Genomic DNA, 50,927 nt, shown 5'->3' with positions numbered 1-50,927 from the left:
AGAGGGTGTTCAGATCTTGCGTCACAACATGATCTTGAACACCCTCTGTTCACGCCTGATCGTCAGCCCAGGACATAGGACTTACTCGTCTAGGGCCCTGGACTGGAGTCTTCGCGGAGATCACGTGCCGTCCCGGGGGAGGGAGCGCGCCTTGGCGCAACAGCGGATGGGACGGGGCCACTTGAGATCCGACGGCGCTCCACCCGGCCCGCGCGGGACGAACGGGACCGCGCGATTCGTCGGCTGGCCGGGAAGCCTGGCACGGGGCAGGAACCGTTCCTACTCACTCCGGCGCACCAGGAGCACCCGTTCCCGGTCGTCCATCACGACGGCTGCCGCGAGGCGCCTGTCGCCGGGGATGTCCATGTCCATGTCCATGTCCATGGTTCCTCGGTCCCTCGCCGGTGATGAGTCCCAACGGATGTGATATCCACGAAAGCGTCAGCTCTGCCAATTCTCACCGGGCACGGCGCGGTGAGGCGGGACGCCACGGCGGCAGGCCGGCGCGACGTCGGCGTACGCCGGTGTCCGGCCCCGCGGGGTCCTGCCCGCGCGGATGTCCGCCACCGCCTCCAGGGCGGCGCCCAGCGCCCGCCGGTACAGCAGGGAGCCGAGGCTGACGCGGCGCACGCCGAGATCGGCGAGGTGCGGGAGGGCGGGGCCGTCGGGCGAGTAGAGGACGTTCAGGGGCACGTCCAGGTGACTCACCAGGGCGGCGATCCGCCGGGGGTCGGTCAGTCCGGGCACGAAGACGCCGTCCGCGCCCGCCTCCTGGTAGGCGTCCAGGCGGCGCAGGGTGTCCTCGGCGTCCCCCTCGCCCAGCCAGTGGGTGTCGGTGCGGGCGTTGACGAAGAGGCCCGGCGCGGCGGCCTTCACCGCGGCGATCTTCGCGGCGTGCCGCCGGACGGGCCCGAGACCGTCCTCCAGGTTGACGCCGACGGCGCCGACGACCGCCAGTTGTCGCGCGAACTCCCCCACCTCGTCGGGGTCGTCGCTGAAGCCGCCCTCCGCGTCGACCGACAGCAGGAACGGCTCGCTGCCCAGGACCAGGGCGAGCCGGAGGGTCTCGTCGCCGGTCGCCGACGCGCCGTCGGGCAGCCCGGCGGCCGCGGCGACACCGAGACTGGTCGTCGCGACGGCCGGGAAACCCTGGGCGGCCAGCGCGGTGGCCGAGGCGTGGTCCCAGGCGTTGGGCAGCAGCAGGCGCTCGTCGGCGTGGTGCAGGTCGGCGAACGCGGTCACGACAGGTCTCCGAGCGCGTCGGCGTAGTACGTGGATCCCGCGAGGTGCAGCGCCAGTCGGCGGAAGCTCCAGCCCTGGCCGGGCGAGTGGTCGAGCTGGTCGTCGCTGAGGGCGTCGAGGCGGTTGGCCCAGATGCGGGCGAGCCGGGTGAGCCGGCTGCGTGCCTCGTCGAGGTCCTGCCGGGTGAAGGGGGCGAGGTCCGCCTCGCCGGTCACCGCGGACGCGTGCCAGTGATCCGGCTGCGGCTCCTCGCCCGCCAGGCGGGCCTCCATCTCGGCCAGATGGTCGACGAGGTGATCGGCGACCCGGCGGATCGCCTTGTGCGGGGTGTACACACGGTCGTCGGCCGGTACGGGCCTGCCGTCCCAGTGCGTCCAGGTCGCGGCGAGGGCGAGAACGTGCTCGACCATCCCGACGACGGCCTGCGCGGGCGTTTCCTGCGCGCTGTCACTCATACCGCCACGCTAGGCGCCGGGCACTTCGGCCCCGACCGAAGCGTCGACGTGGCGCAGAGCGCCGGGCAGCGGCCGCGGGAGGGCGCCGGGCACCGGCCGCCGGAAGGGCCGGACACCGGCCTTCGGAGAAAGGCCGGACAATCCCCGCCGGAAGCGGCCGGGCGCCGCCAAGAAGGCCGGACAACACCCGCCGGAGAAGGCCGGCCATCGGCCGCTGGGGAAGGCCAGGCATCGCCCGCCGGAAGGGGCCGGACCTCGACCGCAGAGGAAGGCCGAACATCTCCCGCCCGAAGAGGGCCGGACCTCGACCGCAGAAGAAGGCCGGACAACCCCGCCCGAAGGGACCGGACATCGCACCCGGCGAGGTCCGGGCACCGGCTGCCGGAGGGGCGTCGTGAGGCTCAGGGGTGTGGGAGGACCTGGACCCCGTCGTCGTTCAGCCGGATTCGGATGGCTGCTTCCTCCCCGCTCCACCGCACCGTCAAGTCACCGTCCCCGTCACCCTCCCCGTCGGTCCATACGCTCACCGTCTCCGGCAAGGGCGCCGGATCCGGTTCTCCCGTCAGGCGGGCCAGGGCGACGAACAGGGTGGGGCCGTCGCCGGTGGTGCCGGTGAGGGTGTCGGACAGGCCTGCGGCGGGGGCGAGTTCGGCGCGCACGCCCTCCGGGGGTGCCGTCCAGCCGGTCACCCGGACCGGCGTGCCCGGCCGCGCGCCGGTCACCCGGAAGGCCCGTACCTCCACCGCCCCGCGCGCGAGCACCACGGCGGTCACCTTCGCGCCGCCGCCCGCCGTGTGCCGGGACGCCGCCCAGCCGTCGCCCACGCCCAGCGGCTCGATGCCGGTGCGGGCGGGGTCGTCGCCGACGAGGACGCTGTTGTCGTACGACGCCGAAGGGCGCGTCGCGGTCGAGTAGGCGAGGCGCGTGTAGTACGGGTCGTAGCGGACGTCCTCGCTGCCGTGGTTGTGCAGGCGCACCAGGCCGTCCGAACGGGTCGACTGCAGCAGCCAGTTGGGGGGCGCGACGGGCGTGACCGCGTCGGCGCGTTCGGCCGGGCCGGGTTCCTCGGCGGCCGTCCACACCTCGTGGTCGGGCGGGAGGAGCAGGCCGAGGAAGCCCTTGCTCGCCCAGTACGGTGACGCCGGCCCCGAATAGCCCTGAAGCACCGACGGGTCGGGCCCGTGCCAGCCGAGGGTGAGCAGACCGCGGGAGTCGGCCGCGCCCCGCTCCAGGAAGTACCGCAGCGCCCCGGACGCCAGCCGCCGGGTCTCCCCCGGCGCCAGTGGCGTACGGCCGCACAGCGCGCCCAGCCACAGCGGGGCCGTGGTCGCGAACCGGTAGGTGAGGGAGCGGCCCTGGTGCATCGGGGCGCCGTCAGCGTCGAACAGGCGCGCGTAGTCGGCCAGATGGCGTTCCAGGCGGCCGCCGTACAGCTCCAGCAGCCGGGCGTCGCCGGCCAGCCAGGCGTGCAGCACCGGGTAGAGGTGCATGGCCCAGCCGTTGTAGTAGTCGAACTTGCGGCCGTCACCGTCGGTGTACCAGCCGTCGCCGACGTACCACTTCTCGATGCGTTCCAGGCCGCGGTCGACGGCCTGGCGGGACGCCTGCGGCTCGTGGCCGATCTCCTCGAGGAAGCCGCCCACCGTGACCGGGAACAACTCCCAGTTGCAGGGCCACGGTTCGGCCGTGAGGGCGTCGCCCAGCCAGGCCGCCGCCCGCAGGCGCACGGCGTCGTCCAGCCGGTCCCACAGCAGCGGCCGGGTCAGGCGCAGCGCGAGGGCGATGGAGGCGGCCTCGACGAGCGGCTGCCCGCGGTCCTCGATCCGGGGCCAGACGCCCGCGACGCCGGCCGCGAGTCCGTCGGCGTACCGCTGGAGGACGGTCTCGTCGCGGCGGAAGGCCGCCAGCAGCAGCGTGCGGGCGTAGCCCTCCAGGCCGTCGGAGAGCCGCCCGGACCAGCTCGCGCGGTCGCCGGGCAGGTGGTAGAGCGCGCCGCCCTCGGCCGCGTACGGCTCGATCGCCGCGAGCAGGGCGTCGGCGGCGGCCTCCCAGTGGGCGCGGGTGAAGCCGGTGTGCGGGCTGAGGGCACGGTCGTCGGGCGGCAGTTCCATGGACTCTCTTTCGGCGTCGGCTCTGTTCCGGCGGCTCCCCACCGGCGACTCATCGAGGATCTCTTCCAGCGGCTCACCAGGGGCTCACCAGAGGATCTCTTCCGGCCGATCACGGCCGATCACGGCGGATCACGGCGGATCACGGGGACTCATGGGGGCTCACCAGGGGCTCACCGGAGGCGCTCTCCCGGCGGATCTTCCCGGGGATCTCCTCGGCGGATCTTCCCCGGCGGATCTTCCCCGGGGATCCCGTCCCTCACCGGCCGGTCAGGCCTGGGGCGCCCCGGTTCCGGTCGGGACGCCCCAGGGTCTCAGTCCACCCGCACCAGATGCTCGGGCACCAGGTGCTGGGCGACGAGTTCGTCGCGCACCAGGCCCGCGTACACGGTCGCGCCGTGCACGGAGGTGTGGGTGTTGTCCTTCTTCTCGTTGTAGAGGTAGATCGCCTTGGAGCCTTCGACGCCGAGGGACTCCACCAGCGCCTTGGTCCTGGCCGTGAGGTCGATCAACGGTACGCCCTCCGCGGCCGCGACGGACCGGATGACGGCAGGATGGTCCACGCCGAGCCCGTTGACCAGCAGCGCGGTGTTGTTGTTCAGGGTGCCGTCGGAGTTGAACCAGCGCCGCACGATGGGCGTCACCAGCACCGGTTCACCGCCCTTCTCCCGCACGCCCGCCACCAGCGTCTCCAGGTTGGCGCGGTAGGTCGCCTCGTCGGTCGTCTTGTCGTTGTGGGCGAGCTGGATCAGGACCAGGTCGCCGGGGCGGATCAACGGCTTTACGGTACCCCACAGTTGCGTGTTCCCCAGGTAACTGACGGTACTCTCACCGGAATCCGCGTAGTTGGCGACGGACAGCCCCCTGCGCAGGTACTGCGGAAGCTGCTGGCCCCAGCCGGAGTAGGGGTCGCCCGGCTGGTCGCAGACCGTGGAGTCGCCGCCGAGCAGCACCCGCACGTCGTACGTGCCGGGCGGGACGTCGAAGTGGCAGGCGGTGGCGGTGCAGTTCTCGAGGCCGAGCGGCCGGCCGGCGTCGTGGGCCTGGGCGGCCGGTACGGCCGTCAGCCCGGCGCCCAGGGTGAGCGCGGCCAGCACGGCGAGGTTGAAACGTCTCATTGACGGCTCCTAGGAAGCAGGTCGGCAAGGCCTGGCGGCTGGACGGTACCGCCCGCGAGCAAGCGCTTTCCAGACCTAGGACCGCATTCACATCATCGTCAACTTCCGCTGCGCGAAAGCCCTTTCGCAAAATCGTTTCAACTGTCACCCTCACAGGCACCCGCACTCCCCACCGCTTCCGAAGGAGGCACCCCCATGTCCGACACCGCGAACAGAGCGGTCGGCCGCCGTACCTTCGTGCTCGGCGGCGCCGCCGTCGCCGGTTCGGCCGCCCTCGCCGGCCCGCTCGCGCCGTCGGCGTCCGCCGCGAGCTTCGGCTACACCGACGACGGCTCGAACTACGTCGTCGACACCGGCGCCGGTCTCGTCTTCAAGGTCAGCAAGACCAACGGCGACCTGACCTCGCTCGTCCACAAGGGCACCGAGTACCAGGGCTACGGCGGCAGGAACTCGCACGTCGAGTCCGGCCTAGGCACCTCTACCGTGACGATCAAGCAGTCCGGTTCGACGATCCTGGTCTCCGTCGCGTACGGCACGCTGAAGCACTACTACGCGGCCCGCAGCGGCGAGAACAACGTCTACCTGTGGACGAACAAGGCGGACGACTCGGTCTCCGCCACCCGCTACATCGTGCGCGTCAAGGCCGGCATGTTCCTCAACGACGCGCCCGACTCCTACACCTACGCGCCCACCACCATCGAGGCCTCGGACGTGTTCGCGAAGTCAGACGGCCAGACCCGCTCCAAGCACTACTCGAACCTCAGGGTCATCGACTACGACTACATCGGCTGGAGTTCGGGCGGCGTGGGCCTGTACGTCGTGCGCTCCAACCACGAGAAGGCCTCCGGCGGCCCCTTCTACCGCTCGCTGCTGCGTCACCAGAGCGCGGACGGCGGCGGCCTGTACGAGATCCTGTACTACGGCGAGAACCAGACGGAGGCCCAGCGCTTCGGCCTGCAGGGCCCCTACGTCATCGCCTTCACGGACGGCGGAGCCCCCTCGTCCGCGCTGTACCACGCCAACATGGACACCTCGTGGGCCGACTCGCTCGGCATCTCCGGGTACGTGCCCGCGAGCGGGCGCGGCCGGGTCGCCGGGGTGGGCATCAGCGGCCGGAACACGGCGTACCCGTACACGGTCGGGCTCGCCAACTCGGCCGCCCAGTACTGGGGTTCGGCGCGCTCCTCGGACGGATACTTCTCGATCGCCGGGGTGCTGCCGGGGACGTACACGCTGACCGTCTTCAAGGGCGAACTCGCCGTGTACACCACCTCGGTGACGGTGTCCGCGGGGGCGACGACCACGCTCAACACGATCACGGTCCCGTCCTCCAACGACCCCGGCAACGCGACCGCGATCTGGCGCATCGGCGACTGGAACGGCACGCCCGCCGGTTTCAAGAACGCCGACCTGATGACGTACGCGCATCCGTCCGACGTCCGGGCCGCGTCCTGGACCGGCAACGTGGTGATCGGCAGCGGCACCGAGACCTCCGCCTTCCCCTGCTACCTGTGGAAGGACGTCAACAGCGGCATCGTCGTCTACTTCCGGCTGACGGCCGCGCAGGCCGCCGCCGCACACACCCTGCGCATCGGTGTGACGACGGCCTACGCCAACGGCCGCCCGCAGGTCGTCGTGAACGACGCCTGGAGCTCCGCCGTCCCCTCGCCGCCCGCCCAGCCGAGCACCCGGTCGCTGACCGTCGGCTCCTACCGGGGCAACAACTACACGTTCACCTACAGCGTCCCGGCGTCCGCGTGGCTGACGGACACCAGCGCGTACAACACGCTGAAGATCTACGTGGCGAGCGGCTCGGGTTCGACGTCCTTCCTCAGCGCGGGCACGTCGATCGACGCGATCGACCTGCTGGCCTGATCTCAGGACCCGCGCGTCCACTGCTGGTTGGCGCCTCCGTTGCAGGTGTACGTGATGATCGCGGCGGAGTTGGCGGTGGACGCGCCGGACACGTCCAGGCACTCGCCGCTCGCGCGGGACTTGATGTTCACGTAGGACCCGGACGTGACGACCGACCACTGCTGGGCGGTGGCCGAGGCGTCGCAGTTCTCCTGGGTGACGGTGGCGGCGTTCTCCTGCACGCACAGGGAGCTGTGCCGGGTCACGAGCTGGTAGTAGCCGCCGCCGAGGGACTTGAACCAGTACTTCTGGTTGTTGCCGCCGTTGCAGTCGTGCTGCTTGATCTGGGCGCCCTGCCACTGCGACTGGCTGGTGACGTCGGCACACCTGCCGCTGTGCCGCGCGACCAGCGTCTCGTACGCGGCGCTCGTCCCGCCGACCGTGCCGGCGGCGGTGTCCACGGTGACCTCCGGGTACCAGGACATGGACATCGTGGTGGAGGTCGGGAAGGTCAGCGGCAGCCACACGTAGCGGGAGTCGTCGACGGTGCCGCCGAAGGAGTTGCCCCAGCGGTCGCCCAGGTAGAGGTACGAGGTGCCCGACGTGCCCTGCACGGGCAGGACGTACGCGGTCTGCGAGCCGTAGGCGGTGGAGTCGCCGACGTTCGTCATCGCGGTCCACGGGCCGGACAGGCTGCTCGCGGTGGCGTACTGCTGCTGGTTGGGGCTCCAGCCGGTCGCGCCGGAGGTGAGCATGAAGTACACGCCGTTCCGCTTGAACAGCGCCGGCGCCTCGCGGTGGCCGCCCGCCCACGGGTTGGCGACGAGGCCGGCGATGCCGGTGTAGTCGGCGGTGAGGCGGTAGATGTGCAGGTCGTAGTTCTCGTTGGCGGCCGACACCATGTAGCCGGTGCCGTCGCTGTCGACGAAGGTCGTGAGGTCGCGGGACATGTACTGGCCGAGGGGCCGGAAGCTGCCCTGGTAGGTGTAAGTGCCGTCGACGGTGGCGGAGACGGCGACGGCGGCGCGGGCCTCGCTGTAGTCGGTGCCGTTCTCCTTGTGCATCCACATGACGAACTGGCCGGTGGAGGCGTTGTACATGACCTTGGGCCGCTCGATGTAGGCGGTGGCCAGCTCCGCGGCGCCGGCCTGGGTCAGCACGTGGTTCCTGAACTCCCAGGTCTTCAGGTCGGTGGAGCGGTAGGCGTCCACGGAGCGGAAGGTGTTGTCGGCGTTGCGGTTCTCACCGAACCAGTAGTAGTAGGAGCCGACCTTGATGACGCCGCCGCCGTGGGCGTGCACGGCGTTGCCCGAAGTGTCGGTGAACTGCGTGCCGTTGATGATCGTCTGGGTCGCGGCCCGGGCGGGCCCGGCGGTCACCAGGGTGCCCGCCAGCCCCAGCCAGAGGGCGAGCAGGACCGCGTACGCGCGTCTCATCTCAGGCTCCTTCCGTCGCGAGGCCGGCCGCCGTGTCGGCGACGGGGACGCCGAAGTCGGGGGTGCCGTCGGGTTTCCAGCCGAGCGGCTGGACGCGGGTGTGGCGGTTGGGGTCGTTCAGCGGATCGCCGGTGATCTCCTTGTACTGGCGGGCGTGGTAGACGAGGACGTCGGTGCGGCCGTCCTCGGCGACCGTGAAGCAGTTGTGGCCGGGGCCGTACTGCCGGGTGGTGTCGTTGCTGGTGAAGACCGGCGTCGGCGACTTGGTCCAGTTCGCCGGGTCCATGAGGTCGGCGTCCGCGTCGACGGTGAGCAGGCCCAGGCAGTAGTGCCAGTCGGTGGCGCTGGCCGAGTACGACATGAACAGGCGGCCGTCGTGCTTGATGACCGCGGGCCCCTCGTTGACCTTGTAGCCGACGCACTCCCAGTCGTACTCCGGTGTGGACAGCCGCACTTGGGGTCCCTTGAGGGTCCAGGGGTTCTCCATCTCGGACAGCCACAGGGCGGTGTTGTTGTCCATGCCGGGCTCGTGCTGGGCCCAGGCGAGGTAGCGGGTGCCGCGGTGGGTGAAGGTGGTGGCGTCGAGCGAGAACGTCTCCCAGGCGGTCTTGATCCGGCCCTTCTCCACCCAGGTCCCGCGGAACGGGTCGGGGTCGGCGTTCTCCAGGACCCAGATGCGGATGTCCCACACGCTCTCGGCCGGCGCGGAGGCGAAGTAGACGTACCACTTGCCGCCGATGCGGTGGATCTCCGGCGCCCAGATGTGGGCGCCCATCACGCCGGTGGCGTGCTTGGTCCAGATGACCGACTCGGCCGCGGTGGCGAGGCCGTTCAGCGTCGGCGAGCGGCGCAGCACGATGCGGTCGTACTCGGGGACGGTGGCGGTGAAGTAGTACAGGCCGTCCGCGTGGCGGTGGATGTGCGGGTCGGCGCGCTGCCGGACCAGCGGATTCAGGTAGGGGGCCGCGGCCTCCGGCCCCCGGGCGGGGGCATCGGTGGCGGAAGCGGCGGTGGCGGCGGTGGCGGAGATCGCCGGGGTGACCGCCAGGGCGCCCGCGGCGAGGGCGGCTCCCTTCAGGACCAGTCGGCGGCTGGGGACTTGCGGCAGGTCGTCGTCGCGGCTCATACGGCTGCCTCTCGTGGGGGGAGGTGGGCGGTGGACGTTCCGGCCAGGGGCGTCAGGACACCCGACACTCGGACGTTCGATACTCCGAACGTCATCTGTCATCACGAACGCGGAAAAGGTATGGGTGTGGGAGGAGGAGGTCAACGGGTTGGACGGGATGAACAGAGAGCGCTTTCGCAGCGGTACCCGAGGCGCCCGCTCGGCGCCTCCGGAAACCCGAGCCGGGGCACCGGCGCACGCGCCTCGGCCGCCCAGCCGGCGAGGAAGGCGAGCGCCGCCCCGCGCTCGCGGTAGCGGCGTTCGGCGGAGACCTTCCGGGCGCCGCCGTAGTCCGGCTGCTCCTCCCCCGCGCGGGCAAGCATCAGCGCGGTGAGCCAGTCGTACTTCACGGCGGGGGCGCACACCGCGATCCGGACGAGCCGCTCCTCACCGCGCCAGCGCTCTCGCGCAGCCCGTGCAGGTATGCCGCGTAGGCCGCCGCGGCGTACCCGGGCAGATGGGCGGCCGGGACGAACGGGTCGAAGACCGAGTCCGGGAGGTAGTTGCCGAGGTCCTCGCCGAGCGCGCCGTCGCCGGTGAACGCCCAGTCGCACAGGACGCCGTCCGGGTCGTGCGAGCGGAGGTTCGCGGGCCGCTGGTCGAGGTGGCTCAGGGAGCGGGGCAGCGACTCCATGATCTGCAGGAACCCGTGTTCAGGCGGTCTCCGCGGTCGCCGCCCCCTCCTGGCGTCCCCGCAGCCAGACGTACACCGGAATGCCCGCGAAGAGGAACAGCACGCCCTGGTAGACGGCCGCGTAACCGGCGCCCGCGATCAGCCAGAAGGAGAATCCGAAGGACAGGCCGGCGACGACCAGGTCGCGGGCGAGGCCGGCCGGGCGGACGCGGGCGCGGGAGCCCCGGGCGAGCCAGTACAGCTGCGCTGCGGCCGACAGCAGGTACGGCACGCAGCCGGTGAACGTGGTGATCAGGACGAGGACGCGGAAGGTGGTGTCCGGGCCCGCCGTGTAGTTGAGGCCGATCAGGAGCGTGCCGAGGACGGCCACCGCCCACACCCCGAAGCCGGGCACGCCGCCCTTGCCCACCTTGGCGAAGGGCTTCGGGAACAGCCCGTCGCGGGCGGCCGCGTACGGCATCTGCGCGGCCAGCAGGATCCAGCCGTTGAGGCAGCCGGTGATCGAGGCGACGGCGACGAGCGCGATGGCGGTGCCGCCCCAGGAGCCGCCGGTGATCGCGTTCACCGCGTCGGCGAACGGGGCCCCGGAGCGGGCCAGTTCGTCGTGCGGGACGAGACCGAAGACGGCGACCGCGCCGAGGAGGTAGACGAGGGCGGAGCCGAGGGTGCCGAGGACGCTCGCCCGGCCGACGGTGCGCTCGGCGTCCTCGACCTCGCCCGCGCTCACCGCGGCCGACTCGACGCCGAGGAAGCTGTACAGCAGCAACGCGGCCGAGGCGGCCAGCGCGCCGGAGACGCTCTGGCCGGAGGCGTTGAACGGGCCGAAGTTGTCCGTGTCGACGAAGAACAGGCCGACCGTGGCGACCAGCAGCAGCGGCACGAACTTCAGCACCGTGGAGACGACCTGGACCGCGCCGACCCAGCGGGTCCCGGCGAAGTTCGCGGCCGCCGGCAGCCACAGCGCGGCGAGGGCGACGACGGCCTCCAGGGCGTGGTTGCCGTGCAGGGGTATCAGGACGTCGACGTACCCGACGACCGCGACGGCGAGGGCGGCGATGCTGACCCAGCACATCGTCCAGTACGACCACGCGGACAGGAACCCGGCGAAGGGACCGAAGGCGTCGCGCGGGTAGACGTACAGGCCGCCGGTGACCGGGCTGCGGCGGGCCAGCTTCCCGAAGAGCAGGGCGAGCAGGACGGCCGCGAAGGACAGCACCACGAAGGCGAGCAGGCTGACCGTGCCGTACGGGGCGACGGCGGCGGGCAGCGCGAAGATGCCGCCGCCGATGATGTTGCCCATGACCAGCGCGGTTGCGGCGGCGAGGCCGAAGGTGCGGCGGCGCGGGGCGGCCTGGGCGGCTTCGGGCGCCTCGGGCGCCGCCGGCGCCTCGGGCGCTGAGGTGGGTGGCGTGGCCGAGGTGGCTGAGGTGGCGGACCGCCGGGACGGTTCGTTCGTCTCGGCGGGCTTGGTCGGAGGCATGGCGGTTCCCTGGGGAGGGGGACGGGGAGGGCCTGATCGTAACGCCGCATCCCACATGGTGGGCGATCTGTTCATTTGCTGGACACACTCGGTTGCCGCGCACCTCTTCGACTAGCGTCGGGGCATGACCAGCACCATCCCGTCCTCCCTCGCCGAGGCCGTCTCCGCCGGCCGCGCCGTCGTCCTCGACGGCGGCATGTCCAACCAGCTCGAGTCCGCCGGGCACGACCTGAGCGACGAGCTGTGGTCGGCGCGGCTGCTCGCCGAGCGTCCCGAAGCGGTGACCGAGGCGCACCTCGCCTACTTCCGCGCGGGCGCCGACATCGCGATCACCGCGAGCTACCAGGCCACCTTCGAGGGGTTCGGGAAGCGCGGCATCGGGCGGGACAGGGCGGCCGAACTGCTCGCCCTCAGCGTGGAGTCGGCCCGTGAGGCGGCGCGGCGGGCGGACGCCGGGCGCCGGCTGTGGGTGGCGGCCTCGGTGGGCCCGTACGGCGCGATGCTCGCGGACGGCTCCGAGTACCGCGGCCGGTACGGGCTGAGCGTGGCCGAGCTGGAGGCGTTCCACCGCCCGCGCATCGAGGTGCTGGCCGCGGCCGGTCCCGACGTGCTCGCGCTGGAGACGGTGCCGGACGCCGACGAGGCCGCGGCGCTGCTGCGGGCGGTGCGCGGGCTCGGGGTGCCGGTGTGGCTGTCGTACAGCGTGGACGGCGACCGCACCCGCGCCGGGCAGCCCCTGGAGGAGGCGTTCGCCCTCGCCGCCGACGTGGACGAGGTGATCGCGGTCGGCGTCAACTGCTGTGCCCCGCAGGACGTGGCCGCCGCCGTCGCCACGGCCGTCCGGGTCACCGGCAGGCCCGCCGTCGCCTACCCCAACAGCGGCGAGTCGTGGGACGCCGCGGCCCGCTCCTGGAAGGGCGACTCCACCTTCTCCGCCGATCAGGTGAGGGGCTGGCGGGAGGCCGGGGCACGGCTCATCGGGGGGTGCTGCCGAGTGGGTCCGGAGGCGATCGCGGGCATCGCGGAGACGCTGCGGGCGGCCTGACGGGTCACCGGTCACGGGGTACTGGTCGCGGGTGACTGGTTGCGGGTCACCGGTTGCGGGTCACCGGTCACGGATCATCAGTCACCGGTCGCGGCAGTCACCGGACACAGGTCGCCGACGGCTGGTCGCCAACGGCCACAGTTGGCCGCCAGCGGCTACCGCTCGTCACTGGCGGACACCGCTGATCGTCGGCGGCTACAACTGGCCGCCGGACGCCTGCGGCCGGGGCCGGCCTCCCCGGCGCCCGGCCGTCTCCGTCCCGCTGCGGGCGGCCTGACCAGTCACCGGTCCACCGAGCCCCCGCGGCTGGTCACCGGCCGCCGCAGCGCGTCGCCGGCGTCCGGTCACTGTTCACCGGACGCCGACGGCCGGTCATCGGTCATCGGTCACCGATCACCGGTCACCGGTCACCGGCGGCGTGAGCCACCCCGGCGACCCCAACAGCCGCCCCAACCGTCCTCACGGCCGCCGGACGGTCCCCGGCAGCCGTAGCCGTCGTACGGCCGAGCGCGGCTCCGGGTCCCGGGCGGGTGAGCCGTCGGCGGAGGCTGCCGCCATCGCGGGAGCCCGCGGCAGGGCCCGCGAGGGACCGTCCGCGGGGCCGCTCCACAGTGCCAGCGCCGCGTCCCGCGGGCCGTACGCGGTGTGCGGCTCGCCCGCGCCGAAGACCCGCACCGGGTGCGAGGCGTCCCAGGGCTGCCAGCCGGGGTCGCCGTCGGTCGCGAAGCGTACCCAGGCCCCGTGCATCGCGTCGGCGAGGTCCTGCGGCGCGCCCTCGCCCGCCAGCCTGGCCGACTCGGGCACGTGGCCGGTGTCGAAGACGAAGCCGAGTTCCAGCGCGTGGCAGGCGCCCAGGCCGGGCAGCAGCGAGGGCCAGGCGAACTCGTAGAGGTACGACGTGCCCGTCCGGGCGTCGGCCAGCCGCTGCAGCGGGCCGCGCAGCAGGTGGTCGGTGACCATCTGGCCGACGATCTCGGCGGCGCCGGCGTCCGGGTACAGGGCCCGGTAGCCGCGGGGCACCTCGGCGCCGCAGCGGCAGCGGGCCATCGCGCCGGCCAGGGCGACCGTGCCGAGCCGGTCGACGCGTTCCAGCAGCCCGCCGGGCACCAGCCACAGCCGGTACTCGTCGCTCGTCCAGCCCATCAGGAGTTCGACGCCGGCCGCCGCCTCGCCGGCCGCCAACGCCTGAAGCGGGTCGCGGGGAACGACGTCCCCGTCGGCGACGATGCCGAAGGCGGGACCGCCGAGCACGGGGCTGCTGAGCCGGCCGACCTCGGCCTGGGTGCGCAGCAGCAGGTCGCGGTCGACCTCGGCGAAGGCGGCCGCGGTGGCCGGGACCTTCAGCCGGGTCGCCATGCGGCGCACCATCCGCCGTACCTTGTCCCGGTCGGAGGTCTCCGGCGGGCCGCTCTGCAGCACGGCGCGCCGCACGAGCCCCTGCGCCTGCGGGGCGGCGAGCAGGGCGCCGGCACTGATCGCGCCGGCCGACTGTCCGGCCAGGGTGATACGGCCGGGGTCGCCGCCGAAGGCCTCGACCGACTCGTGCACCCACTTCAGCGCGGCGAGCTGGTCGCGCAGGCCGGGGTTGGCGGGGGCGTCCGGGAAGAGGCCGTAACCCTCGACGCCCAGCCGGTAGTTGACCGAGACACAGACCACACCGTCACGCGCGAAGGTGCGGCCGTCGTAGACCGGCACGGCGGAGGATCCCCTGGTCAGGGCGCCCCCGTGCAGCCACACCAGCACCGGAAGCCGCGCGCCGGGGCCCGGCTCGGGGGTCCAGACGTTGAGGTTCAGGCAGTCGTCGCCGGGCACGACCGGGTCGGACAGGTACTTCCGGAAGGCTTCGGAGTACGGCGGTTTCGGCGGCGTCGGCCCGAAGCCGCCGGCGTCCCGCACCCCGTCCCAGGGCTCGGGCGGCACGGGCGGCCGGAACCGGCGCGGCCCGAACGGGGGCGCGGCGTACGGGATGCCCCGGAACACCGCGATCCCGTGCTCGAACCGGCCTCGCACCGCTCCGTACGGCGTGCGCACCACGGGGCCCTCGGGGCCTTCAGGACCCTCGGGGCTCTCCACGGGGTCCACGGGGTCCAAGGGGTCCAGGGGGTTCACGGGGTCCAAGGAGTCCAGGGGGTTCACGGAGTCCACGGATTCCACGGGGTCTGTCTGGTCTGCCGTCATCGCGCCACCAGCCTCCTCACCGCGCCACTGCACCGTGCACAACCAGAGCACCACACCCGCGCCCGGTATTCCGGTCGGAGCGGGGCATGCCCATGTCACTTCGACCGTCCGGGGCCGTCGCGAGCCGCCGACTCCCGCCTCTTCCCGAGATCTTGTGGCGAACCTAGGGTAGGAAGCGCTTACTATCCGATGGCCCTCGGGCGGGCCGGAGAGGTGGTTTCCCGATGGGCCGAACGGGGAGTGCGAGCGCGTCCTCCGGTCCGACGCTGGCCGTGGTGGCCCGCGAGGCCGGAGTGTCCGTGCCGACCGCGTCCAAGGTGGTCAACGGCCGCGAGGACGTGGCTCCGGAGACCCGCCGCCGGGTCATGGAGACGCTGGACCGGCTGGGCTACGTCCGCAGGCCCCGGTTCGACGCGGGGCGGGCGCCGGGCCTGGTGGACCTCGTCGTGCAGGCGCTCGACACGTCCGGGGCGGGGGCGGTGCTGCACGGGGTGGAGTCGGCGGCCCACGACGCGGGGCTGGAGGTGGTGGTCTCCGCGGGGCCGGCCCGGACGCGGGGCGGCCGGCCGGAGCGCGGCTGGCTGGACAAGCTGATCGCGCGCGGCTCGGCGGGGGTGCTGTGCAACCTGGCCGACCTGACCCCGTCGCAGTACGCCTGGCTGGTGGAACACCGCATCCCGTTCGTGATGATCGACCCGGCGGTCGAACCGCCGTCCGGCGTGGTGTCGGTGGGCGCGGCGAACTGGCAGGGCGGCGTCACGGCGACCGAGCACCTGCTCGCCCTCGGCCACGAGCGGATCGCGGTCGTGGCGGGGCGGCGGCACACGATGTGCGGCGACGCCCGGATCGCCGGGTACCGCTCGGCGCTCGCGTCGGCCGGGATACGGCACCGCCCCGAGTACATCCGTCACACCGGCGCCGACGAGGGCGCCGCCGGCCGCCGCGTGCTGGACCTCCTCGACCTGCCGGAGCCGCCGACGGCGGTGTTCCTCTGCTCGGACCGCATGGCGCTCGGCGTGTACGGGGCGCTGGCGGAGCGGGGCCTGCGGGTGCCCGACGACATCAGCGTCGTCGGTTTCGGCGATCTGCCCGAGTCCCGTTGGATCGCCCCGCCGCTGACGACCGTCCGCCAGCCGCTGTCGGAGATGGCGGCGACCGCCCTCCGCCTGCTGGTCCGCATGATGGACGGCGACCGCCCGGAGAGCACCCGCACGGAGCTGTCGACCCGCCTGGTGGAACGGTCGAGCACGGCGGCGCCCGCCGGTCAGGAGCCAGGAGGCTTCCGCTGACGAGGGCTCCGGCCCTATCGTCTGAGCCCGTGATCAACAACGGCGTTCCGCTGCCCCCGACGGTCTACCGGATGGCCAAGGGCCGCGTATGGGCCATGCTGGCCGGCTCCCTGGGCTTCGTCGCTCTGGGCATCTTCTTCCTGGTCGCCCACAGCACCGTGACGATGATCGTGACGGGGGCGCTGACCGTGCCCTTCTTCGGGCTCTGCGCGGTGATCATCATCCAGCGCCTGCTCCGCGACCGGCCGGAGCTGGTGCTGGACGACGCGGGCGTGGACCACGTGAGCCTGGGCCGGCTCCGCTGGGACGAGATAGCCGCCGTGCGGATACGCGAACACCGGGTACGTCACACCTCGCACCGGTTCATCGAGCTGGTGCTGCACGACCCGGACGCCTATCTGGCCGGAGCGCCCGGGCTCGTCCGCCGCACCGCGGCCATGAACGCACGCCTCGGCTTCGGTCCGGCCAACATGGCCACGAACACCCTGTCGGTGCCGCCCGAGGCGGTCCTGGACGCGATGCGGCGCCACCGCCCCGGACTCGCGATACTGGACTGAGCGCGCCCGCCGGCCACCGGCCGGACGCATCGATCACGAGCGAGCAGGGCGTCCGCCGGGGCGGACGCCCTGCTCGCGGTCGCGGCCCGACCTCGAGCGGGCCCTCGCGTCACCTGCGCCAGAACAGGTGGTGCGTCACGCCGCTCGGGCTGGGCACGACCTCCAGGTGGAAGCGGTCGAGCAGTTCATCGGGGGACTCCCAGAGCCGCAGTCCGGACCCGAGCTCCACCGGCAGGACCGCCACGTGCATGGCGTCGACGAGGCCGGCGTCGAGGAACTGCCGGACGGTGGTGACCCCGCCGCCGAGCCGGACGTCCTTGCCCTGCGCCGCTTCCCGCGCCCGTTCGAGCACCGTGGCCGGGTCGCCGTCGACGAAGTGGAACGTGGTGTCGGAGAGCGTGAACGACGGACGCTTGTGGTGAGTCATGACGAACACCGGCGTGCGGAACGGCGGCTCCTCCCCCCACCAGCCGCGCCACTCATGGTCCTGCCAGGGCCCGCGCTGGGGCCCGAACTTGTTGCGGCCCATGATCTCGGCACCGATGTTGCGTGCGAAGTCCCGCGTGAAGTAGTCGTCGAGGCCCCGGCTCCCCCCGGCATCCGTACGCATGGGCCAACTCGCCGTCGCTCCGGCCCAGGCGAACAGCCGCTCGGGACGGACGTGGCCGAACGGCCGCTCGAGACTCTGGTGCTCACCGGCACCGATTCCGTCACTCGAGACGCTGAAGTTCATGACTCTCAGCAGTTGATCCATATGCTTCCTCGTGTCTTCTCGTCAGGCGTCGGACACCATGACGTCGAACGGGACGCGGCCGGATCGACATCGACCCGCGACTTTCACCCACTCTGCCGCGGATCTCGTTGCTCCCCACCCTTACCAGGGAGGTAATCGCACCGGACTGTCGGCTGTGGCGAGAATCCCGATCTCACCGCGTCAGCCGGCCGCGAACGCCGGATCGGAGTGACGAGCCGTGTCCACAGCCACACCTGCTCCCGCATCCACACCAGCACCCACACCCGCACCCCGCGGCCACCCGCGCCGTCGTGGAGGAGCTGCTGCGCCGGACCGGCGCGGGCGCTCCCGAGCCCGCCTGAGCCTTGACGGTCGCGCTCCGTCCGAAGCGGAAGCGGAATTTCAGGACGCGCTCTCCGCCAGCCGCGCCGCCCACCCGATGCCGCCCCGCAGGTGGGCGAGGAAGTCAGGGTCGGCACAGGCGTCGGCGGCGTGGCCGAGGGCCGTGTAGAAGACGCGTCCCCGGCCCTGCTCCCGGCACCACGCCAGCGGATGGTCGTCACCCATGCGTCCGCCGTCGTACGACGACTCGTCGGCGCGCAGCAGAATCCGTGCCGTGCCGCGCGGGTTGGAGCGGAAGTCGTACCACTCGTCGGTGAACTCCCAGACGGAGGAAAGGTGTCGGGTGGCCGGATGGCCACGCTCCTCCACGATCACCCGGCCCGGCTGGTAGTCGGGGTGCCGGTCGAACCGGGCCCCGAGGAGTTCGCCGTAGTACGGCCAGCCGTACTCCGTGCAGGCCGCCGCGTGCACCCCGGCGAACCCGCCGCCCGCCTCCACGTACCCGGCCAGCCGCTGCCGCCCCGCCGGGGTGAGGATGTCCCCGCTGGTGGAGAGGAACACGACGGCCGCGTACGCCTCCAACGGCCCTTCCAGAGCGGCGGGATCCTCGGTGTGCTCCACCTCGAAACCACCCAGCGCCCGCACGGCGGCGACAGCGGCCGGAATGGAGTCGTGCCGGTAGTCGGCGGTACGCGTGTGAACCAGAAGCCGGGACGCCATGGCACCCGAGTCTATGCGAGGGCCGTGCCCGGCGGGGTCGCCGCTGAACGCACGACTCGTGCGCGGAGCCGACGTGGACGCCCAGGAGGGTGTCGTAGCGCCCTGGCAGACTGCCCGCCATGGAAACCGAAGCGTTCTGGCGCATGCTCGACGCCGCGAAGGACAGTGCCGAGCCGCTCGACGCCGTCGTCGTCGAGCATCTATCGGCCCTGCCCGCGGAAGAGATCCTCGCCTTTGAACAGCGCTTCTCCCGTCCGCGCGACACGGTCCACCGCTGGGACGTGTGGGCAGCCGCCTACCTGATCGGCGGGGGCTGCTCCGATGACCGGTTCGACGACTTCACGGCGGGCCTGGTGGCCCTCGGACGCGAGTGGTACGAACGGGCGGCCGCCTGCCCGGACGCCCTCGCCGGGCATCCTGCCGTACGTACCGCGGCAGCCACAGGGGACCAGGACGTCATCTTCGACGAAGACTTCAACTTCGTGTCGTCCCGTGCGTACGAGCGGCTGACCGGTGACTCGGACGCCTTCTGGGAGGCATGGGACGCCTACACCGATGCTCGCACCATGGCCGAAGAGGAGGACGGCGAGGGCATGGGCGAGTCGTTCGACTTCGACGACGCCCAGCAGATGTGCCGGCGTCTGCCGCGGCTGGCCGCGCTCCATCTCGGTCCTGGACCGGACCGACTTGAGAACTGCGGCGGACAGTTCCTCATGTTCTAGCTGTTGTCGATGGCGTGGACCAAGGCCCAGACGAAGGCGTACAGGGTCAGGCCCAGGTACATGGTGGCGCACCAGGCCAGTACACAGCCCTGCTTGATGCTGCGTTCCTCGTCCTTCCTGAGACGCCGGACGGCGTGTGCCACCGCGACGATTCCGAAGAGGAAGAACCCGGCGAAGAACCACGCGTCGGAGAAGGTGACGTCGTCAGGTCCTATGACGTCTTCGGCGTAAGAGCTGTGCGTCATGCCCTCTCCCGGTCTACGGTCCCGCGGGCCGAATGTCTTCGTGCGTCCTCCGGAGAAGGCCAGACCGTAGCCGAGCCCCACGGGGACAACGCGATCGGGGCCGGGGTCACCTCAGTTCCATGAGGATGTCGGCGCGGGCGTAATAGTCGGCCACCGGGAGGCGGTCGCGGGTGATCCTGACGAAGCCGGCGTCCTCGTACAGGTGGACGGCGGGGGCCAGCTTGTGGTTCGTGCCGAGGAACAGCCGGGCCGCGCCGAGTGCCCGGGCCCGGTCGATCGCTGCGGCCATGAGCCGACGGCCGATGCCGCGGCCCTGCGCGGCGGGCGCCACGGCCATCTTCGCCAGCTCGAACACGGCGCCCGGATGGACCAGGAGCGCGATGCATCCGACCACGGCACCGCTGCCCCGCTCACGCGCCAGGAGCACATCGCCGCCCGGGCCCACGATGCGGCCGAACGGATCTCCGAGAACCGCGCGGTCCTCTTCCTGGAGGGTGAACAGGCGGGAGATCCACTCCTCGTTCAACGCGCGGAACGCGTCGGCATCACTTTGTGAGGCGATCGAGGAGACCACGGCAGGTGGAGAGGGGTGCGGCATGGGGCGGGCTTCCCTTCGAGTGTGGCTTCCCGCCAGCCTCCGGCCCCGCTCACCCATATGTCCAATACCGGCATCAGCCCGTATCGATAACCTTGAGATATGGATCAGCGCGTCGAGCTCCGCCACCTGCGGTACTTTCTGGCCGTGGCCGAGGAACTCCACTTCGGCCGTGCCGCCCAGCGGCTGAACATCGCTCAGCCCGCCCTTTCCCAGCAGATCAGGCAGCTCGAAAAGGCGGTCGGTGTGGAACTGTTCCGGCGGACCTCGCGAAGCGTCCGCCTCACAGACGCGGGAGCGGCGTTCCAGCCACGGGCGAGGGACCTGCTGGGCCGGCTGGCGGCCGACCTCGACGAGGCCGGCCGTGTCGGGCGCGGCGAGGCCGGCCGCCTGGACGTCGCCTTCATCACCTCCGCCGCCGCGATCGTCAGCGAACGGCTCCGTGAGTTCTCCCGCTGCCGCCCGGACGTCCAGGTCAAGCTGCACGACGGCTTCACCGTCGATGTCCTGGCGGCGCTGGAGCGGGGCACCGCCGACATCGGGATCGTGCGGGATGCCGAGGAGCGGGACGACATCGACCTCTCGCTGCTGGCAACGGAACGGTTCGTCGCCGTCGTCCCCGCAGACCACCCCGCCGCGACGGCCGATCGTACGGAGGCGGCGGCGCTGGCCGCCGACCCGCTGATCCTTTTCCCGCGTTCAGCGGGAGCCCAGGCGTTCGACGTGAACACACAGCCGTTGCGGGACGCCGGCATCGACGTCCGGGTCGCGCAGGAGTGCTCGCACTGGCACACCATCGTCATGCTCGTCGCCGCCGGACTCGGCGTCACCATCGCCCCCCACAGCGTCACGACACTGCTCCCCGCGGGCGCCCGGCGTCTCGAACTCGACGGGCCTCCCACCAGGAGCCGGATCTTCATGGCCACCCGCCGAGGAGACGACCGTCCCCTCGTACGGGCCTTCATGGCGGCATCCGAGTCCGTGGCCGGCCGCGGCTAGATCAGACGGATGCCGTCCTGCCCTGGTGGGGCATGTTCCAGCCTTCGGCGAGTCGCGACGGGTGAACGTTGTGTCCGCCGCCGAAGAACTCGCAGAACTTCATGATCAGCGGATCCCATCCGAGCGGGTCCACGTAATGCGTCCCCGGGATGACCAGTTCTTCCTCGACATGCGCGCGCAGGACCTCGACCTGGAAGGCGGTGGCGTGCGGAGTGGGGGTGCCGAAGGGGTGGGCCGCGACGACCCTGCACTCCAGCTGGACCGGACATTCCGCGACCCGCGGGGCCCGGACCAGGTCCGACGCCTGCTCGGTCAGCCCCGCGGCCGCGAACTTGTCCGGCACGTACCGGTAGCCCTGCTTCACCTTGAAGTCCGGCACCTCCCGCTTGCCCGTGGTGAGCGCGATCCGGTCCACGGCGTCGACCATCGCCGACGAGGGCAGGTTGAGCACGCATTCACCGTCGCGCAGGAGGTTCGCCGTGGTCTGGCCGCTGTTGCCGAGCCCGAGCATGCAGGACTGGCCCAGCCACCACGCGGACGACATCGGCGCGAGGTTCGCCGTGCCGTCTTCGTTGCGGGAACTGATCAGCACCACCGGGGTCCCGAAGTACAGGACCTTGAGGCCGGGGACGACGTGCATGTGCTGCGCCTTTCGCAGAGTGCCGGATGACAGACCCGCGATGAGCAACACGAGCCGTCGCCGACTCTCCCGGAGCGAGACCGCCTACGCTGGCGGCAATGCGACACCGCGTTACGGCCGAGTCCCCCTGTTATCGTGCGCCGGTGTCATCGATCAGGCAGTTCCAGGTCACCTTCGACTGCGCGGACCCTGAACGCGTCGCCCGCTTCTGGTGCGAGGTGCTGGGGTACGTCGTATCGCCCCCGCCGACGGGGTTCGCCACGTGGGCGGATTTCAACCGCTCCCGGTTTCCTGAGGACGAGGGTTCATGGTTCGCCTGCGGTGACCCCTCAGGAGTGGGCCCGCGACTGTTCTTCCAGCGCGTTCCCGAGGGCAAGCTCGTCAAGAACCGAGTGCATCTCGACGTGCGGGTCGGCACCGGGCTCGTGGGCGAGGAGCGGCTGGCCGCGCTCGAAGCCGAGTGCGCACGACTGCTCCCGCTCGGCGCGGTACGCGTGCGACTGCTGTACGACGGCACCGATTCGTGCATCGTGATGCAGGACATCGAGGGCAACGAATTCTGCCTCGACTGAGCATCCGTCCCCCGGGGACGTGCGTCAGATGTGTGAGCGTGTCGTACCAGGTGACGTCGATCTCGGCATCGACGCCCGCCGGGAGCCCGGGGGCCAGGTCCTGCACGATCGACGCGGTACGGTCAGCCGCGGCCCGTTCCGGCTGCCGGTACGGGTCGGTCGGAATGACGAAGAGGACATCGTCACTCACGGGCTCGCTCGATTCGTCAGGCGGCAACCTCGTCCGGGCGACACGATGCGCTGATAGTCGCGCTCCGGCTGTGCTTCGACAGCCCGAACGGCGGCTTCTTACTCGATCACGCGCTGATGACCGGCCCGCTGATCGCGCAGGGGCTCGCCCGCTCGGGAGCGTAGTCTCGGTGGCGATGAACGCCATCCCCGCGCGGTTGGACCACCTCGTCCTCGCGACTCCCGATCTGGCGTCGACCGTCGCCGATTTCGCCCGGCGCACCGGTGTGGAGCCGGCTCCCGGGGGCGCGCACGTCGGCCTGGGTACCCGCAACCACCTTGTCTCGCTGGGCGGTTCGCGCTACCTGGAGATCATCGGCCCCGACCCCGCCCAGCCCGGGCACGCCGGGCCCCGCCCGTTCGGCGCCGACGCGCTGCCCGCCGCGCGGACCGTGACCTGGGCCGTCAGCCCGCCCGACCTCGACGCCGCCGTCACCGCCGCCCGCGCCCGCGGCTACGACCCCGGATCCGTCCGGCCCATGAGCCGCCGCCGCCCCGACGGCACCCTGCTCCAGTGGCGCCTCACCGACGGCGACACCCAGCACCCCTCCGGCCTCGTGCCCTTCCTCATCGACTGGGGCTCCGCCGTCCACCCCACGGCCACCGGCCTGCCCGTCACCCCGCTGCTCCGCCTGTCGGCCACCGCCCCCGACCCCGACCGGATCCGCCCCCTGCTGGCCGCCGTCGACGCCGAACTCGACCTCGCCGAAGGCCCGGTGGGGATCACCTTCACCGTGGACACGCCCCGGGGACCGGTCACCTTCGGATAGCCGGCCCTGGGCGCTCTTCTGGGTGTCCGTTTCCTTCAAGACCGCGGGTAGGGGCGGTGCCTACCGTGGCCGCATGACTTCACGATTCGCTGTGATCGGCCTGGTCGTCTCGGACCTGGCCGCGTCTCTCGCCTTCTACCGCCGCCTCGGGCTCGAGTTCCCCGAGGGATCCGAGGAGCAGCCGCACGTCGAGGCCGAGCTGCCCGGCGGACTGCGGCTCGCCTTGGACACCGAGGAGACCATCCGGTCCTTCCACGCCGGGTGGGAGCCGCCGGCCGGCGGCGGGCGGGTGTCGCTCGCCTTCCGGTGCGGGTCGCCCGCGGAGGTGGACGCCTTGTACAAGGATCTGGTCGGCGCGGGTCACCACGGGGAGCTGAAGCCGTGGGACGCGGTGTGGGGCATGCGGTACGCGGTGGTGCACGACCCGGACGGCAACGGCGTCGACCTGCTGGCCGAGCTACCGGCAGGGCAGTAGCTCACGGAGGGACAAGCCCGCCAGTGCCTTCACGTCCCGCGCCAGGTGGGCCTGATCGGCGAAGCCGGCCAGGGCCGCGGTCTGTGCGAAGGGCACGCCGTCGCGGGCGAGGCGGAGCGCCCGTTGCAGGCGCAGCACGCGGGCCAGCGTCTTCGGGCCGTAGCCGAACGCGGTCAGGGCGCGGCGGTGCAGGCGGCGTGCGCCGAGGCCGAGTGCGTCGGCGGTCGCGCCGACGGGGCGGCCCGCGTCGAGGGCGGTGACCAGCCGCCGCAGCAGCGGGTCGGGCGGCCCGGCGGCCGCGGCGAGCGACAGGGCCGCTTCCTCCAGGCCGCGTGCCGGGTCGGCGGCGGCGTTCACCAGGGCGGTGAGGCGGCGGGTCCGCGCGGCCGGCCACAGGTCGGCGAGGGCGACGCGGCGGTCGCGCAGCTCGTGCGCGGGGACGCCGAGCAGCGCGGGCGCGGTCCCGGGGTAGAAGCGGACGCCCGCCCACCGGGCGCCCGGGGCGCCTTCGACGGCGTAGGCGCGGGTGTCGGGTCCGGCGATCAGGAGCCGGCCGTCGTGCCAGAGCAGGTCCATGCAGCCGTCGGGCAGCACGCGGGCCGGCCCGTCGCCGGGCGGGGGGTCCGTCCGCATGTTCGTCCCCGCGTCCGGCGACGCGTCCGTCGCCGCATCCGGCCACACATCGGTCGGCGCGTCCGTCGCCGGGTCCGGCCACGCGCTCGTCCACACGACGGCGCCGGGCACCCGGCACGGTCTCTCCGCGTACACGTCCGCCAGGCTACGCCGCCGGGCGGACGGGGTACGTCCGGTGCGTGCCGCGGGGCGGCTACGAGCCCTCGTGCTTGTGCGGATGCGGGTGCGGGTGCGGCGGGTGGGTGCTCTTGACGTGGGTGCGCAGGCGGGAGGTCACGTCCTCCGGGGGCAGGAAGCGCGACCAGCGTTCCGGGAACTCCGAGGGCATGTCCGGGTCGTCCGGGTCGGGCTCGTAGCCCGCGGCGGCGCGGGCCGCCTGCTCGGCGAGCTGCGCCTCCCGCACCCGCTCGTTCGCCGCGCGCGCCGCGGCGGTGGCGGCGGCCGGCCACACCCGGTCGATCGCGGCGTTCACCGCCGCGCCGACCAGCACGGCGAACGCGGACACGCCGATCCACAGCAGCACGGCGACGGCCGCGGCGAGGGAGCCGTAGATCGTGGCGCCCTCGATGGTGTGGGTGATGTAGATGCGCAGCAGGAAGCTGCCCAGCACCCACATGGCGAGGGCGACCAGGGCGCCGGGCACGTCCTCGATCCACGGGGAGCGCACCGGCACGGACACGTGGTAGAGCGTCGTCAGGAAGACGATGGACAGCACGATCACCACGGGCCAGTACAGGACCTGCACCAGCGTCTCCGACCACGGCACGATCCGCACCACCGCGTCGGGGCCCGCGACCATCAGCGGCAGCGCGATCGAACCGATCAGCAGCGCCACGATGAACAGCAGGAACGACATCACCCGGGTCTTGACGATGCCGCGGACGCCGTCGAGGCCGTACATGACCGTGATGGTGTCGACGAAGACGTTCACCGCGCGGGAGCCGGACCACAGGGCGAACAGGAAGCCGACCGAGATGACGTCGGGCCGGCCGCCCTTGACCACGTCGTGCAGGATCGGCTCGGCGATCTCGGTGACGCCCTTGTCGGACAGGACGGTGCGGGACGCCTCCAGGAGGTTGGTCTCCAGGCTGGTGATGGTGTCGGTGCCGGTCCAGGAGTCGACGTAGCCGAGCAGCCCGATGATGCTGAGCAGCAGCGGCGGCACGGACAGCAGCGTGAAGAAGGCGGCCTCGGCCGCGAGCCCGAGGATGCGGTACTCCATGCAGGAGTTCACGGTGTCCTTCAGCAGCAGCCAGGCCGTCCTCCGTTTGGAGACGTTCCGGTAGAGGGCGCGCGCCCGGTGGAGACGACCGGAGGGCCTCTGCGGGGGTTCACTTGCCTGCTGCACAAACTAAAGGTATCCGCCCTGACCAGGTGCACTCATCCCCCGTCGGCCGGGTAGGTTCGCAGACATGGCAGGCAGCACGCACACCGTGACCAACCAGCCCCCGCCCCTGTCCGGCTACGACGTCTTCACCGCCGACCGCGCCCTGACCGCGGCCGTCGAACGGCACCTCGACCCCGCCCTGCTCGACGAGGCCCGCGGCGAGCTGGCCGCGCTCGGCCGGTCGGCCGGCTCCGCCCAGGTGCAGGAGTGGGGGGTCCAGGCGAACGAGAACCCGCCCCGGCTGCGCACCCACGACCGCTACGGCCACCGGGTCGACGAGGTCGACTTCCATCCGGCCTGGCACCGCCTGCTCGGCAAGGGCGTGGGGGCCGGGCTGACCGCGGCCTGGGTCCGGCCCGGCGGCCATGTGCGCCGGGCCGCCGCCTTCCTGGTGTGGACGCAGCTGGAGGCCGGCAACCTGTGCCCGTTGTCGATGACCCACGCGGCCGTGCCCGCGCTGCGCGCCGAGCCCGCGCTCGCCGCCGAGTGGGAGCCGCGGCTGACGTCCATGATCTACGACCGCGAGCTGCGGCCCGCCCGGCTGAAGGCCGGGGCGCTGTTCGGGATGGGCATGACGGAGAAGCAGGGCGGCAGCGACGTGCGCGCCAACACCACCGCCGCGCGGCCCCTGGCCGAGGCCGGGACCTACGAGCTGACCGGGCACAAGTGGTTCTGCTCGGCTCCCATGTCGGACGGGTTCCTGGTGCTCGCGCAGGCTCCGGAGGGCCTGACCTGCTTCCTCGTCCCGCGGGTCCTGGAGGACGGCGCCCGCAACCCGTTCCTGCTCCAGCGGCTGAAGGACAAGCTCGGCAACCGTTCGAACGCCTCCGGCGAGGTGGAGTTCGACGGGACCTGGGCCCGCCGGGTGGGCGAGGAGGGGCGCGGGGTGCGCACCATCATCGACATGGTGGCGGCGACCCGGCTGGACTGCGTGCTCGGCTCGGCGGGTCTGATGCGGCAGGCGGTCGCCCAGGCGGTGCACCACTGCTCCCACCGCGAGGCGTTCGGCGGCCGGCTCGTCGACAAGCCGCTGATGCGCAACGTGCTGGCCGACCTCGCGGTCGAGTCCGAGGCGGCGACCACCCTCGCGCTCAGGCTCGCGGCCGCCTGCGACGACGGCGGCGAGCAGGAGCGGGCGCTGCTGCGGATCGCGGTGCCGGCCGCGAAGTACTGGGTGACCAAGCGCTGCGCGCCGCTGGTGGTCGAGGCGGCCGAGTGCCTGGGCGGCAACGGGTACGTCGAGGAGTCCGGGCTGCCCCGGCTGGTGCGCGAGTCGCCGCTGAACTCGGTCTGGGAGGGCGCGGGCAACGTGCAGGCGCTGGACGTGCTGCGGGTGCTGCGACGGGAGCCGCGGGCCCTGGACGCCTTCCTGCGGGAGGTCGGGACGGCGCGCGGCGCCGATCACCGGCTCGACAAGGCGATCAAGGACCTGCTGACCGAGCTCGCCGACCTGGACGGTATCGAGGGACGGGCCCGGCGGCTGACCGAGCGGCTCGCGCTGGTGCTGCAGGGCTCGCTGCTGGTCCGGTTCGCGCCGCCGGAGGTCGCGGACGCGTTCTGCGCCGGACGGCTGGGCGGCGACGGCGGCGCGGCCTTCGGGACGCTGCCGCACACCCTGGACCTGGCGTCGGTCGTGGAGCGGGCGCGTCCGGTGTCCTGACCGGGTGGTCGGCGGTGCGGGGGTGGTGCTGCGCCGACACGGCACCACCCCCGCCATCGGCCTGTTCGAGGCCGCGAACGCCGCTCGGGACGGCGTGGCTCAAGTCTCGACCGGGCCCGCAGCCGTTCACCAGGGTTGCAAGGGGTTGCAACTTGCTGCTGTCTGTATGCGGACTGTGCGCGTCCGGTGAGGACACCCGGGCACCATGAGACGGACAGCCGGAACGGGCTGTAGGCTCCCGCCGCCGGAACGACGCGGGAACCGGGGTCCTGAGCGTTTCTCGCAGGAGGGTCATCAGTGGCGCTGTCGCCGACGGATGTGACGCAGCTCGCCGCGGTCGACGCGGCACGTGCGGCGCGGGTGATGAACGAGGTCCGCTCAGCCGCGATCTCCGGGCAGCGCACCCCCGTCGCGCCGCGGCCGGTGATCGGGCAGTCCTGGGCCCGGATGATGCGCCGGGGCGTCGACCCCGAGCGCCACCGCCCGGCTGGGCTGCTGTCCGCGGAGGAGGTGCGGCGGCGGCGGGAGTCCACGGCGCTGCGGCACGTCATGCCGGTGCTCAGGGAAGGGCTGGTGTCGGTCGCGGACGCCGCCCACCACATCATGGTCGTCGCCGACGACGAGGGCCGGGTGCTGTGGCGGGAGGGCAGCGCGCCGGTGCTGCGCAAGGCCGACGGGCTCGGTTTCGAGGTGGGCGCCGACTGGGGCGAGGGGGTCGTCGGCACCAACGGCATCGGCACCCCGGCGGTGGTGCGCCGGCCGGTGCAGGTGTTCGCCGCCGAGCACTTCGTGCGCTCCCTGACCACGTGGACCTGTACCGGCGCCCCGATCACGGACCCGCGTGACGGTCGCCTGATCGGCGTCGTGGACGTCAGCGGGCCGCTGGAGACGATGCATCCGGCCACGCTGGCCTGGGTCGACTCGGTGGCCAAGCTCGCCGAGGCGCGGCTGCGCGAGCTGCACCTGGCCTCGCTGGAGCGGCTGCGGTCGGTGGCGGCGCCGCTGCTGGCCAAGATGGGCGGCCGGGCGGTGGCGGTGGACCAGGACGGCTGGACGGCCGCGTTGACCGGGATGCCGTACACGAACCGGATCGCGCTGCCCAAGTCCCTGTCTCCGGGGCGCCGGTGGCTGCCTCCGCTCGGCCTGTGCTCGGTGGAGCCGCTGGCCGGGGGCTGGCTGATCGGGGCAGTGGACGGGGACGGGCCGGCGCCGCGGGGCGCCACCCGGGTCGTGCTCGACCTCGCCCAGCCGCGCCGCTGGTCGGTGACGGTGACCGGCGGCGCGGGCTCCTGGAGCCGTGAACTGAGTCCGCGGCACGCCGAGTTGCTGTACCTGCTCGCCCTCGACCCGGCGGGCCGCAGCGCGGCGGCGCTGGCCGCGGACGTGTTCGGCGACCCGGCCCGGACGGTGACCGTCCGCGCGGAGATGTCCCGGGTGCGCCGCTACCTCGGGGCGCTGCTGGAACATCGGCCGTATCGTTTCTGCGAGGACGCGGAGGTGGAACTGGTGCTCCCCGGCGACCCCCGGGACCTGCTCCCCCACTCCACGGCCCGCACCATCGCCCACCACCGCACGACCACCCCGGCCTCCACCTCCTGACCTCCGCAGCCGCCCCGCCCCACCGCGCCGCGCCTCGTACCGCGCCGCACCGCGACGACACCGGCCGGCGCGGGCACGCCGGGCCGTCCCACGGACGGGTGCACCGGCGCGGCACGCCGGGCAGCCCGCCTGCCCGCCCCAGGGCGCGCCGCCGCGCGGGCCGACCGGGCCCGCCGTTCCCGCGGCCGACGCGGAGGGCGGCGCCCTCCTCCCCACCGACCCCGTGAACAGAGGCGACCCTGAGCGCACGACGACGGCGGGCACACGGCAACCGCGGCGACCGGCGACCGCGGGCGCACGACGACGGCGGGCGCGGCGCACGACGACCGCAGGCACACGGCGCGGCACACGACAACCGCAGGCGCGCCGCGCGGCACGACGGGCGCCCCCGACCGTCGCCGGTTCACGAGTTCCGCGTAATTGCGGGGTCTTCGTCCGCGAGCGGTACCGGCTGCCGTAGCATCGTGCTTCGGGCCACCCCAGCTGCTCCTTGAGCAACGTACGGATCAACGGGCGCAGTTGGCCCGCCTCGGGAGGTTCGATGAAGCAGCGTGGCAGGCACCGCAGGCGCAAGCGCGGCACAGCGCTGCGCGCTTTCCTGGCCGGGACCGCCCTCGCGCTCACCGCCGCGGCCACCATGATCAGCGCCTCGCAGGCCACGGTCTCGCACGATCCGGGCCCCCTCAGACCGCTGGCGGCGTCCGCCGGACCGCGCCTGACGGAGCATCTCGTGCCGCGGCGCACGCTCGACCGGCTCGCCGCCGCGATGGGCAGGCCCGTCGGCGTGCGCGCCGTCCTCGACGACGCCGACCGGGCCCTGCGCACCGCGGACGACTGTACGTCCGAGGAGCGCACGGCCCTGCCCGTCGAACCGGCGGCCACCCGCGCGTACTGCTGGGACGCCGCCGACACGCGCGGCTGGCGGGCCGGCGCGGTGACCAGCTCCGGGGACGCGGACGACGACGGGCACTGGGGCGCGGACCGGGTACTGCTGTCCGGCTGGTCGCACGACACCGGCCGCGCGGAGCGCCCCGGCGTCGCCCGGGTCGCCTTCGTCGACGCCGGCGACCCCGACCACCTCACCTACACCTGGGCGCTGCTGGCGGTCCCGACGGACGGCGGCCGTGACTACCGGGGCCTGGCCTCCCCCGTCACCGGCATGGTCTGGTACCAGGGCAAACTGCTGGTCACCGCCGCCGACGGCGTCTACGTCTACGACATGCACCGCATCCAGCGGGCCACCGTCGACCGCGGCCCGGTCGGCCGGGTGCGCGGCGGCTGGTCGGCGTACGGAGCCCGGTACGTGCTGCCCGCCGTGGGCTCCTACCGGCCCACCGGCGCGGCCGGCGCCGCGGGCGCCCTGCGCGGCGCCGCCCTCTCCCTCGACCGCAGCACCGCGCCCGACAGCCTGGTCGCGAGCGAGCGGGTGCCCGCGGACAGCGACCGCGCCACGCGCCTGTGGCGCTACGCCTTCAGCACCGCCCCGGCCCGCGCCGGGCTGCTGGCCACCGACGGCACCGGCCGGGCGGCCGTGGACCAGGCCTACGAGACGAAGGAGACCGGCGTCCGGGGCGTACTGGCGTACCGTTCCGCCTGGTTCCTCAGCCGGGGCGCCGACAGCCCGGACGGGCACGGCACGCTGTGGCGGCAGGACAGCGACGGCGCGAAGGCCACCCGGTGCGGCTCCGACGAGAGCCGGCACTGCTGGAGCCCGCAGGCCGGTCCCCTGTCCTACTGGGCGGAGACCGGCGAGCTGTGGTCCCAGTCGGGGCGGGTCCTGTTCGCGCTGCCGCTGACCTCCGTGGACGGATCCCTGGGCTGAGGCGGCCCGGGAACAAGGACAGCCCCCGAGGCGGGCGTACGGGACCGCCCTCCGGGAGACGACGGTCACCGGGACAAGCCGCGCCCAGGGGACGAATCGACAGATCCCCGGGGCGGATGGTTCCCTGGCGGGCATGACCACCATGCCCGTGACCACCTGGTCCCTGGAGCAGACGGCCCCGACGGACCTGCTCCCCGCAGCGGTCCCCGACGGGGATGTCCGCATCGTCCGCTCCGAGGTCCCCTCCCCCGAGTTCAGCCGCTTCCTGTACGCCTCCGTCGGCGGCGACATCCGCTGGACCGACCGCCTCGGCTGGACGTACGCCCGGTGGGAGCAGCAGCTCGGCCGGCCGGGCGTGGAGACATGGGTGGCCTACGACCGGGGCACCCCGGCGGGCTACGTGGAGCTGGAGCCGCAGGACGACGGGGTCGTGGAGATCGTCTACTTCGGCCTGATCCCCGCCTTCCGGGGCCGCCGCATCGGCGGTCACCTCCTGTCCCACGGCGCCGCGCGCGCCTGGGACCTCGCCGACCGCTGGCCGGGGCTCGCGCACACCAAGCGGGTGTGGCTGCACACCTGCAGCAAGGACGGCGAGCACGCCATGGACAACTACCTGCGCCGTGGATTCCGGCTGTTCGACACCAAGGTCGAGGAGGAGCCGGAGGTGGCCGCCCCCGGCCCGTGGCCCGGCGCCTATACCGGTTGACCCGCGCGCACACAGCCGATTCTCAGCCATGTGACCAGCGACACCCTTGTCTCGCAGTGCGAGACAAGGGTGTCCGCATGATGGATAAAGCTGGACTGTGTCCAGATCTCCATGCCACGCTTCCGTCATGCCTGGAACTGGAATTGCCTTGGTGAGTCGGCGACACGTCGACCTCGGCCGCATGTCCAGCGCCATCTGTCCGGCGAGCTGACAGCCCCAGCGACGCCCGACTTCCCCGCATCTCACCGGGTTTCCCCGGAGTTCTCCGACCTCGTCAGCGCAATGTCGCGCGACGGCGCACACGTATGCCCATGCGCGTGCAATGCGCATGTATGCGCAGATCAGAGCCGCTTTCCCGCCTGTCCCGAAGGACGTGTCAACCATGGCCGCCACCCCACAGAACCCTGCCGCCGCGCCTGTCCGCCGCAAGGTGAGCCGTCACCGCGGTGAGGGTCAGTGGGCCGCCGGGCACCACACCCCGCTCAACGGCAACGAGCAGTTCAAGAGGGACGACGACGGTCTCAATGTGCGGACACGCATTGAGACGATCTACTCCAAGCGCGGGTTCGACTCGATCGACCCCAACGACCTGCGCGGGCGCATGCGTTGGTGGGGCCTGTACACCCAGCGCAAGCCCGGGATCGACGGCGGCAAGACCGCGGTCCTGGAGCCGGAGGAGCTGGACGACGAGTACTTCATGCTGCGTGTGCGCATCGACGGCGGCGCTCTGACGACGCAGCAGCTGCGTGTCATCGGCGAGGTCTCGCAGGAGTTCGCGCGCGGCACCGCCGACATCACCGACCGGCAGAACGTCCAGTACCACTGGATCCGCATCGAGGACGTCCCCGAGATCTGGAACCGGCTCGAGGGCGTCGGCCTGTCCACGGTCACCGCCTGCGGCGACACCCCGCGCGTGATGATCGGCTCCCCCGTCGCCGGCATCGCCGAGGACGAGATCATCGACGGCACGCCCGCGCTGGAGGAGATGAAGCGCCGCGTGCTGGGCAACAAGGCGTACTCGAACCTCCCGCGGAAGTTCAAGACGGCCATCTCCGGCTCGCCCGTGCTGGACGTGGTCCACGAGATCAACGACGTGGCGTTCGTCGGCGTCCGCCACCCCGAGCACGGCCCCGGCTTCGACCTGTGGGTCGGCGGCGGCCTGTCCACCAACCCCAAACTCGGTGTGCGGCTGGGCACTTGGGTGGCGCTGGAGGACGTCCCGGACGTCTACGAGGGCGTGCTGTCCATCTTCCGCGACTACGGTTACCGGCGGCTTCGTACGAGGGCCCGCCTGAAGTTCCTGGTCGCCGACTGGGGGCCGGAGAAGTTCCGCCAGGTGCTGGAGGACGAGTACCTGCACCGCAGGCTGACCGACGGTCCCGCCCCCGAGCAGCCGCTCCAGCAGTGGCGCGACCACATCGGCGTGCACCGGCAGAAGGACGGCCGCTACTACGTCGGTTTCGCCCCGCGCGTCGGCCGCGTCGACGGCGCCACCCTGACGAAGATCGCCGACCTCGCCGAGGCGCACGGCTCGGGCCGGGTCCGCACCACCGTCGAGCAGAAGATGATCGTCCTGGACGTCGAGCAGGACCAGGTCGACTCGCTCGTCGAGGGCCTGGAGGCGCTGGACCTCACCGCCCGGCCGTCCTCCTTCCGGCGCGGCACCATGGCCTGCACCGGCATCGAGTTCTGCAAGCTCGCCATCGTCGAGACCAAGCAGCGCGGCAGCTCGCTGATCGACGAGCTGGAGCGCCGCCTGCCGGACTTCGACCAGCCCATCACCATCAACCTCAACGGCTGCCCGAACGCCTGCGCCCGTATCCAGGTGGCGGACATCGGTCTCAAGGGCCAGCTCGTCCTCGACGACAAGGGCGAGCAGGTCGAGGGTTACCAGGTGCACCTCGGCGGCGCGCTCGGCCTGGAGGCCGGGTTCGGCCGGAAGGTGCGCGGCCTGAAGGTCACCGCCGACGAACTGCCGGACTACGTCGAGCGCGTGCTGAAGCGATTCCAGGCGGAACGCGAGGACGGCGAGCGCTTCGCCGCCTGGGCCGCCCGCGCTTCCGAGGAGGCGCTGTCGTGAGCGAGCGGGCCGCACCGTTCTACTGCCCCTACTGCGGCGACGAGGACCTCCGCCCGAATGAGGAAGGCCACGGGGCCTGGGAGTGCGCGGCGTGCAACCGGGCCTTCCGGCTGAAGTTCCTCGGGCTGCTCGCCCGGGGCCTTCAGCACACCGACGCAGGGGGAGAGCAGACATGACGACCGTTCAGGAAGACCGCACGGCGGAGGATCTGAGGGCGCTCGCCGAACAGGCGGGCCGGGACCTGGAGGACGCCTCCGCGCTGGAGATCCTCCAGTGGGCCGCCGAGAACTTCGGCAAGCGCTTCTGCGTGACCTCCTCGATGGAGGACGCGGTGGTCGCCCACCTCGCCTCCCGCGCCCTGCCCGGCGTGGACGTCGTGTTCCTCGACACCGGCTACCACTTCCCGGAGACCATCGGCACCCGCGACGCGGTCGAGGCCGTGATGGACGTCAACGTCATCACGATCACGCCGCGGCAGACGGTCGCCGAACAGGACGCCGAGTACGGCCCGAAGCTGCACGACCGCGACCCCGACCTGTGCTGCAAGCTGCGCAAGGTGCGGCCGCTGGAGCAGGGCCTGCGCGGCTACCTGGCCTGGGCGACCGGCCTGCGCCGCGACGAGTCCCCGACCCGCGCGAACACTCCGGTCGTCGGCTGGGACGAGAAGCGGCGGAAGGTCAAGATCTCCCCGATCGCCCGCTGGACCCAGGACGACGTGGACGCCTACGTCGCCGAGCACGGCGTCCTCACCAACCCGCTGCTGATGGACGGTTACGCCTCCGTCGGCTGCGCGCCCTGCACCCGCCGGGTCCTGGCGGGCGAGGACGCGCGGGCCGGCCGCTGGGCCGGCCGCGCCAAGACCGAGTGCGGGCTGCACGCATGACGACGACCACCGAGACCCAGGAGAACCACGTGACCACCGGAGCCACCGTCTGGCTCACGGGTCTGCCGAGCGCCGGCAAGACCACCATCGCGTACGAGCTGGCCGCCCGGCTGCGCGAGGAGGGCCACCGCGTCGAGGTGCTGGACGGCGACGAGATCCGCGAGTTCATCTCGGCGGGCCTCGGCTTCAGCCGCGAGGACCGGCACACCAACGTGCAGCGCATCGGCTTCGTCGCCGAACTCCTCGCCCGCAACGGCGTGAAGGCGCTCGTCCCGGTGATCGCGCCGTACGCGGACAGCCGTGAGGCGGTTCGCAAGCGCCACCAGGACAGCGGGGCGCCGTACGTCGAGGTGCACGTGGCGACCCCGGTCGAGGTGTGCTCGGTCCGTGACGTGAAGGGCCTGTACGCCAAGCAGGCGGCGGGCGAACTGTCCGGTCTCACCGGGGTCGACGACCCCTACGAGGAGCCGGAGACGCCCGACCTGCGCATCGAGTCGCAGCACCAGACCGTCCAGGAGTCCGCGGCAGCGGTGCACGCGCTGCTCACCGAAAGGGGACTGGCATGACGACGACCGTCGCCGCAGTGGCGGAGGACACGGACAGCCCGTACGCGCTCTCCCACCTCGACGCGCTGGAGTCCGAGGCGGTGCACATCTTCCGGGAGGTCGCGGGCGAGTTCGAGCGGCCGGTAATCCTGTTCTCCGGCGGCAAGGACTCCATCGTCATGCTGCACCTGGCGCTGAAGGCGTTCGCGCCGGCGCCGGTGCCGTTCTCACTGCTGCACGTGGACACCGGGCACAACTTCCCCGAGGTGCTGGAGTACCGCGACCGCACGGTCGCCCGGCACAACCTGCGGCTGCACGTGGCGTCCGTACAGGACTACATCGACCGGGGTGTGCTCAAGGAGCGCCCGGACGGCACCCGCAACCCGCTGCAGACGCTGCCGCTGACGGAGAAGATCCAGAGCGAGCGGTTCGACGCGGTCTTCGGCGGCGGACGCCGCGACGAGGAGAAGGCCCGCGCCAAGGAACGGGTGTTCTCGCTGCGCGACGAGTTCTCGCAGTGGGACCCGCGCCGCCAGCGCCCCGAGCTGTGGAACCTCTACAACGGCCGCCACGCGCCCGGCGAGCACGTCCGCGTCTTCCCGCTGTCCAACTGGACCGAGCTGGACGTCTGGCAGTACATCGCCCGGGAGGGCATCGAGCTGCCGGAGATCTACTTCGCCCACGAGCGCGAGGTGTTCCGGCGGGCCGGCATGTGGCTGACGGCCGGCGAATGGGGCGGGCCGAAGGACGGCGAGACCGTGGAGAAGCGGCAGGTCCGCTACCGCACGGTCGGCGACATGTCCTGCACCGGCGCCGTCGACTCCGACGCCACCACGCTGGACGCCGTGATCGCCGAGATCGCCGCCTCCCGGCTGACCGAGCGCGGCGCGACCCGCGCCGACGACAAGCTCTCCGAGGCCGCGATGGAAGACCGCAAGCGCGAGGGGTACTTCTAATCATGAGCACGATCACGACCGAGGAACTCTCGGCCACCACGCTGCTGCGGTTCGCCACCGCCGGCTCCGTCGACGACGGCAAGTCCACGCTCGTCGGACGGCTGCTGCACGACTCCAAGTCGATCCTCACCGACCAGCTGGAGGCCGTGCAGCGCGCCTCCGCGAGCCGCGGCCAGGACGGTCCCGACCTGGCGCTGCTGACGGACGGCCTGCGCGCCGAACGCGAGCAGGGCATCACCATCGACGTCGCCTACCGCTACTTCGCCACCGCGCGCCGCCGGTTCATCCTCGCCGACACCCCCGGCCACGTGCAGTACACCCGCAACATGGTCACCGGCGCCTCGACGGCCGAGCTGACGGTGATCCTGGTCGACGCCCGCAACGGCGTCGTCGAGCAGACCCGTCGGCACGCCGCGATCGCCGCGCTGCTGCGCGTCCCGCACGTCGTCCTCGCCGTCAACAAGATGGACCTGGTCGACTACCGGGAGCCGGTGTTCGCCGCGATCGCCGAGGAGTTCACGGCGTACGCGACCGAGCTGGGCGTCCCGGAGGTCACCGCCATCCCGATCTCCGCGCTGGCCGGCGACAACGTCGTGGAGCCGTCCTCGAACATGGACTGGTACGGCGGCCCGACCGTGCTGGAGCACCTGGAGACGGTCCCGGTCAGCCACGACCTCAGCCACTGCCACGCCCGGCTGCCCGTGCAGTACGTGATCCGGCCGCAGACCGCCGAGCACCCCGACTACCGCGGTTACGCGGGCCAGATCGCCGCCGGTTCCTTCCGGGTCGGCGAGCAGGTCACCGTGCTGCCCTCGGGCCGCACCTCGCGGGTCTCCGGCATCGACCTGCTGGGCAGGCCGGTCGACGTCGCCTGGACCACCCAGTCGGTGACCATCCTGCTCGAGGACGACATCGACATCTCGCGCGGCGACCTGATCGTGCCCACCAAGGACGCCCCGGCGACCACGCAGGACATCGAGGCGACCGTCTGCCACGTCGCCGACGCCCCGCTGACCGTCGGCCACCGGGTACTGCTCAAGCACGGCACCCGCACGGTCAAGGCGATCGTCAAGGACATCCCGTCCCGGCTCACCCTCGACGACCTGTCGCTGCACCCGCACCCGGGGCAGCTCGTCGCCAACGACATCGGCCGGGTCAAGATCCGCACCGCCGAGCCGCTGCCGGTGGACTCCTACGCCGACTCCCGCCGCACCGGCTCGTTCATCCTGATCGACCCCAGCGACGGCACCACCCTCACCGCCGGCATGGTCGGCGAGTCGTTCGCCTCCCCGGAGCCCGTCAAGGACGAGCCCGAGGACGACGGGTGGGACTTCTGACATGACGGCCACCGACTACTGGTCCACGTTCGCGAAGGAGGGCGGCCGCGTCGGCAGCGGCGACCTCGGCAGCGGGCAGGGCGGAGTGACGCGATGTGTGCGCTGACGTACGCGCACTGCCCGCGCGCCCGCATCCCCCACCGCCGTAGACGCAGACCTGCCGACCTCCCGGCCACGACCTGAGTACGTGACCGCCGGGCCGACGAGAGGAACACCTCCCGTGCCTGCCACCCATGCCGTCCGCCGCCGCTTCGCGGTCATGGCCGTCCTCCCCCTGCTCGCCCTCGCCGCCTGCGGCTACGGGTCCCAGGCCAAGGAGGACGACACCGCCGAGGTCGCCACCGGCGCCGACAAGATCGAGGGCCTCGACTCCGTCAGGATCGGCTACTTCGGCAACCTGACCCACGCCACCGCACTGGTCGGCCGCCGGCAGGGCACCTTCCAGAAGGAACTCGGCGCCACCAAGGCCGAGTACGCCACCTTCAACGCCGGCCCGTCCGAGATCGAGGCCCTCAACTCCGGCTCCATCGACATCGGCTGGATCGGCCCGTCCCCGGCGATCAACGGCTACGCCAAGTCGAACGGCAAGAGCCTGAAGATCATCGGCGGTTCGGCGTCCGGCGGCGTGAAGCTGGTCGTGAATCCGAAGAAGGTCACGTCCCTGAAGGACGTCAAGGGCAAGAAGATCGCCACCCCGCAGCTGGGCAACACGCAGGACGTGGCGTTCCTCAACTGGATCGCCGACCAGGGCTGGAAGGTCGACGCGCAGAGCGGCAAGGGCGACGTCACGGTCGTCCGCAGCGACAACAAGGTGACGCCGGACGCGTTCAAGGCCGGTTCCGTCGACGGCGCCTGGGTGCCGGAGCCGACCGCGTCGAAGCTGGTCGCCGAGGGCGGCAAGGTACTGCTGGACGAGGCGACGCTGTGGCCGGACAAGAAGTTCGTGATCACCAACATCATCGTGCGGCAGAGCTTCCTCAAGGAGCACCCGAAGGCCGTCGAGGCGGTCCTGAAGGCGTCGGTCGAGACCAACAAGTGGATCGCCGCCAACCCGGACGAGGCGAAGGCGGCGGCGAACAAGCAGCTCGAGGCCGACTCCGGCAAGGCCCTCCCGGCCGCCGTCCTCGACCCGGCGTGGAAGTCGATCCAGATCACCGACGACCCGCTGGCCGCCACCCTGAACACCGAGGCGGAGCACGCGGTCAAGGCGGGCCTGCTGGAGAAGCCCGACCTGAAGGGCATCTACGACCTCACGATCCTGAACAAGGTCCTGAAGGCCCAGGGCGCGAGCACGGTCGACGACGCCGGTCTCGGCACCAGCTGAGGCAAGTCCGATGAGTATCCAGGAGGTGACGACCATGGCCACGACCACGACCCTCGTCAAGGCCGACGAGACCGTCGACTACGCGGCGCGCCTTGAGCACGTCTCGAAGTCCTTCACGGGGCCGGGCGGGCAGCAGCTCGTCCTGGACGACATCAGCATCGATGTCGCGCCGGGCGAGTTCGTCACCCTCCTGGGTGCGTCGGGCTGCGGCAAGTCCACGCTGCTGAACCTGGTGGCGGGCCTCGACCAGCCGACCGCCGGCAGCATCACGACGGACGGCCGCCCGGCCCTGATGTTCCAGGAGCACGCCCTCTTCCCGTGGCTGACCGCGGGCAAGAACATCGAACTCGCCCTGAAGCTCAGGGAAGTTCCCAAGCCCGAGCGGCGCGGCAAGGCCGAGCAGCTGCTCGAACTCGTCCGGCTGAAGGGCGCGTACGGCAAGCGCGTGCACGAACTGTCGGGCGGCATGCGGCAGCGGGTGGCGATGGCCCGCGCGCTCGCCCAGGAGAGCAGCCTGCTGCTGATGGACGAGCCGTTCGCGGCGCTGGACGCCATCACCCGGGACGTGCTGCACGACGAACTGACCCGTATCTGGCAGGAGACCGGGCTGTCGGTCCTGTTCGTCACGCACAACGTGCGCGAGGCGGTACGGCTCGCCCAGCGCGTCGTGCTGCTGTCGTCCCGGCCGGGCCGCATCGCGCGCGAGTGGCGGGTAGGCATCCCGCAGCCGCGCCGCATCGAGGACGCTCCCGTGGCGGAACTGTCCCTCGAGATCACCGAAGTACTGCGTGGGGAGATCCGCCGCCATGGCCAGCACTGAGACGACGACGGCCCAGGACACCGGGAGCGTCGAGGCGGGCCTCGACGCGCTGGAGACCACGACCACCGGCCGGACCCCGCTGCGGCAGACCGTCGTCGACAAGATCGTGCCGCCGGTCGTCGCGATCGCGGTGGTCCTGGTGGCCTGGCAGTTCGTCTTCGGCATCGTCGACGACCCCAGCAAGCTGCCCTCCCCCTCCGCCGTGGGCGGCCAGTTCAAGCAGGCCTGGCTCGAGGGCACGCTGCTCGGCTACATCTGGACCAGCGTCTCGCGCGGCCTGCTGGGCTTCTTCTTCGCGCTGCTGATCGGCACCCCGCTGGGGCTGCTGGTGGCGCGGGTGAAGTTCGTGCGGGCGGCGCTCGGGCCGATCCTGTCCGGGCTGCAGTCGCTGCCGTCCGTGGCGTGGGTGCCGCCGGCCGTGATCTGGCTGGGCCTGAACAACTCGATGATGTACGCGGTGATCCTGCTCGGCGCGGTGCCGTCCATCGCCAACGGCCTGGTGTCGGGTGTCGACCAGGTGCCGCCGCTGTTCCTGCGGGCGGGCCGCACCATGGGCGCCACGGGCGTGAAGGGCACCTGGCACATCACCCTGCCGGCCGCGCTGCCCGGCTATGTGGCGGGCCTGAAGCAGGGGTGGGCGTTCTCCTGGCGCTCGCTGATGGCCGCGGAGATCATCGCGTCCTTCCCCGATCTCGGCGTCGGACTGGGCCAGTTGCTGGAGAACGGCCGCAACGCCAGCGACATGGCGATGGTGTTCGAGGCGATCCTGCTCATCCTGTTCGTCGGCATCGCCATCGACCTGCTCGTCTTCAGCCCGCTGGAGCGGTGGGTGCTGCGCAGCCGCGGCCTGCTGGTGAAGGGCTGAACCGCCATGTCCCGACCGGTCCTTCTCGTCGTCGCCCACGGCAGCCGCGATCCACGGCACGCCGCGACCGTGCACGCCCTGGTCGGGCGGGTGCGGTCGCTGCGGCCGGGGCTGCGCGTGGAGACCGGCTTCCTGGACTTCAACGTGCCGTCCGTGCACGGGGTGCTGCAGTCCCTGGCGGCTGAGGGCGTCCGTGACGTGGTGGCCCTCCCGCTGCTGCTGACGCCGGCCTTCCACGCGAAGGCGGACATCCCAGCGGTCCTCAGGGACGCGCCGCCGCGGCTGCGGATCCGTCAGGCGGACGTGCTCGGCCCGTCGCCGCTGCTGCTGTCCGCCCTGGAACGGCGGCTGTGGGAGGCGGGGCTGACGCCCGCCGACAAGTCCTCGACCGGGGTCGTGCTGGCCTCGGCGGGGTCCTCAGACCCGGAGGCGATCGCAGTGATCGCTGATATCGCGCGGGAGTGGCGGCACACCGGTTGGTGCGCCGTGCGGCCTGCGTTCGCCTCCGCGGCCCTGCCCCGCACCGAGGACGCGGTGCGGGAACTGCGGGCGCTGGGCTGCTCCCGGGTGGCGGTCGCCCCATACGTCCTGGCCCCCGGTTTCCTGCCGGACCGGATCGCGCGGGGCGCGGCGGAGGCGGACGTCCTCGCCGACGTGCTCGGCCCGGCGCCCGAGGTGGCGCGGCTGCTGCTGGAACGGTACGACGCGGCGCGACTGCCGCTGGCGGCGGCGGTCGGCGCCTGAGCGCTCCGCTGGGTTCGCCGGGGATCACCGCGCCGGTGCGGTTGTCGGTCGTCTGCTGCGCCGTCGTGGCTGGGCGCGCAGTTCCCCGCGCCCCTTCGGGGCGTTGCCCAACCGGAGCGCGCAGGCACCCGGTCCGACTACACGAAGGACAGGGTGCCCGTGCGGGTGCGTTTCAGTTCGAAGACGTCGGGGTGGGCGGCCAGGACGCGGAAGGCGTCGAAGAGTTCGGCCGCCCGTGGTCCGCGCGGGACCGCCCGCAGTACCGGTCCGAACCACACCGTGCCGTCGACGTGCACGGTCGGCGTGCCCACGTAGCCGCCCGACTCCGGCTCGGCGCCCGCCTGGTGGCTGCGGCGCACCGCGTCGTCGTACGACGGGTCGTGCGCGGCGGCGGCGAGGCCGGCGTCCAGTCCGAGTTCGGCGAGCGCCTCGGCGGTCACGGCGTCGAAGTCGCCGGCGCCGCGTTCGTGGATGCGGGTGCCGAGCGCGGTGTACAGGTCGCGCAGGATCTTCTCCCCGTGCCGTTCGGCGGCGGCGACGGCGACCCGGACCGGGCCGATCGACCTGTCGACCAGGTCGCGGTACCAGTCGGGGAGTTCGTTGCCGGTGTTGTGCAGGTAGAGGCTCATCACATGGAAGCGGAGGTCGAGCGGGCGCTGCCGCTCGACCTCCAGCAGCCAGCGCGAGGTGATCCAGGCGAAGGGACAGGCGGGGTCGAACCAGAAGTCGACGCGGGTGGTTGATCCGTTCGTCATGCCCTCGACGCTAGCCGTCGGGTGGTACAGCGTCTCGACCCAATCGGGCGCCTTCTCATCGGTCCAATGCGGTGCGGGACAGGCGCGGGTCGCGTCCGCTGGAGGCGAGCGCGCGGTCGAAGGCGGGCGCGTCCTCGGGCACCGGCACCGGATCGGCGAAGCCGTCGTACTGCCGGTAGAGGTCGCCGTGCTTCTCGACCACGCCGAGCACGAAGCGGGCCGCCTCGGGCGAGATGCGCAGTTCCTGGCCGGTGGCGGTGGCGACGTCCCAGCCGTGCACCGCCATCTCCTTGATCACCATGGAGGCGATGTCGACGGCGGCCACCTTCGCCATGCCGAGGTCGACCTCGCCCTCCCACACCGCGGGATCGGCCCAGGCCGCGACGGCGCGCTGGAGCCGGTCGGCGTACGACTCGGCCCAGTCGGGCTCCGCGGTGAAGTCGCGGGAGGTCAGCTCCTCGGGGAGCTGCTTGCGCAGCGCGCGGTGCTCCAGGCCGTGGGAGGTGTAGAGGACCCAGTGGTTGACCAGCGCCCGGACGTCCCAGCCGGGGCAGTGGGTGGGGTCGCTCAGCCGGTCCGCCGGGACGCCGCGCGCGATGCGGGCAGCCTCGGCGGCGCACTCGGCCATGTGAGCGTGCATCTTGTCGGTTCCGGGGTTCAGGTCGTCGTGCGTCATGCACGCCACGCTAGGGAAGGCCCGCCGCGGACTCTTGAACAAACGCGACACCCGCCCCGGCGTACCCGCTCACAGGGCCATGGCGGTGAGTTCCGCCAGCTTCAGCACGGTGTTCCAGTTGCGGGTCGTGGCGACGACGCCCCTGGTGATCCGCGGCTTCGCGAGGTACCCGGCGAGCCTGGAGCGGCCGAGGCCCTCGGGCGCGTACAGGTACAGCGCGCGGTCGCCGAGCCGGAACTCCTCCGGCAGGTAGGCGCCCCGGTCGAGCCCGGCGAACCGCTCCTCTTCCACCGGCGCCGAGAAGTAGGTGACGTGGAGCTGCTTGGGCGCCAGGTCGGCGGCGGGGAACGGGCACGCCGCGGCGACCGCCCGCAGATAGGCGTGGTCGCGCACGATGACGTCGACGCCGAAGCCGAAGCGCTGCTCGATCGCCCGCGCGAGCTCGGCGGCCAGGGACTCCTCGTCGCCGTGGCCGGCCGTGAAGACGGCCTGGCCGCTCTGCAGATAGGTCCGCACACCGTCGTGCCCGAGGCCCTCCACGACCGCCCGCAGCTCGGCCATCGGCACCTTCCGCGCGGACCCCACGTTGACCCCGCGCAACAGTGCCGCATACGTCGTCGCCATCCGCCCACCCTAGGGCCACCCCGAGAGCCCGACGCGCCGCCCCCGGAACGGGCGGGACCGGCGGACGGCGGGCGGGCCGCGGCCCGTCTCCCTGACCGCCGTCCCCGAGGAGGGCCGGTAGATGTAGGGGGTCGCCATCCTCCCCAGTGGTGAGAGCGCGGTGTCCGGACGGATGACCCGGGGCCCCGGCACTTCACCGGGCAGTACGACGAGATGTCCTTATGCGGCCCATACCGTCATTACGGAAGGTGGCGGCAAGGAGCCGTCACCGCGTACGAAGGGGCAGGCCCGTCATGAAGAACCGAGAGGCGCAGGTACGCGGGTTCGCCGCCCGGGCCGGCGGCTGGAGCGCCCGGCACCGCTGGGCGGCCGTCGGCATCTGGGTGCTGTTCGTCGTCCTGGCGATGGGGCTCGGTTCGGCGGCGGGCCGTGTCGACGTCAAGGACAGCGACCAGCTGAGCGGCGAGACGCACACCGCCGCGAAGATCGTCGAGGACGCGGGGATCGAGGAGCCGGCCGGTGAGACGGTCCTGATCCAGGCCAAGGGCGGCGGCATCAAGGCCACGGACGCCGAGTTCAAGGCCGCGGTCGCGTCGGTCGTCGAGGCCGTCGAGGCCACCGGCAAGGTCACGGACGTGAAGTCGCCGTACGACACGCGCACGATCTCCCGGGACGGCCGCAGCGCGCTGGTGCAGTTCGACATGCGCGGCGACTCCGAGACCGCGGGCGAGCGCGTCGAGCCGGTGCTCGAGGCCGTCGCGGGGGTCCAGAAGGACCACGAGACGCTGCGGATCGAGGAGATCGGCGGCGCCAGCATGATGAAGACGTTCGACGACGCGTTCGGGGACGACTTCCAGAAGGCCGAGTACTCGGCGGTGCCCGTGGCCCTCGGCATTCTGCTCATCGCCTTCGGCGCCCTGGTGGCCGCGCTGCTGCCGGTCGCGCTGGCGATCACCGCGATCATCGCGACGATGGGCCTGATGGGCGTCGTCAGCCATCTGCAGCCGATGAGCGACACCGCCAACTCCGTGATGCTGCTGGTGGGTCTGGCGGTCGGCGTCGACTACTGCCTGTTCTACCTGCGCCGCGAGCGTGAGGAGCGCGCCGCCGGGCGGGACGCGCAGACGGCCCTCAGGGTCGCCGCCGCCACCAGCGGCCGGGCGATCGTCGTCTCCGGGGTCACGGTGTGCGTGGCGATGGCGGGCATGCTGTTCACCGGGCTCGCCGAGTTCGAGGCGATGGGCCTGGCGTCGCTGATGGTGGTGGCGGTCGCCATGGTCGGCTCGGTCACCGTCCTGCCCGCGCTCCTGTCGCTGCTGGGCGAGCGGGTCGAGAAGGGCCGCATCCCCTTCCTGCACAAGGCCATGCGGCGCCGTGCCGCCCGCGGCGACGGCGGCAGCCGGTTCTGGACGGCGGTACTGCGCGGGGTGCTCGCCAAGCCCCTGGTGTCCGTGCTGGTGGCGGCGGGCGCGCTGCTGGCGATCGCGGCCCCCGCGGTCGGCATGAAGACCCAGAACCTCACGCTGAACCAGGAGTTCGGCGACTCGCTGCCGATCGTGCAGACGTACAACCGGGTCAACGACGCCTTCCCGGGCGGCTCGGAGCCGGCCGAGGTGATCGTCAAGGCGAAGGACATCAACGCCCCCGAGGTGAAGGACGCGCTGGCCGCGTTCCGCGACCGGGCGATCAGCTCGGGCGCCTCACGCGGCCCCGTGCAGATCACGCTGCACGACGCGCAGAACATCGCCTATGTGTACGTCCCGCTCGTCGGCGGCTCCGACCTGGACAAGGCCGGGGCGAGCCTGGAGAAGCTGCGCGACGAGGTACGGCCGGCCACGCTCGGCAAGGTCGACGGCGTCCAGGCGCCGATCACCGGACAGGTCGCCGGCTCGCACGACTTCAACGACCAGCTCGCCGGCGCCGTCATCCCGGTGTTCGCGTTCGTGGTGGTCTTCGCCTTCCTGCTGATGCTGCTGTCGTTCCGCTCGCTGACGATCGCGGTCACCTCGATCGTGCTCAACCTGCTGTCGGTGGGCGCCGCGTACGGCATCCTCGTCGCCGTCTTCCAGCACGGCTGGGGCGCCTCCCTGGTCGGCGCGGAGGGCGTCGGCGCCATCATCACCTGGCTGCCGCTGTTCCTGTTCGTGATCCTGTTCGGACTGTCGATGGACTACCACGTGTTCGTGGTCTCCCGGATCCGCGAGGCGCGCCTGCGGGGCCGTACGACGAAGGACGCGATCCGGCACGGCGTGGTCACCACGGCGGGCGTCGTCACCAGCGCCGCGGTCATCATGGTCGCCGTCTTCGCGATCTTCGGCACGCTGTCCATGCAGTCCATGAAGCAGATGGGCGTCGGCCTCGCGGCCGCGGTGCTGATCGACGCGACGGTCATCCGCGGCGTGCTGCTCCCGGCGGTGATGGCGCTGCTGGGCGAGCGCAACTGGTACCTGCCGCGCTGGATGCACCGGCTGCCCGACCTCACGCACGACGAGTCGCCGGAGGCGGTCGTGCACGGCACACACGGTACGCACGGCACGCGTGACGACGAGGACGAGGGCGAGCCGGTGACCGTCTGATCCCACCCGGTCCCACCCGGCACCGCCGGAACCGCGGGCCCGTCGGACTCCCTCCCTGGGGGCCGACGGGCCCGCGCCGTTGCCTCGGACGCATGAACCGTCCCACCCGGGCGCGCGTAGCGCCTGGTCCCACCCGGGCGCGCGTACGGTCCGACCTGGGCGGATGCGACACTGGCCGACGGACGGCGGGAGTCCGGGGCCGTCCGCGGCGGGCGCACGGCGCACGACGCGCCACGGGACGAGACACGGAGGCGGACATTGGACGAGGCACGGGCGCGGGAGGTACTGGCCGCGGCACGGGTGCTGCCCGGCCCGGCGGAAGAGGCACGGCTGCTCGCCCTGGGCGAGAACGCGGTGTTCGCCGCCGACGGCCTCGTCGTCAAGGTCGGCCGCGACGCCGAACTCCTGGACCGGGCGCGCCGGGAGCTGGACGTCGCGCTGTGGCTCGCCGGAGCGGGCGTGCCGGCGGCGCGGGCGGCGCGGCCCGAGCCGCTGCTCGTGGCGGGGCACCCGGTGACCGTGTGGCACCGGCTGCCCGACGCCGTACGGCCCGCCGAGCCCCGGGACCTGGCCGGGCTGCTGCGGATCGTGCACGCCCTGCCCGCCCCGCCGTTCGCCCTGCCGCCGCGCGAGCTGCTGGGCGGCGTGGAGCGCTGGCTGCGGCTCGCGGGGGACGCCGTCGACCCGGCGGACGCGGCGTACCTGCGCGAGCGCCGCGACGGGTTCGCGGCGGCCGCGGCCGCGCTCACCCCGCATCTGCCGCCCGGCCCCATCCACGGGGACGCGCTCCCCCGCAACGTGCACGTCGGTCCGGACGGCCCGGTCCTGGTCGACCTGGAGACCTTCTCCGCCGACCTGCGGGAGCACGACCTGGTGGTCCTGGCCCTGTCCCGCGACCGCTACGGGCTGCCCGCCGAGGCCTACGACTCCTTCACCGAGGCCTACGGCTGGGACGTGCGCGAGTGGGACGGCTGCTCGGTGCTGCGCGGCGCGCGGGAGACGGCGAGCTGCGCCTGGGTCGCCCAGCACGCGCCGGGCAACCCGAAGGCGCTGGCCGAGTTCCGGCGGCGGGTGGCGTCGCTGCGGGACGGGGACGAGACGGTGCGGTGGTACCCGTTCTGAGGGCCTGAGCGACAGCTAGGAGGCGTCGGCGTCCCGTTCCTGGAGAGTGTCGGCGTCTCGCTTCAGGATGGTGTCGGCGTCCCGTTCCTGGAGAGTGTCGGCGTCTCGCTTCAGGATGGTGTCGGCGTCTCGTTCCTGGATGGTGTCGGCGGCGCGGCGCAGCTCGGCCAGGACCGTGCGGACCGCCGTGCGGGCCGTGCGTTCGGGCCGGTACAGCACGTCGATGTGGCGTCGCGCCCGCACTCCGGCGAGCGGTCTGAGGACCAGCGCGGGATGCGGGCGGGTCGTCCAGCGCGGCATCAGCGCGATGCCGCCGCCGGCCGCCACCGCCTCGGCGACCACCGCGAACTCGTTGATGCGGTGGACCAGCCGCAGCCGCCGTCCGGCCGCGGCGGCGATCGCCTCGACGGTCGCCATCACCGGGAAACCGTCGTGCACGGTGATCCACGGCTCGTCGGCCACGTCGCGCGGGGTGACGCCGGGCTTCGCGGCCAGCGGGTGCCCGGCGGGCATCGCCACGTCCAGCGGCTCGCGCAGCAGTGTGGTCGCGGTCACCGTGCCCGGCCACGGCGGAGCGTGCTCGAGGCGGTGGGCGAGGACGAGGTCGTAGTCCCGGGTGAGCCGGGGGAAGTCCTCCTGCGGGACGTCCTCGTCGGCCAGCCGCGGCACCGGCCCGCCAGGACCGGCGAGCGCGCGCAGCAGCGGCGGGAAGAACGCGGCGCCCGCACTGTGGAACGCCGCCACCGACACCTCCGCGTCCGGCCGGGCGACGAACTCCTCCACGGTGTGCCGGGCCCGCGCGAGCGCGGTCTCCACCTCGGCCGCCGCGCCCGCCAGCGCCTGCCCGGCGTCGGTGAGCACGAGCCGCCGGCCCTGGCGCTCGGTGAGCGGCACGGGGATCGCCCGCTGCAGCAGCCGCAGTTGCTGCGAGATCGCCGACGGGGTCACCAGCAGCGCGTCGGCGACCGCCGTGACACTGCCCAGTTCGCCGAGTTCCCGCAGGATCCGCAGCTGCCGTTCGTCCATGGCGGCAGTGTAGGCCGACTATGTAGAGCTGCTAAAAGATCCTTTTAGAAGATGGCTCTGGGCTTCACGGTGGCCTGTGGTGCACCGTGGGCGGGTGTCCGACGTCCGCCGTACCGATGCGGTACTCCTCCTTGTCGCGCTCGTCTGGGGTTCCAGCTACCTGTCCGCCCAGACCGCCACGTCCGCGCTGCCCGTCCTGCTGGTGCTGTTCGCCCGCTACGCCCTCTCCGCCCTCGCCTGTCTCGCCCTCGTCGCCGGCCGGCGGCGCGGGTCGCGGCGGTGGACGCGGGAGGAGGTGCGGGCCGGGGTGCCGCTGGGGCTCACCCAGGCCGCGGTCCTCGTCGTGGAGACGTACGGCGTCGCCCACACCACCGCCGCCAACGCGGGCCTGATCATCAGCCTGACCATCGTGCTCACCCCGCTCCTGGACCGCGGCGGCCGGCGCGGCACGCTGCCGCCGTCGTTCTTCGCCGCGGCCGGCGTGTGCGTGCTGGCGGTCGCGCTGCTGATGTCCGGCACCGGCTTCCACGCGCCGCGCCTCGGTGATCTGCTGATGCTCGGCGCCGCGCTGGTGCGGGCGGCGCACGTCGCGCTCGTCGGCCGGCTCACCGCGGGCCGGGCGATCCGGCCCGCGCACCTGACGACGGTGCAGACCCTCGTCGGCACGGCACTGTTCCTGCCCACCGCCGCCTCCGGTCTGCCGGCCCTGACCGGCGCCGGCCCGGCGATCTGGGCCCAGCTGCTGTATCTCGCCCTGTTCTGCAGCGTGTTCGCGTTCCTCGCACAGACCTGGGCCGTGCAGCGCACCTCCGCGAGCCGGGCCAGCCTGCTGCTGGGCACCGAGCCGGTCTGGGCCGTCGCGGTGGGCATCGCCCTCGGCGGCGAACGCCTCACCCCGCTCACCGCCCTCGGCGCCACCATGATGGTCGCCGGCACCTACTGGGGCCAGTCCGTGGAACGCGCCCACCGCACCGCGCCCCCGGACGAGACCGGCCTCCGCACCCGCGACACCCACGACGCCGCGGAAACCCAGGACGCCACCGAAACCCGCGGCATCCGCGACACCCAGGACGAGGACACCCGATGCCGGACCACGACACCTACCAGCGTCTGATCTCCCTTCTCGACGACTCCCGCGTCGACTACAAGCTCATCGACCACGTGCCCGAAGGCGCCACCGACACCGTGAGCACGCTGCGCGGGCACCCGGTGTCCGAGGCCGCGAAGTGCATCGTGCTGCGGGTCAAGGTCGACCGCCGCACCACCCGGCATGTCCTGGCGGTCGTCCCCGGGGACCGGCGCGTGGACCTGGACGCCGTGCGCACGCTGTTCGCGGCACGGTACGCCGGGTTCAGCGACGCGGAGACGGCCGAGCGGCTGGCCCGCGCGGTGCCCGGCAGCGTGCTGCCGTTCAGCTTCGACCCGGATCTGGAACTCGTCGCCGACCCGGAGGTCGTGGCGCGGGCGCACCTCTACTTCAACGCCGCCCGCCTGGACCGGTCGCTGCGCATCTCGGGCGCGGACTACGCCCGGGTGGCGCGGCCCCGCGTGGCGCCGATCGCGGGCCCCGCGCCTGCCTGACGCAAGAGGCGGACGACGGGCGACCCGGCGGATGGGCGAGCCGACGGACGGGCGACCCGGCGGACGGGCGGGTCACACGGTCTCGTCCGCCGGTTCCCGCAGCGGCCACGTCCCGTCCACCACCGCCGCCGCGTCCCCCTTGCGGCGCAGGAAGGACTGGAAGTCCGCCGCCCACTCGGCGTACCACTCGATCTGACGGCGGTGCAGCTCCGCCGGGCCGAGGGCCGCGATCTTGGGGTGGCGGCCGGCTATCGCGCGGGCCAGACGGGCCGCGGCGAGCGCGTCGGCGGCGGCGTCGTGGGCGGCGTCCAGCGGGACGCCGTACTCCGTGCAGACCGCCTCGAGGTTGCGCTTGCCGCGCCGGTAGCGGTCGACCCACCGGTCGATGGTGTACGGGTCGACGACCGGAGCGGGGTCGCGGCCGCCGAGGCGGTCCCGCAGCGACGGCAGCCCGTGCCGGCGCAGCTCCGCGGAGAGCAGGCTCAGGTCGAAGGCCTTATCCACGCATGACCGTGTCTCACGATCTCCGTCGTCGTTGATCGGCCAGGGGGTGCGATCAAATGGAGATCTTCTTCACCGACCCGGAAGCGTTGGAAGCGGCCGGGGTGACCGATACACAAAGGGCTCTGGAAAAACACGGGTTGCATACCGGTGCGCCGTTCATCCTCAGCGATGACGGCAGCTACGACGTACATCTGAACCGCTTCCTGTGGTCCTTACCGACCCTCGGGGTGAGGTCGGCGAACTCCTGGCGGGCTTACGCGCTCGATCTGCTGACGTGGGGTCGGTTCCTGCACGAGCATCGAGGCAAGACCGTCTGGCAGGCCGACCGCGACGACGTGACGGCCTTCCACAGGGCCCGGCGAATCTCGCCCGACCCCACGCAGGTCATCTCGGCCTCCACCTGGAACCGGTCCGTCGCGGCCTTGGACAAGTTCTACACCTGGGCGGCGGATGAGGGTCTGATCGGGCGGACGCCGTTCAAGTACTACGAGAACTCACGGCGAGCGGAATCGGGCCGGCAAGTGCCCGTCCGTAACAACCGCGCGGTGGAGAAGGCCGCCAAGCGCGGGTCCGTCAAGTTCCTCTCCGTGCCTCGATATGCGGCTTTCCGCGATGTCGGACTGCGTGGTCAACGGCCGCCAGGAGCCGCCGATCCGTCATTCCGCGGCCGTAACGCGGAACGCAACGTCGTCATGGCGGAGTTACTGGTCACCACCGGCTTGCGCATCGAGGAGGCCGCGTCGCTGTGTTGGCCGGAACTTCCCGCCCCGGACTGCCAGGACGGAAAGAAGAGCGTGCCGTTCGACCTGGCGCCGCCGACCGCAAAACGGGACAAGGGGCGCAGAATCCTCCTGCCGAACCGGATCGTCGCGTCCCTGGCCGATTACATGGAGATCGAACGGTCCTTGGTGCTTGACCAGTGGAATGCCCGAGGCCGTCCGCTGCCTGCCAATGCGGTGTTGGGGAGCCAACCCGACCGCCGGGGCGTACGGATGCAGACAAAGGGGGTCTTCGAAGTTGAGCGGTGCGGTGGTTCGGCTGGCTGATGTGCTGTCACGCTCCGTGGCCGGTCGGGGCCCCGAATGCAGGATGCCCGTGGT

Annotated in this window: 50 protein-coding genes and 1 pseudogene; 29 read left to right on the top strand and 22 right to left on the bottom strand. The window is 72.4% G+C overall.

Going from position 1 to position 50,927, the window contains the following annotated elements; genetic code table 11:
• Positions 1-441 precede the first annotated feature (441 nt).
• The 4 genes from ACH4ZX_RS36985 to ACH4ZX_RS36970 form a co-directional block, all read right to left on the bottom strand.
• The gene (locus tag ACH4ZX_RS36985) at positions 442-1,242 is read right to left on the bottom strand and encodes an isocitrate lyase/phosphoenolpyruvate mutase family protein (RefSeq protein WP_398282753.1); all 801 of its coding nucleotides are present in this window, start codon (positions 1,240-1,242) and stop codon (positions 442-444) included.
• The gene (locus ACH4ZX_RS36980; protein ID WP_398282751.1) at positions 1,239-1,697 is read right to left on the bottom strand and encodes a hypothetical protein; all 459 of its coding nucleotides are present in this window, start codon (positions 1,695-1,697) and stop codon (positions 1,239-1,241) included. Before ACH4ZX_RS36980 ends, ACH4ZX_RS36985 begins: the two co-directional genes overlap by 4 nt.
• A 401-nt stretch (positions 1,698-2,098) precedes the next feature.
• Positions 2,099-3,808, bottom strand: a complete 1,710-nt coding sequence (locus ACH4ZX_RS36975; RefSeq protein WP_398282749.1) for a DUF2264 domain-containing protein — start codon at positions 3,806-3,808, stop codon at positions 2,099-2,101.
• Positions 3,809-4,119: 311 nt separating this feature from the next.
• Positions 4,120-4,923, bottom strand: a complete 804-nt coding sequence (locus ACH4ZX_RS36970) for a rhamnogalacturonan acetylesterase (RefSeq protein ID WP_398282747.1) — start codon at positions 4,921-4,923, stop codon at positions 4,120-4,122.
• A 195-nt stretch (positions 4,924-5,118) separates the two neighbouring features.
• Between ACH4ZX_RS36970 and ACH4ZX_RS36965 the strand changes: the two genes are divergently transcribed.
• Positions 5,119-6,798 carry a rhamnogalacturonan lyase B N-terminal domain-containing protein gene (locus tag ACH4ZX_RS36965; protein ID WP_398282745.1) on the top strand — a complete coding sequence of 560 codons (1,680 nt, stop codon included), beginning with the start codon at positions 5,119-5,121 and terminating at the stop codon, positions 6,796-6,798.
• A 2-nt stretch (positions 6,799-6,800) separates the two neighbouring features.
• Here the strand turns inward: ACH4ZX_RS36965 and ACH4ZX_RS36960 are convergent, their stop codons facing one another.
• The 5 genes from ACH4ZX_RS36960 to ACH4ZX_RS36940 all read right to left on the bottom strand — a co-directional run bounded on the left by ACH4ZX_RS36960 (position 6,801) and on the right by ACH4ZX_RS36940 (position 11,492).
• Positions 6,801-8,213, bottom strand: a complete 1,413-nt coding sequence (locus tag ACH4ZX_RS36960) for an RICIN domain-containing protein (RefSeq protein WP_398282743.1) — start codon at positions 8,211-8,213, stop codon at positions 6,801-6,803.
• 1 nt (position 8,214) lies between these two features.
• The gene (locus ACH4ZX_RS36955) at positions 8,215-9,339 is read right to left on the bottom strand and encodes a family 43 glycosylhydrolase (protein WP_398282741.1); all 1,125 of its coding nucleotides are present in this window, start codon (positions 9,337-9,339) and stop codon (positions 8,215-8,217) included.
• Positions 9,340-9,479: 140 nt separating this feature from the next.
• Entirely contained in the window at positions 9,480-9,728 is a 249-nt protein-coding gene (locus ACH4ZX_RS36950) for a hypothetical protein (protein WP_398282739.1), read from the bottom strand.
• Positions 9,725-10,012, bottom strand: a complete 288-nt coding sequence (locus ACH4ZX_RS36945) for a hypothetical protein (protein WP_398282737.1) — start codon at positions 10,010-10,012, stop codon at positions 9,725-9,727. Before ACH4ZX_RS36945 ends, ACH4ZX_RS36950 begins: the two co-directional genes overlap by 4 nt.
• Positions 10,013-10,031: 19 nt before the next feature.
• On the bottom strand, positions 10,032-11,492 hold the full coding sequence (locus ACH4ZX_RS36940; protein WP_398282735.1) for an amino acid permease: 1,461 nt from the start codon (positions 11,490-11,492) through the stop codon (positions 10,032-10,034).
• A gap of 124 nt (positions 11,493-11,616) precedes the next feature.
• Here ACH4ZX_RS36940 and mmuM point away from each other — a divergent pair, with 124 nt between their 5' ends.
• Positions 11,617-12,537: a homocysteine S-methyltransferase gene (mmuM, locus tag ACH4ZX_RS36935; RefSeq protein ID WP_398282733.1), complete on the top strand. Its 921-nt coding sequence runs from the start codon at positions 11,617-11,619 to the stop codon at positions 12,535-12,537.
• Positions 12,538-12,996: 459 nt separating this feature from the next.
• Here mmuM and ACH4ZX_RS36930 read toward each other — a convergent pair whose 3' ends face one another.
• Positions 12,997-14,571, bottom strand: a complete 1,575-nt coding sequence (locus ACH4ZX_RS36930; RefSeq protein ID WP_398282755.1) for a carboxylesterase/lipase family protein — start codon at positions 14,569-14,571, stop codon at positions 12,997-12,999.
• A gap of 368 nt (positions 14,572-14,939) precedes the next feature.
• On the opposite strand from ACH4ZX_RS36930, the gene ACH4ZX_RS36925 reads away from it, so the two are divergent.
• Positions 14,940-16,004, top strand: a complete 1,065-nt coding sequence (locus ACH4ZX_RS36925; RefSeq protein ID WP_398282731.1) for a LacI family DNA-binding transcriptional regulator — start codon at positions 14,940-14,942, stop codon at positions 16,002-16,004.
• A gap of 29 nt (positions 16,005-16,033) precedes the next feature.
• Positions 16,034-16,561 carry an STM3941 family protein gene (locus ACH4ZX_RS36920; RefSeq protein ID WP_398282729.1) on the top strand — a complete coding sequence of 176 codons (528 nt, stop codon included), beginning with the start codon at positions 16,034-16,036 and terminating at the stop codon, positions 16,559-16,561.
• A gap of 109 nt (positions 16,562-16,670) precedes the next feature.
• On the opposite strand, the gene ACH4ZX_RS36915 is transcribed toward ACH4ZX_RS36920, so the two are convergent.
• The gene (locus tag ACH4ZX_RS36915; RefSeq protein ID WP_398282727.1) at positions 16,671-17,315 is read right to left on the bottom strand and encodes a dihydrofolate reductase family protein; all 645 of its coding nucleotides are present in this window, start codon (positions 17,313-17,315) and stop codon (positions 16,671-16,673) included.
• 381 nt (positions 17,316-17,696) lie between these two features.
• Positions 17,697-18,356 carry a ThuA domain-containing protein gene (locus ACH4ZX_RS36910; RefSeq protein WP_398282725.1) on the bottom strand — a complete coding sequence of 220 codons (660 nt, stop codon included), beginning with the start codon at positions 18,354-18,356 and terminating at the stop codon, positions 17,697-17,699.
• 119 nt (positions 18,357-18,475) lie between these two features.
• Between ACH4ZX_RS36910 and ACH4ZX_RS36905 the strand changes: the two genes are divergently transcribed.
• Entirely contained in the window at positions 18,476-19,078 is a 603-nt protein-coding gene (locus tag ACH4ZX_RS36905) for a DUF4240 domain-containing protein (RefSeq protein WP_398282723.1), read from the top strand.
• Here the strand turns inward: ACH4ZX_RS36905 and ACH4ZX_RS36900 are convergent.
• Positions 19,075-19,323, bottom strand: coding sequence for a hypothetical protein (locus tag ACH4ZX_RS36900; RefSeq protein WP_398282721.1), 249 nt, complete (start codon positions 19,321-19,323; stop codon positions 19,075-19,077). The genes ACH4ZX_RS36905 and ACH4ZX_RS36900 overlap by 4 nt on opposite strands.
• A gap of 106 nt (positions 19,324-19,429) precedes the next feature.
• Positions 19,430-19,921 carry a GNAT family N-acetyltransferase gene (locus tag ACH4ZX_RS36895; protein ID WP_398282719.1) on the bottom strand — a complete coding sequence of 164 codons (492 nt, stop codon included), beginning with the start codon at positions 19,919-19,921 and terminating at the stop codon, positions 19,430-19,432.
• A 99-nt stretch (positions 19,922-20,020) separates the two neighbouring features.
• On the opposite strand from ACH4ZX_RS36895, the gene ACH4ZX_RS36890 reads away from it, so the two are divergent.
• Positions 20,021-20,917 (top strand): LysR family transcriptional regulator, encoded by an 897-nt coding sequence (locus ACH4ZX_RS36890; RefSeq protein ID WP_398282717.1) that lies wholly within the window; start codon positions 20,021-20,023, stop codon positions 20,915-20,917.
• A gap of 1 nt (position 20,918) precedes the next feature.
• On the opposite strand, the gene ACH4ZX_RS36885 is transcribed toward ACH4ZX_RS36890, so the two are convergent.
• The gene (locus ACH4ZX_RS36885) at positions 20,919-21,557 is read right to left on the bottom strand and encodes a flavin reductase family protein (protein ID WP_398282715.1); all 639 of its coding nucleotides are present in this window, start codon (positions 21,555-21,557) and stop codon (positions 20,919-20,921) included.
• Positions 21,558-21,700: 143 nt separating this feature from the next.
• On the opposite strand from ACH4ZX_RS36885, the gene ACH4ZX_RS36880 reads away from it, so the two are divergent.
• The 3 genes from ACH4ZX_RS36880 to ACH4ZX_RS36870 all read left to right on the top strand — a co-directional run bounded on the left by ACH4ZX_RS36880 (position 21,701) and on the right by ACH4ZX_RS36870 (position 23,602).
• Positions 21,701-22,129, top strand: a complete 429-nt coding sequence (locus ACH4ZX_RS36880; RefSeq protein ID WP_398282713.1) for a VOC family protein — start codon at positions 21,701-21,703, stop codon at positions 22,127-22,129.
• Between the two features lie 365 nt (positions 22,130-22,494).
• On the top strand, positions 22,495-23,127 hold the full coding sequence (locus ACH4ZX_RS36875) for a VOC family protein (protein WP_398282711.1): 633 nt from the start codon (positions 22,495-22,497) through the stop codon (positions 23,125-23,127).
• Positions 23,128-23,200: 73 nt separating this feature from the next.
• Positions 23,201-23,602 carry a VOC family protein gene (locus ACH4ZX_RS36870; protein WP_398282709.1) on the top strand — a complete coding sequence of 134 codons (402 nt, stop codon included), beginning with the start codon at positions 23,201-23,203 and terminating at the stop codon, positions 23,600-23,602.
• Here ACH4ZX_RS36870 and ACH4ZX_RS36865 read toward each other — a convergent pair.
• Complete coding sequence (locus ACH4ZX_RS36865; RefSeq protein ID WP_398282707.1) at positions 23,585-24,370, bottom strand: DUF6597 domain-containing transcriptional factor; 786 nt, start codon at positions 24,368-24,370, stop codon at positions 23,585-23,587. The genes ACH4ZX_RS36870 and ACH4ZX_RS36865 overlap by 18 nt on opposite strands.
• 58 nt (positions 24,371-24,428) lie before the next feature.
• Complete coding sequence (locus tag ACH4ZX_RS36860; RefSeq protein WP_398282705.1) at positions 24,429-25,583, bottom strand: YihY/virulence factor BrkB family protein; 1,155 nt, start codon at positions 25,581-25,583, stop codon at positions 24,429-24,431.
• Between the two features lie 64 nt (positions 25,584-25,647).
• On the opposite strand from ACH4ZX_RS36860, the gene ACH4ZX_RS36855 reads away from it, so the two are divergent.
• From ACH4ZX_RS36855 to ACH4ZX_RS36785, 15 genes are all read left to right on the top strand, one after another.
• Entirely contained in the window at positions 25,648-27,282 is a 1,635-nt protein-coding gene (locus ACH4ZX_RS36855) for an acyl-CoA dehydrogenase family protein (protein ID WP_398282703.1), read from the top strand.
• A 297-nt stretch (positions 27,283-27,579) separates the two neighbouring features.
• On the top strand, positions 27,580-28,881 hold the full coding sequence (locus ACH4ZX_RS36850) for a GAF domain-containing protein (protein ID WP_398282701.1): 1,302 nt from the start codon (positions 27,580-27,582) through the stop codon (positions 28,879-28,881).
• A gap of 541 nt (positions 28,882-29,422) precedes the next feature.
• Positions 29,423-30,703: a hypothetical protein gene (locus ACH4ZX_RS36845; protein WP_398282699.1), complete on the top strand. Its 1,281-nt coding sequence runs from the start codon at positions 29,423-29,425 to the stop codon at positions 30,701-30,703.
• Between the two features lie 133 nt (positions 30,704-30,836).
• Complete coding sequence (locus ACH4ZX_RS36840; RefSeq protein WP_398282697.1) at positions 30,837-31,409, top strand: GNAT family N-acetyltransferase; 573 nt, start codon at positions 30,837-30,839, stop codon at positions 31,407-31,409.
• A 127-nt stretch (positions 31,410-31,536) separates the two neighbouring features.
• A complete protein-coding gene (locus ACH4ZX_RS36835) occupies positions 31,537-31,620 on the top strand; it encodes a putative leader peptide (protein ID WP_310739661.1) in 84 nt (27 codons plus the stop codon).
• Between the two features lie 171 nt (positions 31,621-31,791).
• Entirely contained in the window at positions 31,792-33,489 is a 1,698-nt protein-coding gene (locus tag ACH4ZX_RS36830; RefSeq protein ID WP_398282695.1) for a nitrite/sulfite reductase, read from the top strand.
• Positions 33,486-33,665: a hypothetical protein gene (locus tag ACH4ZX_RS36825; RefSeq protein WP_398282693.1), complete on the top strand. Its 180-nt coding sequence runs from the start codon at positions 33,486-33,488 to the stop codon at positions 33,663-33,665. Before ACH4ZX_RS36830 ends, ACH4ZX_RS36825 begins: the two co-directional genes overlap by 4 nt.
• Entirely contained in the window at positions 33,662-34,372 is a 711-nt protein-coding gene (locus tag ACH4ZX_RS36820) for a phosphoadenylyl-sulfate reductase (protein ID WP_398282691.1), read from the top strand. The genes ACH4ZX_RS36825 and ACH4ZX_RS36820 overlap by 4 nt, the downstream gene beginning before the upstream one ends.
• Complete coding sequence (cysC, locus tag ACH4ZX_RS36815) at positions 34,369-34,938, top strand: adenylyl-sulfate kinase (RefSeq protein ID WP_324786806.1); 570 nt, start codon at positions 34,369-34,371, stop codon at positions 34,936-34,938. The genes ACH4ZX_RS36820 and cysC overlap by 4 nt, the downstream gene beginning before the upstream one ends.
• Positions 34,935-35,873 (top strand): sulfate adenylyltransferase subunit CysD, encoded by a 939-nt coding sequence (cysD, locus tag ACH4ZX_RS36810; RefSeq protein WP_398282689.1) that lies wholly within the window; start codon positions 34,935-34,937, stop codon positions 35,871-35,873. The genes cysC and cysD overlap by 4 nt, the downstream gene beginning before the upstream one ends.
• A 2-nt stretch (positions 35,874-35,875) precedes the next feature.
• Positions 35,876-37,210: a sulfate adenylyltransferase subunit 1 gene (locus ACH4ZX_RS36805; protein ID WP_398282687.1), complete on the top strand. Its 1,335-nt coding sequence runs from the start codon at positions 35,876-35,878 to the stop codon at positions 37,208-37,210.
• A gap of 220 nt (positions 37,211-37,430) precedes the next feature.
• On the top strand, positions 37,431-38,534 hold the full coding sequence (locus tag ACH4ZX_RS36800; protein ID WP_398282685.1) for an aliphatic sulfonate ABC transporter substrate-binding protein: 1,104 nt from the start codon (positions 37,431-37,433) through the stop codon (positions 38,532-38,534).
• A 10-nt stretch (positions 38,535-38,544) separates the two neighbouring features.
• Entirely contained in the window at positions 38,545-39,354 is an 810-nt protein-coding gene (locus tag ACH4ZX_RS36795) for an ABC transporter ATP-binding protein (protein ID WP_398282683.1), read from the top strand.
• Entirely contained in the window at positions 39,341-40,219 is an 879-nt protein-coding gene (locus tag ACH4ZX_RS36790; protein ID WP_398282681.1) for an ABC transporter permease, read from the top strand. The genes ACH4ZX_RS36795 and ACH4ZX_RS36790 overlap by 14 nt, the downstream gene beginning before the upstream one ends.
• Before the next feature lie 6 nt (positions 40,220-40,225).
• Positions 40,226-40,963 carry a sirohydrochlorin chelatase gene (locus tag ACH4ZX_RS36785; protein WP_398282679.1) on the top strand — a complete coding sequence of 246 codons (738 nt, stop codon included), beginning with the start codon at positions 40,226-40,228 and terminating at the stop codon, positions 40,961-40,963.
• 137 nt (positions 40,964-41,100) lie between these two features.
• On the opposite strand, the gene ACH4ZX_RS36780 is transcribed toward ACH4ZX_RS36785, so the two are convergent.
• The 3 genes from ACH4ZX_RS36780 to ACH4ZX_RS36770 form a co-directional block, all read right to left on the bottom strand.
• The gene (locus tag ACH4ZX_RS36780) at positions 41,101-41,718 is read right to left on the bottom strand and encodes a DsbA family protein (RefSeq protein ID WP_398282677.1); all 618 of its coding nucleotides are present in this window, start codon (positions 41,716-41,718) and stop codon (positions 41,101-41,103) included.
• Positions 41,719-41,773: 55 nt separating this feature from the next.
• Positions 41,774-42,394 carry a TIGR03086 family metal-binding protein gene (locus ACH4ZX_RS36775; protein WP_398282675.1) on the bottom strand — a complete coding sequence of 207 codons (621 nt, stop codon included), beginning with the start codon at positions 42,392-42,394 and terminating at the stop codon, positions 41,774-41,776.
• A 69-nt stretch (positions 42,395-42,463) separates the two neighbouring features.
• Complete coding sequence (locus ACH4ZX_RS36770; RefSeq protein WP_398282673.1) at positions 42,464-43,018, bottom strand: DUF1697 domain-containing protein; 555 nt, start codon at positions 43,016-43,018, stop codon at positions 42,464-42,466.
• A 293-nt stretch (positions 43,019-43,311) separates the two neighbouring features.
• On the opposite strand from ACH4ZX_RS36770, the gene ACH4ZX_RS36765 reads away from it, so the two are divergent.
• Complete coding sequence (locus ACH4ZX_RS36765) at positions 43,312-45,594, top strand: MMPL family transporter (RefSeq protein ID WP_398282671.1); 2,283 nt, start codon at positions 43,312-43,314, stop codon at positions 45,592-45,594.
• 258 nt (positions 45,595-45,852) lie between these two features.
• Positions 45,853-46,716 carry a phosphotransferase enzyme family protein gene (locus ACH4ZX_RS36760; protein WP_398282669.1) on the top strand — a complete coding sequence of 288 codons (864 nt, stop codon included), beginning with the start codon at positions 45,853-45,855 and terminating at the stop codon, positions 46,714-46,716.
• 15 nt (positions 46,717-46,731) lie between these two features.
• On the opposite strand, the gene ACH4ZX_RS36755 is transcribed toward ACH4ZX_RS36760, so the two are convergent.
• Positions 46,732-47,742 (bottom strand): LysR family transcriptional regulator, encoded by a 1,011-nt coding sequence (locus tag ACH4ZX_RS36755; RefSeq protein ID WP_398282667.1) that lies wholly within the window; start codon positions 47,740-47,742, stop codon positions 46,732-46,734.
• A gap of 94 nt (positions 47,743-47,836) precedes the next feature.
• On the opposite strand from ACH4ZX_RS36755, the gene ACH4ZX_RS36750 reads away from it, so the two are divergent.
• Positions 47,837-48,856, top strand: a complete 1,020-nt coding sequence (locus ACH4ZX_RS36750; protein WP_398282665.1) for a DMT family transporter — start codon at positions 47,837-47,839, stop codon at positions 48,854-48,856.
• Positions 48,826-49,323: a YbaK/EbsC family protein gene (locus tag ACH4ZX_RS36745; RefSeq protein ID WP_398282663.1), complete on the top strand. Its 498-nt coding sequence runs from the start codon at positions 48,826-48,828 to the stop codon at positions 49,321-49,323. The genes ACH4ZX_RS36750 and ACH4ZX_RS36745 overlap by 31 nt, the downstream gene beginning before the upstream one ends.
• 72 nt (positions 49,324-49,395) lie before the next feature.
• Here the strand turns inward: ACH4ZX_RS36745 and ACH4ZX_RS36740 are convergent.
• Positions 49,396-49,818, bottom strand: a pseudogene (locus ACH4ZX_RS36740) (3'-5' exonuclease); the annotation flags it as partial.
• Positions 49,819-49,883: 65 nt separating this feature from the next.
• Between ACH4ZX_RS36740 and ACH4ZX_RS36735 the strand changes: the two are divergent.
• On the top strand, positions 49,884-50,873 hold the full coding sequence (locus ACH4ZX_RS36735) for a tyrosine-type recombinase/integrase (RefSeq protein ID WP_398282660.1): 990 nt from the start codon (positions 49,884-49,886) through the stop codon (positions 50,871-50,873).
• Positions 50,874-50,927: the final 54 nt, after the last annotated feature.

This window comes from Streptomyces sp. NPDC020490, assembly GCF_044335305.1.
In the GTDB taxonomy this organism is placed as follows: domain Bacteria; phylum Actinomycetota; class Actinomycetes; order Streptomycetales; family Streptomycetaceae; genus Streptomyces.
The sequence above is the reverse complement of the archived record's forward strand: the minus strand, read 5'-3'. Positions and strand labels throughout refer to the sequence as shown.

Coding starts and splice junctions, on each gene's coding strand:
- ACH4ZX_RS36980 (WP_398282751.1), bottom strand. CDS start 1,697: ATGAGTGACAGCGCGCAGGAAACGCCCGCGCAGGCCGTCGTCGGGATG.
- ACH4ZX_RS36925 (WP_398282731.1), top strand. CDS start 14,940: ATGGGCCGAACGGGGAGTGCGAGCGCGTCCTCCGGTCCGACGCTGGCC.
- ACH4ZX_RS36945 (WP_398282737.1), bottom strand. CDS start 10,012: ATGGAGTCGCTGCCCCGCTCCCTGAGCCACCTCGACCAGCGGCCCGCG.
- mmuM (WP_398282733.1), top strand. CDS start 11,617: ATGACCAGCACCATCCCGTCCTCCCTCGCCGAGGCCGTCTCCGCCGGC.
- ACH4ZX_RS36960 (WP_398282743.1), bottom strand. CDS start 8,213: ATGAGACGCGCGTACGCGGTCCTGCTCGCCCTCTGGCTGGGGCTGGCG.
- ACH4ZX_RS36790 (WP_398282681.1), top strand. CDS start 39,341: ATGGCCAGCACTGAGACGACGACGGCCCAGGACACCGGGAGCGTCGAG.
- ACH4ZX_RS36970 (WP_398282747.1), bottom strand. CDS start 4,923: ATGAGACGTTTCAACCTCGCCGTGCTGGCCGCGCTCACCCTGGGCGCC.
- ACH4ZX_RS36975 (WP_398282749.1), bottom strand. CDS start 3,808: ATGGAACTGCCGCCCGACGACCGTGCCCTCAGCCCGCACACCGGCTTC.
- ACH4ZX_RS36835 (WP_310739661.1), top strand. CDS start 31,537: ATGCCTGGAACTGGAATTGCCTTGGTGAGTCGGCGACACGTCGACCTC.
- ACH4ZX_RS36875 (WP_398282711.1), top strand. CDS start 22,495: ATGAACGCCATCCCCGCGCGGTTGGACCACCTCGTCCTCGCGACTCCC.
- ACH4ZX_RS36820 (WP_398282691.1), top strand. CDS start 33,662: ATGACGACCGTTCAGGAAGACCGCACGGCGGAGGATCTGAGGGCGCTC.
- ACH4ZX_RS36890 (WP_398282717.1), top strand. CDS start 20,021: ATGGATCAGCGCGTCGAGCTCCGCCACCTGCGGTACTTTCTGGCCGTG.
- ACH4ZX_RS36770 (WP_398282673.1), bottom strand. CDS start 43,018: ATGGCGACGACGTATGCGGCACTGTTGCGCGGGGTCAACGTGGGGTCC.
- ACH4ZX_RS36845 (WP_398282699.1), top strand. CDS start 29,423: ATGAAGCAGCGTGGCAGGCACCGCAGGCGCAAGCGCGGCACAGCGCTG.
- ACH4ZX_RS36745 (WP_398282663.1), top strand. CDS start 48,826: ATGCCGGACCACGACACCTACCAGCGTCTGATCTCCCTTCTCGACGAC.
- ACH4ZX_RS36965 (WP_398282745.1), top strand. CDS start 5,119: ATGTCCGACACCGCGAACAGAGCGGTCGGCCGCCGTACCTTCGTGCTC.
- ACH4ZX_RS36805 (WP_398282687.1), top strand. CDS start 35,876: ATGAGCACGATCACGACCGAGGAACTCTCGGCCACCACGCTGCTGCGG.
- ACH4ZX_RS36735 (WP_398282660.1), top strand. CDS start 49,884: ATGGAGATCTTCTTCACCGACCCGGAAGCGTTGGAAGCGGCCGGGGTG.
- ACH4ZX_RS36905 (WP_398282723.1), top strand. CDS start 18,476: ATGGAAACCGAAGCGTTCTGGCGCATGCTCGACGCCGCGAAGGACAGT.
- ACH4ZX_RS36785 (WP_398282679.1), top strand. CDS start 40,226: ATGTCCCGACCGGTCCTTCTCGTCGTCGCCCACGGCAGCCGCGATCCA.
- ACH4ZX_RS36780 (WP_398282677.1), bottom strand. CDS start 41,718: ATGACGAACGGATCAACCACCCGCGTCGACTTCTGGTTCGACCCCGCC.
- cysC (WP_324786806.1), top strand. CDS start 34,369: ATGACGACGACCACCGAGACCCAGGAGAACCACGTGACCACCGGAGCC.
- ACH4ZX_RS36895 (WP_398282719.1), bottom strand. CDS start 19,921: ATGCCGCACCCCTCTCCACCTGCCGTGGTCTCCTCGATCGCCTCACAA.
- ACH4ZX_RS36910 (WP_398282725.1), bottom strand. CDS start 18,356: ATGGCGTCCCGGCTTCTGGTTCACACGCGTACCGCCGACTACCGGCAC.
- ACH4ZX_RS36830 (WP_398282695.1), top strand. CDS start 31,792: ATGGCCGCCACCCCACAGAACCCTGCCGCCGCGCCTGTCCGCCGCAAG.
- ACH4ZX_RS36765 (WP_398282671.1), top strand. CDS start 43,312: ATGAAGAACCGAGAGGCGCAGGTACGCGGGTTCGCCGCCCGGGCCGGC.
- ACH4ZX_RS36885 (WP_398282715.1), bottom strand. CDS start 21,557: ATGCACGTCGTCCCCGGCCTCAAGGTCCTGTACTTCGGGACCCCGGTG.
- ACH4ZX_RS36900 (WP_398282721.1), bottom strand. CDS start 19,323: ATGACGCACAGCTCTTACGCCGAAGACGTCATAGGACCTGACGACGTC.
- ACH4ZX_RS36775 (WP_398282675.1), bottom strand. CDS start 42,394: ATGACGCACGACGACCTGAACCCCGGAACCGACAAGATGCACGCTCAC.
- ACH4ZX_RS36915 (WP_398282727.1), bottom strand. CDS start 17,315: ATGGATCAACTGCTGAGAGTCATGAACTTCAGCGTCTCGAGTGACGGA.
- ACH4ZX_RS36940 (WP_398282735.1), bottom strand. CDS start 11,492: ATGCCTCCGACCAAGCCCGCCGAGACGAACGAACCGTCCCGGCGGTCC.
- ACH4ZX_RS36840 (WP_398282697.1), top strand. CDS start 30,837: ATGACCACCATGCCCGTGACCACCTGGTCCCTGGAGCAGACGGCCCCG.
- ACH4ZX_RS36955 (WP_398282741.1), bottom strand. CDS start 9,339: ATGAGCCGCGACGACGACCTGCCGCAAGTCCCCAGCCGCCGACTGGTC.
- ACH4ZX_RS36855 (WP_398282703.1), top strand. CDS start 25,648: ATGGCAGGCAGCACGCACACCGTGACCAACCAGCCCCCGCCCCTGTCC.
- ACH4ZX_RS36795 (WP_398282683.1), top strand. CDS start 38,545: ATGAGTATCCAGGAGGTGACGACCATGGCCACGACCACGACCCTCGTC.
- ACH4ZX_RS36755 (WP_398282667.1), bottom strand. CDS start 47,742: ATGGACGAACGGCAGCTGCGGATCCTGCGGGAACTCGGCGAACTGGGC.
- cysD (WP_398282689.1), top strand. CDS start 34,935: ATGACGACGACCGTCGCCGCAGTGGCGGAGGACACGGACAGCCCGTAC.
- ACH4ZX_RS36870 (WP_398282709.1), top strand. CDS start 23,201: ATGACTTCACGATTCGCTGTGATCGGCCTGGTCGTCTCGGACCTGGCC.